Below are 57,326 nucleotides of genomic sequence, written 5' to 3' on the forward strand. Positions count from 1 at the left end.
CTTCCGCCGAAGGCGGCGAGGCGCTCGAGCACGAAAACGAGATGTTTGCCAAGCAGGTCGTGCAATACCTGTTCGACGCCCGCACGAGCAACAAGATGGACGAGCTGATCCTGATCGCCGCGCCGAAGTTTCTGGGTCTTCTGCGCGACAAGCTCGACAAGCCGACGCAGAAGCTGGTGACGCATACGCTCTCCAAGGATTACACCAAGGCTTCGAGCGATGAGATCGAAGAGGCGATCAAGAAGCTCTGATCCTGCCGGGCGTCGCCCCAGTTAAAAATCAACTCATGTTAAGGCCGCTCCTGCCGATAACCAATGCGCTGCTTTTATTGGAAAAAGTAGTGTCATCTGTTCATCGATCAAGAGAGCGGCCATGCTATCCTCCCTACGAACCCGTATTCTGCTCGCCGCGTTGGCAGCGATCATCGCGGCATTGACCCTCAATGGCTTTGCCAGCTACTGGACCGTCAAGGGCCACAACGACGAGCAGATCCATCGCCATCTCGATGCCGCCCTGAAGGGCAACGCCCAAGCACTGAGAGAGTGGGTGGCCGCCCGTAATCGTCTGGTTGCCTCACTGCCCACCGTCGTTGAAAGCGCCGACCCGCTGGCGGCACTCCAGCAGCTTCAGACCGCTGGCGACTTCATGACCACCTACGTTGCCTACGCGTCGTCGAAACCGCCGGTCTTTTCCGACGGCTGGCAGCCGCCGGCGGATTACGACCCGCGCCAGCGCCCCTGGTACCAGCAGGCCGTCGAGGCTGGCACCACTATCGTGACGTCCCCCTATCTGGACATGATCTCCGGCGAGCTGGTGGTTTCCTTCATTCACCCCTACTACGCCGACGGCGATAGCGGCCGACTGCTGGGCGTCATCGGCGGCGATATCGGTATCGAAGACGTGGTGGGTATCGTTACCGGCATTCAGCCGACGCCGTCGAGCTTCGCCTTTTTGGTCACCGACGACGGCACCATCGCGGCGCATCCGGACAGCGCGCTGGCGCTCGAGCCTTCGACCGTACTGAGCGAGCAGCTCGACCCCGCCTTTCTAAAGAACCTGGAGAGCAACAACACGCCGACGCCGCTAGTGCTCGACCAGCGCGAAAAACTGCTGATGGGGCGCGACGTCGGGCTTGGCAGCGGTTGGGAGCTGGTGGTCGCCATGGATGAGCAGGAAGCGACCGCGGGCCTTCGCGCCATCGCCTTCTCGTCACTGGCCACGCTCATCATCGTGGCGGTGCTGACCGCGCTCGGCCTTGGCGTGCTGCTTTCGCTGTTGCTGCGCCCGCTCAAGGGCGTCGGCCACGCGATGGACAACATCGCCTCCGGCGACGGCGATCTGACCCAGCGCCTGCCGGCCACGGGCAAGGACGAGATCGCCCGCATCGCCGGCGCCTTCAACCGTTTTGCGGACAAGATGGAAACGGTGCTGATCGACGTGCGCACCAGCAGTGAAACCGTGCACCACGCCGCCAGCGAGATCGCGCTGGGCGGACAGGATCTTTCACGGCGCACCGACCAGACCGCCGCGAGCCTGCAGCAGACCTCGGCCTCCATCGAGCAGATCAACAGCACCGTCGGCCAAACCGCCGCCTCGTCAAAGGAGGCCAACGCGCTCTCCCAGGCCGCCTCCGAAGTCGCCCATCGGGGCCATGAGGATGTCTCCCGGGTCGTCTCGACCATGGAGGAGATCACCCGCGCGTCTGACCGCATCGGTGAAATCGTGACACTGATGGACGGCATCGCCTTCCAGACCAACCTGCTCGCACTCAACGCCTCGGTCGAGGCGGCGCGGGCCGGCGAGCACGGCCGCGGTTTCGCGGTGGTCGCCGAAGAGGTTCGCCAGCTGGCCCGACGTAGCAGCGACGCGGCCAACGATATCAAACGCGTCATCGAGGACTCCCAGGCCAGGGTGCATAGCGGTACAACGCTGGTTCGCAACGCCGGCGACACCATGCAGGAGATCGTGACCAACAGCGCGCGCATCACCGACGTCCTTGCTGAAATCACCGCCGCCACCAGCGAGCAAAGCGATGGTATTCAGCAGGTCAATATCGCGGTGAACGATCTCGACCGCATGACCCAGGAGAACGCCGCCATGGTCGAGGAGTCGACCACCGCCGCCGAGCAGCTAAAAGAGCAGGCCGATCACCTGGCCCGCACGATCGCAAGCTTCACCCTCTCGGCCACCACGCCGGCCCTCGGCTCGACGCGCCAGACCGCCGCCCTCCCCGCCGCTCCGTCACAGCCCGCGTTCTAAAAAACGCCGCTCCCGGCTTGCCCGCGGCGCTCTCGACCCTGACGGTCGGTGAGCGCCGCATTTGATCCAAAGACGACGCCCCAAGCGCCGGCCGCGACAGCCGTGCGCTTTTTTGCCGCGAAGCCACGTCGGTATGTCAAGAAGATGCTTTTCATGCCGATATTCCTGTTAACGCCCGACTGTTTCGTTGACGTCGCTTTTTAATGGCGCCGCGCGCGTAGTGGCTTTTCCATCAGGCATAAGGACTCGAACATGCACTTCAAATCGCTTCGCACGCTGATCGCGACCCTGGCCGGTAGCGCTATTTTGCTGGTCGTGGCGGCGCTGGTGGTGTATTCGCTGATCGCCAACGCACGCACCCAGGCGCTGGTGGAGGAGCAAACCGAAACGCTGCTCGAACAAAACGCCGCAGCGCGGCTCGAGGCGCTCGCCTCGGCGCATACCGAAGAGATCAAGCGCGAGCTCGATCATGCGCTGACGCTGGCAACGAATCTTGCCAATCTCAACGCCATGCTGGGGGAAGTGGATGAGGCTGGCCGGCCGCTTTTGTATCTCAGCCGCCGGGAGTTTTCGGTGCTGATTCGCCAAACGGTGGTCGACAACCCCGAACTGCTCGATGCCTTCGTTGGCTGGGAGCCGGACGCCTTTGGTCTCGATGCGCGCTTTATCGGTCGCGAGGATCAGGGGTTCGGACCGGACGGCCGCTTCACGCCCTGGTGGTATCGCACCGAAAGCGGCGCCATCGAGGTGCTCGCGCTGGGCCAGGATATGGAAAACGAAGCGCTTGGCGACGACGGGATTCGCCGAGGCGAGTATTACCTCTGCACGCGGGAAACGCAGCGCACCTGCGTGGTCGACCCGCACTGGTACGATTACAACGGCGACAACCTGCTGGTGACCTCCTTCAACGCGCCCATCATGGTCGATGGCGAGTTCCGTGGCAGCGCCGGCGTCGATCTGTCGGTCGCGTTCATTCAAGGCCTGCTGGAAGAGGCCAATCAATCGCTTTACGATGGTGCAGGTGAAATGCTGCTGGTGGCAGGCCAAGGGGCTTTGGCCGCCCATACCGGCGCGGCAGAGCTTTTGGGCCGCGGCGTCGACACACTGCCCGCCTCGCTTCAAGGCGCTATCGCCCAAGCCCAGCAGGGCGAGCGCATCAACCAGACCAACACCGACGAGGGCATGTTCGAGCTCTATACGCCCTTCAGCGTCGATGGCAGCGGCCGCCCCTGGGTGATGGTGATTCGTCTACCGCAGAGCGCGGTCATGGCGGGACTTGAGAACTTACAGTCACAGCTTGCCGACCGAGGCCAGGCCTCCATGTGGGGCATGCTCCTCGTCGGCCTTTTGATTGCCCTGGCGGGTCTGCTGGCCAGCTGGCTGTTGGGCAGCCGCATCGCCCGGCCGCTGCGCTACCTGGCCGACCGGATGCGCGACATCGCTTCCGGTAACGGGGATTTGACCCAGCGCCTGCCGGTGCGCGGACGCAACGAAAGCGCTGAGCTCGCGATCCAGTTCAATGCCTTCGCCGACAAGATCCACGACGTGCTGGTGGATGTGCGTGCCAGCAGCGAATCGGTCCACCACGCCGCCAACGAGATCACTCAGGGCGGGCAGGATCTTTCCCGACGCACCGATCAGGCGGCGTCCAGCCTGCAGCAGACCTCGACCGCCATGGAAGAGATCAGCAGCACCGTGGGCCATACCACCAGCGCCTCGAAAGAGGCCAGCGGACTGTCGCACACCGCCGCCGAACTCGCCACGCGCACCAACGGCGCCTTCAGCCAGGTAGTGACGACGATGGACGAGATTCGCACGACCTCCGATGAGATCCAGAGCATCGTCAAGGTGATCGACGGCATCGCCTTCCAGACCAACCTGCTGGCGCTGAACGCCTCGGTCGAGGCGGCGCGGGCCGGCGAGCATGGCCGCGGCTTTGCCGTCGTGGCCGAAGAGGTGCGCATGCTCGCCCGGCGCAGCAGCGAGGCGGCGGCGGACATTCGCCAGCGTATCGGCGCCTCGGTGAACAAGGTCGAAAGCGGCACGCAGCTCGTGCGTGAAGCCGAAAGCGCCATGCACGAACTGGCCGAGAGCGTCTCTCGCGTCAACCAGATGCTGGGCGACATCAGCACCGCCGCCGGCGAGCAGAACGACGGCATCGGTCAGGTCAGTATCGCGGTCAACGACCTGGATCAGATGACCCAGCAAAACGCCGCGCTGGTCGAGGAGTCCACCACCGCCGCCGAGCAGCTGAAGGAGCAGGCGGAGCGACTGGCCGAGCTGGTGGGCGGGTTCACGCTGGAAGGCGATTCAAGCCGCTCCCAGCTATCGCTATCCGATCCCGCCAAGACCCGCAGTTAGAAGGCAGGCGGCGCTTTAACACTCGGGCGCCGCCACTGGCTTTACCCCTCCCCCACAGAGTATGGGCCTTCTCGAAAGAGCGACGGCCCGTGTCCTTGCGCATGCGTTAAAAAAGGGTTTCCCCTCTCAAGTCACGAGCGCGCAGGTCGATAGGAGAGAGCTCTCTACGTATAACGCACTCTTATCCTGCCTTTCCCTAACTGGCGAGAACCCAATGCCTTACTCCTTCGAATCGCACGTAGCCCCGCCTTCGCCACATCCACTACCCGCTACCAGTCAGGACGCCTGATATGAAATTCAAATCCGTGCGTACTCTCATCGCACTGCTGGTCGGTGGCTGTATTCTGCTCGTCATCACCGCGCTGGTCTTCTACTCGCTGGTCTCCGACAAGCGCTCCAACCGTCTGGTTGAACGTGAGACCAGGGCGCTTCTCGAGCGCAATATCGAAGCGCGCCTGGACGCCATCGCGGGCGAGCAAGCCGAGCGTATCAAGGGCCAACTGGAACACGCCCTGTCACTGAGCGAAGGCTTGGCGCGAACCAATGCCCTGATGGGCCAGACCGATGAGTCCGGGCGCCCGTCTCTGAATCTGAGTCGCCGCGAGCTCTCGCAGGCAATACGCCAGACCGCCATCGATAATCCTGAACTACTGGGTACTTACATTGGCTGGGCGCCTGATGCGTTCGGTCGCGATGAGGTATTCGAGGGGCGCGAGGGCATGGGTTACGGCGCAGACGGTCGTTTTCGGCCGCTCTGGTATCGCGATGAAAGCGGCAATGTCGTGGTCATCCCGCTCGATGAGTCAATGGAGAGCGCAGCGCTCCAGCCAAGCGGCGTACGTGAAGGGGAGTTCTACCTGTGCCCTCGCGATACGCTGGCCATCTGTATCGTGGATCCCATATCCTACGACTATGATGGTCAGGTAGAGCTGGTGACCTCATTCAGCACACCGGTGCTGGTCGACGGCGAATTTCGCGGCGCCGCCGGTGTCGACGTGTCGGTCAACTTCATTCAGTCCATGCTCAACGACGCCAATCAATCGCTTTACGATGGCGCGGGCGAAATGGCGCTGGTGGCCTCGGGCGGCACATTGACAGCGCACACTGCCCGGGAAGACGCACTGGGCCAGCCAGGTAGTGACGTACTCGATACCTCGGTACAAACGTATATCCAAAGCGCCCAACGTGGTGAAGCGGTTCGCCATCACGATACCGAGCAGGACGTGATCGAACTCTACTGGCCTTTCACCATTGGCGACACCGGCACGCCTTGGGTGCTGGTATTGCGCCTGCCGGACAGCGCCGTCATGGCTGGGCTTTACACGCTGCAGCAAGAACTGAGTGACGAAGACCAGGCTTCCATGTGGGGGATGATTCTCATGGGCCTGGTCGTCGCCTTGGTAGGGCTGCTGGTCAGTTGGTTGCTGGGTAACAGTATCTCCCGCCCGCTGCGCCATCTCGCTGACCGGATGCGCGACATCGCTTCGGGAGAAGGCGATTTGACTCAGCGGCTGCCGGTCAATGGGCGAAACGAAACGGCGGAGCTTGCAATTCAGTTCAACGCCTTCGCCGACAAGATTCACGACGTGCTGGTGGATGTGCGCGCCAGCAGCGAATCGGTCCACCACGCCGCCAACGAGATCACTCAGGGCGGGCAGGATCTTTCCCGACGCACCGATCAGGCGGCGTCCAGCCTGCAGCAGACCTCGACCGCCATGGAAGAGATCAGCAGCACTGTGGGCCATACCACCAGCGCCTCGAAAGAGGCCAGCGGACTGTCGCACACCGCCGCCGAACTCGCCACGCGCACCAACGGCGCCTTCAGCCAGGTAGTGACGACGATGGACGAGATTCGCACGACCTCCGATGAGATCCAGAGCATCGTCAAGGTGATCGACGGCATCGCCTTTCAGACCAACCTGCTGGCGCTGAACGCCTCGGTCGAGGCGGCGCGAGCCGGCGAGCATGGCCGCGGCTTTGCCGTCGTGGCCGAAGAGGTGCGCATGCTCGCCCGGCGCAGCAGCGAGGCGGCGGCGGACATTCGCCAGCGTATCGGCGCCTCGGTGGACAAGGTCGAAAGCGGCACGCAGCTCGTGCGCGAGGCCGAAAGCGCCATGCACGAACTGGCCGAGAGCGTCTCTCGCGTCAACCAGATGCTGGGCGATATCAGCACCGCCGCCGGCGAGCAGAACGACGGCATCGGTCAGGTCAGTATCGCGGTCAACGACCTGGATCAGATGACCCAGCAAAACGCCGCGCTGGTCGAGGAGTCCACCACCGCTGCCGAGCAGCTGAAGGAGCAGGCGGAGCGGCTGGCCGAGCTGGTGGGCGGGTTCACACTCGACACTTCCGCTGCGCCCTCCAATCGCCTGCCCTCCCCGCCGCGAGGCTAATCACTCGCATCACGCCCTGACATGCGCCGGCCAGCATCCTTGAGGCTCGCCGGCGCACGTGTTCAAACCGCCCGGTCTCGGCGCTTACTCCTCCCCTCCAGAACCTCCATTGCCACTAAAGTCTTACTCTCCAGGGCCGATAGTGGAGCAGCCATGAATGACTTGGCTCACGACACAGACTGCCTCCCCTTAAAGTGAGAATTGGATGCTTACGTCCCTGCGCATGCGCATTTTGCTCGTCACGCTGACGATTATTACCCTGGCGCTGCTGATCAACGCAGCAGTCAGCTACGTTACTCTGAAAACGCACGGTGATCGCCAAATAAGCGAGCAACTGACAGCGACTTCCAGCGACAACGCATCGGTCATCGAAGAGTGGGTGAGCGCCCGCATTGCCATGATGGAAGCGGCGCGCTCGCAGGTTGTTGCGCCAGACCCTACCACCTCGCTCATTCAGCTCGCCGACTCCGGTGGCTTTTTAAGCGCCTATATGGGCCTTCCCGACGGTGGCCTGATCTCATCGGATGGCTGGATTCCCGGGAATGACTTCGACGCGCGCCAGCGCGGCTGGTATCAAAGCGCCGTCGCCCAGGACACCACTATCGTCTCGCTTCCCTACCAGGACTCCAACAGCGGCCAACTCGTGGTTGCTTTCGCAACGCCGGTCAAACAAAACGGTCGGCTGTTCGGCGTGATCGGCGGCGACGTTCCAATCGATCAGCTCGTCAGCCGTGTTAACGCGATCCAGCCCACACCGTCGAGCTTCGCCTTTCTCAGTAGCGCCGGCGAGACCCTCATTGCCCACCCAGACCAGGCGCTGGCGCTAGCGCCGCTCGAGCGCGTAAGCCCGGCGCTCACCCCGGCACTGATCGGCCGCCTGAGCGAGACTCAAAACCGTTGGGAAGGCGTCGAGGTGCAGGGCGATACCAAGCGCATCGTTGTTACCCCCATCGCCGGCACCGACTGGGAGCTTGGCGTGGCGCTCGACGAGCACGAGGCCACCGCCGGACTGCGCGCAACGCTTCACTCTGCGCTTCTGACGCTGCTGATCGTGCTGGGCGTGACGGCGCTTTTGGTCGGACTATGGCTCAAGCGCACGCTGGCAGGGCTCGAGCGCGCCCGCGATGCCTTGAACGATATCGCCAGCGGCGAAGGCGATTTGACTCGGCGCCTGACCGTCGCCGGCAAGGATGAAGTCGCTCAGATCAGCGACGCCTTCAACCGCTTCGTCGACAAGATGGAGCACGTGCTGATCGACGTGCGCGCCAGCAGCGATGCGGTGCATCATGCCGCTAACGAAATCGCCTCCGGCGGCCAGGACCTTTCACGGCGCACTGACAATACCGCGGCGAGCCTGCAGCAAACCTCCGCCTCCATCGAGGAGATCACCAGTACCGTCCAGCACACGGCGTCTTCGGCCCAGGAGGCCAGCCAGCTTTCCCGGAACGCCTCGGAAGTGGCGGGTCACGGTGGCGAAGTAATGGGCAGCGTGGTCACCACCATGGAGGAGATCACTCAGGCCTCGGAGAAGATCGGCGAGATTGTCAACTTGATGAACAGCATCTCGTTTCAGACCAATTTGCTGGCACTCAACGCCTCGGTGGAAGCGGCACGGGCCGGCGAGCACGGCCGCGGCTTTGCGGTGGTGGCCGAAGAGGTGCGCAACCTGGCCCGGCGCAGCAGCGACGCGGCCAACGACATTCAGACGCTGATCGAGGATTCCCAGGGCAAGGTCAATAGCGGCACCTCCCTGGTGCAAAGCGCCGGCCACACCATGGCGGAGATCGTTTCGCACATCACCCGCGTCACTGACGTACTCGAGGAGATCGAGGCGGCCACCAGCGAGCAAAGCGAAGGCATCAAGCAGGTCAACGTCGCGGTGGCGGATCTGGATCGCATGACCCAGGAGAACGCCGCGCTGGTCGAGGAGTCCACCACCGCCGCCGAGCAGTTGAAGGAGCAGTCCGGCCAGCTGGCCACGGTGATTGGACGCTTCAAGGTCTCAAACCCCAGCTCCAGCGCCCCGGCCCGAGCGCCCGCTTTGACCAAAGCGCCGCAGCCGGTGGCATCGACACCGCGCCTGGCGACGACCTCCTCCACCTAGGGTGACTGGGACGAGTTTTAAGGCGGCCTTACGGCACCGGCGGCAGTTCGATATCGTCACTTCGGCTGGCACCGGCGGTCATCTCACGACACAGGCGCAGAAACTCGCGCACGCCGGTGGTCAGGTACTTGTGCCGGTGCCAGATGAAGGTGAACTGGCGCTTGAGATCCAATTCCGGGGTGGGCAGCGCGACCAGGCTGCCACGCCGGAAGGCGTCGCGCAGGGCAAGGCGTGAGACACAGCCAATGCCAAGGCCCGACTCCACCGCGCGCTTGATGCCTTCGGTATGTTCGAGCTCGAGAAGCGTATTGAAGCGGCTTCGGCGATGACGGGCCGCGTGTTCGAGCGTCATGCGCGTGCCGGAGCCCTCCTCGCGCATGATCCAGTCCTCGCGTAAAAGCTGCTCGAGTTCCAGATGCTTGCGCCCGGCAAGCGGGTGGCGCGGCGAGCAGAACACGCAAAGCTCATCCTCGACCCAGGGTTGGCTGACGATCATCTCGTCGTCGCACTGGCCTTCGATCAGGCCCAAATCCAGTGAGTGCTGGCGCACGCCTTCAATGATATGGCGCGTATTGCGCACCGCTAGCCGTACTCGACTGCCCGGATAGCGCTGCATGAAATCGCTGATCAAAAGCGTGGCCAGATAGTTGCCGATGGTCAGCGTCGCCCCCACCTCGAGCGCGCCTACGCCCTTCTGGCCGCGCAGTAGCTCCTCGACCTCCTCGGCGCGGTCGAGCAGCGCGACCGCCTTGGGCAACAGCTGAAACCCTAACGCGTTGAGCTTGAGCCGCTTGCCGAGTCGGTCGAGCAGCTGGCAGTCGAACTGGCGCTCGAGCTCGGTCAGCGCCGTGCTGGTGGCGGATTGCGACATGGCGAGCGCGCGCGCCGCCTGGGAGACGCTTTCGTGCTGGGCGACGGCCACAAACACCTCGAGCTGGCGCAACGTGTAGTGCATGACCCACCTATATCGATTTTGCAGATAATGTTTATCAGTATAATTGACTTAACAGATATGCCGCCACCGACTAGACTTTGCGGCATCATCATTCATCGCTTTTATTCTTTTATCGAATATTCAATGCGAATGCCTATCCATTGCCCGGCATTTGCGTCCAAGGAGTCATCATGAGCAAGTTTGCCCTGGAAGACGTGCTGAGCGTTCATCACTGGAACGATACGCTTTTTAGCTTTCGCACCACGCGCGAGCGCAGCCTGCGCTTCAAGACCGGCCAGTTCGTGATGATTGGCTTGGAGGTCAACGGCAAGCCCTTGATGCGCGCCTACTCCATCGCCAGCCCCAACTACGAGGATCACCTCGAGTTTTTCAGCATCAAGGTGCCGGATGGCCCGCTCACCTCGCGCCTGCAGCACCTCAAGGTGGGCGATCAGATCATGGTCAGCCGTAAGCCGACCGGGACACTCGTGTGCGACGACCTGCTGCCCGGGCGCAACCTCTATATGCTCTCTACCGGCACCGGCCTTGCGCCCTTCATGAGCCTGATTCAGGACCCGGAAGTGTACGAGCGTTACGAGAAGATCGTGTTGGTACACGGCGTGCGCGAAGTCTCCGAATTGGCCTACGCCGACTTCATCACCAAAGAGCTTCCCGCCCACGAATACCTGGGCGAGGAGGTTGCCGAAAAGCTCGTCTACTACCCGACGGTGACGCGCGAAGAGTTTCACACCATGGGCCGCCTGACCGATCATATTCGCAGCGGCAAGATTTTCGAGGATACGGGACTTGCGCCGATCGACCCGCGCCAGGACCGCGCGATGATCTGCGGAAGCCCGGCCATGCTCGACGATACCAGCGCTCTGCTCGACGAGCTCGGCATGAACATCTCACCGCGCATGGGCGAGCCCGGCGACTACGTGATCGAGCGCGCCTTCGTCGAGAAGTAATACCCCGATAAGGCCATTAAAAAGCCCCGCTAACTTTCCGGTTGGCGGGGCTTTTTGCAAGCGCCTGGCGAGCTTAAACTGCGTCTTTACCGGTTTCGCCGGTACGGATACGAATCACCTGCTCGAGCGGCATGACGAAGATCTTGCCGTCACCGATCTTGCCGGTGTTCGCCACCTGGGTGATCGCCTCGATCACCTGCTCGACCAGCTCGTCGTCCACGGCCACTTCGAGCTTCACCTTGGGCAGAAAGTCCACCACATACTCGGCGCCGCGGTACAGCTCGGTGTGCCCCTTCTGGCGGCCAAAGCCCTTCACTTCCGTCACGGTAATCCCCTGCACGCCGATGTCCGAGAGGGATTCGCGTACGTCATCAAGCTTGAACGGCTTGATAATGGCTGAGATAAGTTTCATTGCGACATCCTTTAACTGGGTGGCCCGTTATTATCCGGGTAAGCGAAGGTCATCATGGGCCCCACGCGCCCGCTCCCCTTAAGCATACACCGCTCTTGCCAGAGAATAAAAAAGCCTCCCACGAAGGGGAGGCTTGGGTCGCTGATCCGGGTCAAGCGTGCTTACTTCTTGACGCTGAACTCCGGGTAAGCTTCGAGGCCGCACTCGGCGATATCCACGCCTTCGTACTCTTCCTCTTCGCTGACGCGAATCCCCATGATGGCTTTCAGCACCAGCCACACGACCAGGCTTGCCACGAACACCCAACCGAAGATGCCCACGATTCCGATCAGCTGCGCGCCGAAGGAGGCCTCCGCGTTGGTGAAGGGCACCGCCAGTACGCCCCAGATCCCAACGGCGCCGTGTACCGAGATCGCACCGACCGGGTCGTCCAGCTTCACTTTATCCAGCGTAACGATGGCGGCGACGACGATCAAACCACCCACCGCGCCGATGATGGCCGCACCCAGCGCCGTGGGCGACAGCGGATCGGCGGTGATGGCGACGAGCCCGGCAAGCGCCCCGTTGAGCGCCATGGTGAGATCCGCCTTACGAAACCACAGCTTGGCCAGGATCAGCGCAGCGATCACGCCACCGGCGGCAGCGGCATTGGTGTTGACGAATACCTGAGCGACGTTATTGGCCGAGGCCACGTCGGACATCTTGAGCTCCGAGCCGCCGTTGAAACCGAACCAGCCCATCCACAGGATGAAGGTACCCAGGGTGGCCAGCGGCATGTTGGCGCCGGGAATGGCGTGAATGGCACCGTCCTTACCGTACTTGCCCTTACGCGGACCAAGAATCAGCACGCCTGCAAGCGCCGCCGCCGCACCTGCCATATGCACGATGCCGGAACCGGCGTAGTCGGAGTAGCCCACCTCGGCGAGCCAACCGCCGCCCCAGGTCCAGTAGCCGGACACCGGATAGATGAAGCCTGTCATCACCACGGCGAAGGCCAGAAACGCCCAGAGCTTCATGCGCTCGGCCACCGCACCGGAGACGATCGACATGGCCGTTGCCACAAAGACCACCTGGAAGAAGAAGTCGGAGCGCATGGAGTAGTAAGGCGCGTCTTCACCGCCGCCAAGCACCGCGTCCACGCTATTTTCAGCGCCCAGCAGCATGCCAAGGCTTGGCAAGAAGCCGCCTTCACCACTGGAGTACATGATGTAGTAGCCCACCAGTAGATACATGGTGCAAGCGATGGCGAACAGCGCAATGTTCTTGGTCAGGATTTCTGCAGTGTTCTTGGCACGTACCATGCCAGCCTCGAGCATCGAGAAGCCGGCGGCCATCCACATGACCAGCACGCCGCAGATCAAAAAGTAAAAGGTATCGAGCGCGTAGCTCAGATCGGTGACTTCGTTCATGAATCGTTCCCCGTGTTCCTGGCGTTATAGTGATTCGATCAAGACGTATCCAAATCCTGCAGGCTATACCGCGTCGGCGCCGCGCTCGCCGGTACGAATACGGATGACGTCCTCGAGCGGCGTGACGAAGACCTTACCGTCGCCGATCTTGCCGCTGTTCGCCGCGCTGCAGATGGCATCGAGCACACCGTCCAGGCGCGAGTCGTCGACCGCGACTTCCACCTTCACCTTGGGCAGAAAATCGACGACGTACTCGGCGCCCCGGTAGAGTTCGGTATGGCCCTTCTGACGCCCGAAGCCCTTGACCTCGGTCACCGTGATCCCCTGCACGCCGTTGTCGGCCAGTGCTTCACGAACGTCGTCGAGCTTGAACGGCTTGATGATAGCGGTGATGAGTTTCATCCCGGATCTCCCTGCTGGGTAAGTAGCGCTAAAATGAGCGGCGCTGGAATAAGTAGCGGCACTGCCGCCGACATTAATGCGATGCCTCGTTAATGCTCATACCGTGCCATTCACTAAAATTAACTAAAAAATCATAACTTTAAGCGACGCCTTAACGTAACGAGGCCGTTGCCCAGCGCGCCAAGGCGGTGCAGAGATAATTCACCGCACCATATAAGTGCGAATAGAAAAGCGCCTTGCCTTCTTTTGATGCATTGAAAAAGTCACTGCTTTCTCGTCTGCGAAACATGCGTATTTCGCTACGGTTGCGTATCCTTACTGCAAAGACGTACAGCGACACGTCGTTTACCTTCATGCGTTCCTCATCAGGAGAGAGTCATGGCGACCCAAGACCGTATTAGCCGCCTCGCCCAGCAAATCGGCGATCGTTTACAAAACGCTTCCCATGCGCCGGAAGACATTCAAAAAGGCGTGCAACAGGTCATGCGCGGTGCGTTTGATCGTATGGAGCTGGTCTCCCGCGAGGATTTCGACATTCTGATGGACGTGCTGCAGCGCACCCGCTCGCGGGTAGAAGCGCTGGAGCGTCAGGTGGCGAACCTGGAAGCCTCGATCGACGCAAGCCAGGCCGATAAGGCAACCCCCATGGAAGCCGAGGCCCAGTCCACTCCGGCGCCAAACGAGCCGGCCCAAAAAGCCGCCAAACCGCGCGCCTCGACCGCCAAGCCGGCCAAAGACTCGAAAGGCGCTACCGGCGCAGTCGACGACCTGGGCGAATAGGCCTTTAGCGTTCCCACCCAAAAAAACCGCGGGCTCAGCAGATTGATATAAAAAATGAGAACACCTATCATTGCGCTTTACAGCGCCCCTGATTGGCGTTCTCTCAATAACAATCTGCTTTTCGGATAGCTCATGACTCGCCTTGCTCCCCTAAGCGTCGCCTTCTTGAGCGGCGCTTTTCCCTTGATGACGTTTGCCCAGGCCCAACCGACCACCGGGGACGAAGCTGCCGCTCAGGACACCATGGTCGTCGTGGGGTCGCGTACCCCCACCCAGATCAGCCAGATTCCCGGCGCGGTGCACGTGGTCGAAGGCGCCGAGCTTACCCAACAGATCAACGCCGGCGGCGATTTGAAAACCGCGTTGGGCCGGCTGGTGCCTGGGCTCGATTTTGGCCCCCAGGGGCGCACCAATGCGGGGCAAAACATGCGCGGGCGTAGCGTTCAGGTGCTCATCGACGGCGTTTCACTGAACAATTCCCGCGGCCTGTCGCGCCAGTTCGACGCCATCGACCCGTTCAACATCGAGCGCGTCGAAGTGCTGTCGGGCACCACCAGCCTTTACGGCGGCGGCGCCACGGGGGGCTTGATCAATATCATCACCAGGCAGGGCGAATCCGGGCGTCCGCACTTCGAGACTCAGGCGAGCCTTACCACCGGCTTCAACACCGACCATGATCTGGACCGGCGGCTTTCCCAGTCCGCCAGCGGCGGCAGCGATACCGTATACGGGCGTATCGGTGTGTCGCTCAATGAGAATGGCCGCCAGTATGATGCCGGTGGCAACGAGATCTTTCCCGATATCGCCCAGAGCGACTTACAAGGCAACCGTAGCCTGGACATACTCGGCAACCTGAGCGTCGAGCTCGACGCGAACCAGACGCTTCAACTGACCGGGCAGCTGTATGACTCCGGCAAGGCAAACGAGCGCGGCGTTTTCTATCCCAACCTGGCCGCGCCTGCGCCGAACCTGAACAACGCCGATATCCGCGACGGCTTTACCGCCGACCGCGAGCCGCGCACCGACCGCAAGATGATCAGCGCCAGCTACCACCACGCCGACTTGCTGAACCAGGATTTCTACCTGCAGGCGTTTCACCGGGAGGAGGAATCGAGCTTTCACCCCTTCCCCTATCGCGCCCAGGGCGGCGGCTACTACTTTGCCGCCTCCCAGCAGAACACCACGCTAAGCGGATTGAAGGGGCTGTTCTCGGCGGATCTGACCGACAGCTTCAACCTGAGCTACGGCGCGGATATCGACCGGGAGTCGTTCGATGCCTCGCAAATGCGCTTTGATCGCGCCGCCAGCGACGCCACGGGCGGGCTCGTGCAGCGCCGTGACAGCGTTACCCCGCGCTACCCGAGCTTCGAGGTCGACACGCTGGCGCTGTTTACCCAGGGCGAGTGGTGGGCCACGGACCAACTCCAGCTCAGCGGCGGCGTTCGCCACCAGCGCATGGACGTGGACATCGACGACTTCAACGGCGTGTCCGGCGGCTCGAGCGACTACGACGTGACGCTGTTCAATTCAAGCGCCTTGTACGATTTCGACAATGGCCATCAAAGCTGGCTGGGCTATTCCGAGGGCTTCGAGCTGCCCGACCCGTCCAAGTATTACGGCCGCGCCGGCCAGACCGTGGCGGACAACCCGCTCGACGGCATCAAGACCCGCCAGGTCGAACTCGGCTGGCGCTACCAGGGCGGCGACTGGTTGGCCCAGGCAGCGGTTTACTACGCCTGGTCGGATACCGCGATCGAGCTGGACGAGGATCTCAACATCGCTCAGGTCGACGACGACCGCCGCGACTACGGACTGGAGGCGTCACTCACGCGCTACATCGGCAACCACTGGGAAGTGGGCACGACGCTCCACGCGCTGGTCTCCGAGCAGAAGGTGGACGGTGACTGGCAGGATCGCGGCATTACCGTGTCGCCCTACCCCTCCCAGGACAGCCTGACCGCCCACGTGGGCTGGCAGGATCAAACGCGTACGGTTCGCCTTCAGGGCAGCCACGCCCGCGAGTACGAGGACGCCGCCGGCGAACGCATCGATGGCTTCACCACCTTCGATCTGATCGGAAGCCAAAAGACCGATTTCGGCACGCTGAGCCTGGGCGTCAGTAACCTGACCGACAAGCAGTACTCCACTCCCTGGGGGCAGCGCGCCGTGGGCTTCTATTCGCCTACCTATGGCCCAGAGTATCTTTACGACTACCAGGCCCGCGGGCGCACCTTTACGCTCGGCTGGTCGCTCGAGTACTAGCGCGCATCAAAAAGCGCCACGGTTTTCGGAGGTGATCGCATGCCACGCGCCGCCTTGAACGCCATTACGCCGCACACCCTGGCGCAGTGGGGCCAGCGGTTCGGCATTCGTTATCGCATCGATGACGCCCCGGGGGCCGCTGCCCCGGGAGCCGCCGCCCCGGTGGCCAGAGGCGAGGTGCACGACGTGCGCCTGTTCGATTCGCTGCACCTGACGCTGTCCGATCTCGAGGTCGAGCGTGGCTACACCTCCTCCTCGATGCAGGGCGTGCCCTGGTTCGTCAGCGTGGTGCTGGAAGGCGAGGTATCGCCGACGCTGGGCCAGCAAACGCTGACCCTGGGCGCTGGCGACGGGTTTTGCGCCCACTTCGACGCCGCCCAGCCGCTCATCGTCCATCAACCCCGCCAGCGCCGTTTGAAAACGGTGAATCTCGCGGTGCTGGCGACCGCGCCGTTCGCGCTGCCGGCGCCGATGTCCAAAAGCGCGCTCCACCGCTGGTCGCTGCCGCCATCGCTTTACCGCACGCTGGTACAGGCGGCCTGCGAGCCCGCAAGCGCCTGGCGCCAGCGGCTCGTTTGGCAGGGGCTGGCGCTGCAGCTTTTGGGCAACGCTCTTCCCGAATCCGATGAAACCGCCACGCCTCGGCTATCCAGGCGCGACCGCGACTGCCTGAGTGCGCTTCATGAGCGCATCCGCCGCGACCCGGGCGCCGAGTATTGCCTATCGGCGCTGGCCCGCGACGCCGCCATGAGTACCAGCAGCCTGCGTCAAAAATTCCGTCAGCTTTACGGCGACACCCTCTTTACGCACGTTCGCCGCTGCCGGCTCGATCAGGCACGGCGCTATCTCGAGCAGGGCGTTAGCGTTCAGCAAACGGCCCACGCCTGCGGCTTCAAGCACGCGACCAACTTCGCGACCGCCTTCAAGCGCGCCTTCGGCGTTACGCCCCACGACGTCCGTTCGCCTCGATAGCCGCTCAAAGCGCCGCGCCTGAGCGTTCACGATCTTCCGCATATTTGTCATCGGGCATAGCCCTTCTAGCGAGCGGCATACCTTTTCTGCCCCATAAAAGGTAATAATTCTCATTACCTAAAATTTTCGCGTTCGATTCCAGGACCTATCATGCTGCCGACCCGCACGTTCACCCTCGCTCCTGTCGCTGCCGCTTTGATGCTGGCCTCATTTCAGGCCAGCGCCCAGACCACGGCCACCCGGCTCGACACCGTGACGGTCACCGCCCAGCAGGCCGCCACCAAGGTCGCCACCCCCTTTCTGGAAACCCCGCAGAGCGTTTCGACCATCACCGACGAACAGATGGAGCGCCGCGGCGTAACGACCGTTCAGCGCGCCGCCGACTACACCCCCGGCGTGTACACCAACCAGGTCGGCGCCTCCAACCGTTTCGACTACCTGGTGCTGCGCGGCTTCTCCGACGGCAGTCTGAGCAATACGTTTCTCGACGGCCTGAAGCTGATGGGCGACGCCAACTCGCATAGCTCCATGCGCGTCGATCCCTGGTTTTTGGAAAGCATCGAGGTGGTGCGCGGCCCGGCATCCGTGCTTTACGGGCGCGCCTCCCCCGGCGGGGTGGTCGCGCTCAACAGCAAACGCCCCGAGTTCGACCAAAGCGGCGAGCTGCGCTTTCGCTTGGGCAATAATCAGCAGCGCAGCGCCGCGTTCGACCTGACCGGGCCGCTGGGCGACGAGCAGCGCGTGGCGTTTCGCCTGACCGGTATCGCCAGCGCCTCCGACACCCAGTTCGACCCCGCCAAGGAGGCGCGCTACGCTATCGCCCCACGTTTGACCTGGGACATGACCGACGCCACCAGCCTGACGCTCGAAGCCTACCTGCAGGACGAGCCCGAAGGCGGCTACCACTCCGGCGTGCCGTTCGAGGGCTCGGTGGTGCCCCACAACGGGCGCAGGATCAGCAACACCTTCTTCGACGGCGAAGAGGCCTTCGATACCTATGAGCGCACCCAGCGGATGGTCGGCTACACCCTGGAGCACCGTTTCAACGAGGACGTCACCGGGCGCCAGCTGTTGCGCTACCTGAATTCCGACGTGGTGCTCAACCAGGTCTACGGCTTCGGCTGGAGCGCGCCGGATTCCAATGAGCTGACCCGCTACTACTCGGGCAGCGACGAGTCGCTCACCGCCTGGACGGTGGACAACCAGCTGGAAGCGGCGCTCGATACCGGCGCCGTGGCCCACCAGTTTCTGTTCGGCGTGGACTACCAGCACCGTGAAAACGAAGTCTCCTGGCCCTCCGGCGCCTTTCCGCCGCTCGATGCGTTTGATCCGGTCTACGGCGTCAACCTGGATGAGGCGGTGTTCTACGACCCGACGCGCGAGCATCACGAGATCGAACAGACCGGTGCCTACCTGCAGGATCAGGTCAGCGTCGAGAACTGGCGCTTTACCCTCGGCGGGCGCTACGATTGGGTGAACATCGACAACGTCAACCGCGACTCACAGGATGCAAGCTCACTCAGCGACACCCAGTTCAGCGGTCGCGCCGGAGCGGTGTATCTGTTCGACAACGGCGTAGCGCCCTACGTGAGCTATTCCACTGCCTTCACGCCGACCAGTTTCGTCGACGAGCGCGGCGACCTGCTCGCCCCCATGGAGGGCGAGCAGTGGGAGGCCGGCGTCAAGGTCACGCCCGAGGGTAGCCAAAGCCAGTTCAGCGCCGCTGTTTTCCACATCAGCCAGGAGAACGTGGCCACCAAGGAGCAGCCGACCGACCCCTACCGGGCCGTCGGCGAGATCGAATCTCAGGGTCTGGAGCTCGAAGCGCAGACTCGGCTCACCGACACGCTGTCGCTACAGGCGGGCTACAGCTTCACCGATATTACCTACGCCAAAAGCGATGACGGCAACGAAGGCAACAACGCCATCTATGCGCCGCGCCACCAGCTTCAGGCCTGGGGACACTACGCGCCGGTGGATGGCGGGCTCAGCGGTGTCGACATGGGCCTGGGCATTCGCCACTACGCCGACATTGCCGCTGACCGTGCCAACACAGAGAAGGTGCCCGACTACACCCTGGTCGACGCCACGGTAGGCTACGACTGGAGCCAGCAGGGTTTTGAAGGCGTCGAAACCCGCCTCAACGTCAACAACGTGCTGGACAAGGAGTACGTCGCGACCTGCAACTCGCTGGACTACTGCTACTTCGGCGCCGAGCGCAGCGTGACCGCCAGCGTCCACTACCGCTTCTGATCAAGCGCCACGCGCAGCGCCCGGGCCATCGCGCTCGGGCGTTCATCGTTTCGGATTTGCAAACAATAAATATTATCGTTTAAATACCGGCTGACTTCTCGAGTGATGCCCTGCATGCGCCTTTCTCCTCTTATTGCCCGCGGCCTGCTGCTGGCCGCCAGCCTTCTGCCGGCCGGTGCCCAAGCGCAGTGGGCGACGCTTGATTGGACCATCGCCGAGACGCTGCTGGCCATCGACGCGCCGATCGAAGGCGTGGCGCAAATTCCCGCCTACCATGACTGGGTCGGCGAGCCGCGCCTTCCGGATTCGGTGGTTGATCTGGGCCTGCGCCAGCAGCCCAACTTCGAGCTGATGGCCCAAAACCCGCCGGAAGGCTTTCTGATTTCGCCGATGTTCGAAGGGCTCACGCCGAAGCTATCGCGCCTTGCGCCGGTAAGCTCGTTTGCGCTCTACACGCCAGGCGAAGAGACCTGGCCGGAGCTGCTGAGCTTCACCCGCCAGCTCGGCGAAAAGACCCACCGCGAGGCCCAGGCCGAAGCGCTGATCATCGAGACCGACTCACTGATGGAGCGCCTGAGCGAACAGACGCGCGCCACATCGCCGCTTTTGATGATTCAGTTCATGGATGCGCGCCACGTGCGCGTGTTTGGCGACAATAGCCTCTACAACGCTGTGCTCTCGCGGCTGGGCATCGATAACGCCTGGCAGGAAGCCACCAACGCCTGGGGCTTTGCGCTGACCGGCGTCGAGACGCTGGCACACTATCCCGACGCTACCCTGGTCATCGTCGACCCCGTGCCCACCGGCGTCGAGGAAGAGCTCGCGCGCAGCGGGCTGTGGCAGCGCCTGCCCGCCATCGAAGAGCACCGCGTGATTCGTCTGGCGCCGGTCTGGAGCTTCGGCGCACTGCCCTCCGCTCAGCGCTTTGCCCGCGAGCTGACCCGGGCACTGAACGATGCACCGCCACCTGTTGATTCCTGAACCCCGTTGACCGGGCGCATTGCCCAACGTCGAGCAAATGTGCCAGGTTTAATTGGCAAAAGAAAAATTAGACCGCCAACAGGGGAACGGTGATGACACTTGCCATCGTGAACACGCGTGCCGGCGTAGGGCTCGACGCTCCGGCAGTGCAGGTCGAGGTGCATCTGGCCAACGGCCTGCCGGGATTGACGCTGGTCGGCCTGCCGGAAGCCGCCGTGAAGGAGAGCCGCGAGCGGGTGCGCAGTGCGCTGGTCAACGCAGGCTTTGACTTTCCCAACACCCGGCGCATCACCCTGAACCTGGCCCCGGCGGATCTGCCCAAGGAGGGTGGGCGTTTCGATCTGCCCATTGCGCTGGGCATTCTCGCCGCCTCCGGCCAGCTGCCGGTGGAGGCGCTTGAAGGCATCGAGTGCGCGGGCGAGCTGGCCCTCGACGGCAAGCTGCGTCCGGTGCCCGGCATGCTGCCGTTTGCGCTGGCCACCAAAAGCGCCGGGCGCAGGCTGATGGTGCCCAGGGCTTGCGCGGACGAAGCCGCGCTTGCGGGTAACGGTCTGGAAGTCCTGCCGGCCGAATCACTCTGGGACGTCGTGGCCCACCTTCTGGATCAGACCCGCATCGCGCCCCACGTGCTGCCCGCCCCACCGAAAGCGCAGACCCCCGCGCCAGACCTTGCCGATGTACGCGGCCAGCACCAGGCGCGCCGGGCGCTGGAAGTGGCCGCCGCCGGTGGGCATAACCTCTTGCTGGCCGGCCCGCCGGGCACCGGTAAGACCATGCTGGCCAGCCGACTGCCCGGCATTCTGCCGCCGCTTAACGAGGACGACGCGCTGCAGGTCGCCGCGGTGCGCTCGGTGTGCGGGCTGGCGCTCGAGGCGGACTGGGGCCAGCGCCCGTTTCGACAACCGCACCACAGCGCCAGCGCCGCCGCGCTCGTTGGCGGCGGCTCGAAACCCAAGCCTGGCGAAATTTCCTTGGCGCACATGGGCGTACTGTTTCTCGACGAGCTGCCGGAGTTTTCCAGAAGCGTTTTGGAAGTCTTACGCCAGCCTTTGGAAACCGGCGAAATCCACCTGTCGCGCGCCAGCCACGAGCGCCGCTACCCTGCCCGTTTTCAGCTCGTCGCCGCCATGAACCCCTGCCCCTGCGGTCACCTGGGCGACCCGCGAAGCCGCTGCCAGTGTACGGCCAGCCAGATCCAGCGCTATCAGGCGCGGCTCTCCGGCCCGCTTTTGGATCGTATCGACCTTCAGGTGGAAGTCCCGGCGCTGCCGCCGGAGCAGCTCACCGCCCAGACCCAGGGCGAATCGTCCGACGCGGTACGCGAGCGCGTGATGGCCGCCCGAGCGCGCCAGATGGAGCGCGGCGCGCTCAACAGCCAGCTAAGCGGCAAGGCGCTGGAAGCCGCCTGCGACTTGAACGACGAGGAGCGCACCTGGCTTGCCGAGGTGCTGGAAAAGCTCAAGCTCTCGGCGCGGGCGTATCACCGCGTGTTGCGGGTGGCGCTGACGCTTTCTGATCTACAGGGCGAACCCAAGCCGGGGCAGCCGCACCTGATCGAGGCCATTGGTTACCGGCAGCTGGATCGCCTGCTGGGAAAAGGCTGAGCCACGCCTCCTGATGCCGACCACGAGAGCAGGCTCGAGGCACCTTCGTCAGCCAGCGGTATTGTCGCGGCGCCAACAACGCCCATGATCACATTCCTGGGCACGATCGCGACCCCGATCCTGGCCACAGTGAAGCCAGTCATCGCCGCGCTATCAGGAACACCGAGCGCGCCGGCCAGCAAGACCCCGGCGCGCTCGGCCAGTTCTTCGATCTGGCGGCATAAAGAACCACCTTTATTCATCCATGTTTTACTTAAGTAATTTAAGCCAAAGTTGTAATCCTGGATTCATAGCATAACCGCAACACTGTGGGCCACACGGTAGAGACAGGAGGGTCAGCGCCGGTGCCCTCCCTGCTTTACCGACCAAAGTGAAACAGCCCTGGATACCGCAGGTGCTGCGCTTATTGCTTGAATTCAGGAGTTCAGGATTTAAACACTTGTTATCAACATTTCAGAATACGTAAATGGCTTTTGCCATAATGGTTGTACCATCGAAGTTATCTGTTTGCCCGTTACTATCCAGGTAAGGCGTATTATCGCTTCTGCCGCGGCGGAAAGAGGAGTTTGGCCCGCCCTTGAGACTGAGCTCAAGCCCAGGAACCGCAGTAGGGGTATAGAAAATCGCTCCACCAACTTCATATTCGTATAAATCCTGCCCCGCATATTCGAAATTGAAACCATAACGAGAGATAAATCCCAGTCTTACTTCTGGACTGTACCGGTGTAGGTAACTCAGTGCTATAACGTTTTCTTGATCATTATAAAAGTCTTTAGACAAGCCATTAGCGATGTTGCTATCTTCGCCATATGAATTATTTGAAAGATTGTTTTCAAATCGACCCAAGCTACCCTCTCTTTCTGCTGACACATAAGCATAACCTAGAGACAAAATGCCCGAGGACAAGAAGAAGTCGGCCTTTATTTCTGCAATATAAGCATCGTCATCAAAGAACCGATTTTGATCAGGCAGCGATCTATAGTTGGATAATGCATCTACATAAATAAGTTTGGCGGAGAACTTTCTATTTTCTTGAACATTACTATAACTAAAGGACTGGCTTCGTAAGTAGTCCTGACCTTCGCCGATATAGTAATGAAAAGAGTGACCATCTGTGTTATAATCAGCTGCCAAGGTATAAATAAAATCAACATCTTCATTATCTTTTGTCAGCAGACTTTCTCTACCAGAGACATTGGGGGCAGAGTAATCTGTTAAATAGCCCGCTTTAAAATTCCAATTTTCTGATTCCACTTCTGTTGTAATACCATAATAAGCGCTGGAAGTAACACTACCGTCGCGTGACACGGCACCAAAATCTTCTAGTACACGTAGCCCTTCATAGAAATAGACATTAGTACCGTTATCCGTTGAAAACGTCTGTTTTAGAAATGCCTCTGAGACCTTATCAAAGCCTTGAGCACTTCGCTGGCCATCATCGCCCACTTCAGACTGTAAAATACTTTTTGCAAAAAACGTCTCACCATAATCAATCGGCTCAACGGCAAGTAACCCAAAGTTAAAGCCATAGTGATCGTCTACGTAGACCGAATCAAAATCATACGAAGCTGACTGCACCCAGTTCAATATATCTGAGTTTCCAGCCCTATCGTAGCGACCGCTTTGGACATTGTCATAAAAGTTAATAAGACCAAGCGTATGATCACTTTCTTTTACGAAGTCGATGAAATTGGCGCTCGCGTAATTGATAGGCGATAAAATGCATAGTGTGATGACGATTTTTTTCATACGTTTCTCTTTTATATTTATTTATTAGAAAAAACAGTCACATTAAAGTCGCTATACAGCACTCAACCGATAGCTTCTGTTTGTGATTTCATGAATATTCTTGTAGGAACTTTTTACTTAGCTTTATAACTTATTAATCAGCATGAGTAGCACTCAAGAATTGAGCCGGTTTGTCGACGTTTTGTGGACGGTACTAAAAGTTGATATACCATGTTGGCTCCAAATTATTTTTTAGTGGTGCAATTGATTCAATAGCTGTTCATAAACTTGACGGTTAAGCAAGCCAGCGCATTTGATAAAAATCATGTTAGAGAAAAAAATATATTCTTTAAATGAATAATATTTCTATCAAGTATTTACGATATCGATTTGACCGTTGTGATAAATACAAGGCAGATTAGAAAAGCAAGAAAGGTTTGATTCGCCGAGGGCTGAAGCAGCCGGCGCTCGCCGGCCTGATCCGCTGGCTTTATCATAGCGCCAGCGCCGCGGCACTCGTGGGCGGCGGCTCGAAACCCAAGCCCGGCGAGATTTCGCTGGCCCACATGGGCGTGCTGTTTCTCGACGAGCTGCCGGAGTTTTCCAGAAGCGTGCTGGAGGTCCTTCGCCAGCCGCTGGAAACCGGCGAAATCCATCTGTCGCGGGCGACCCACGAGCGCCGCTACCCGGCGCGTTTTCAGCTCGTCGCCGCCATGAACCCTTGCCCCTGCGGCCACCTGGGCGACCCGCGAAGCCGCTGCCAGTGCACGGCCAGCCAGATCCAGCGCTATCAGGCGCGGCTCTCTGGCCCGCTACTGGACCGTATCGACCTTCAGGTGGAAGTCCCCGCCCTGCCGCCGGAGCAGCTCACCGCCCAGACGCAGGGCGAATCGTCCGACGCGGTACGCGAGCGCGTGATGGCTGCCCGAGCGCGCCAGATGGAGCGCGGTGCGCTCAACAGCCAGCTAAGTGGCAAGGCGCTGGAAGCCGCCTGTGACTTGAACGACGAGGAGCGCACCTGGCTTGCCGAGGTGCTGGAAAACTCAAGCTCTCGGCGCAGGCGTATCACCGCGTGTTGCGGGTGGCGCTGACGCTTTCTGATCTACAGGGCGAACCCAAGCCGGGGCAGACGCACCTGATCGAGGCCATTGGCTATCGGCAGCTGAATCGTCTGCTGGGAAAAGGCTGAGCAGTGCCTTACCCCTGATAACGTCCACTCATCACCCACGCCGTCCAGGAGCCGTCGAACAGCGAAAGGTGCTCAAAGCCGGCAAGCTCGGCGGCCACCCACAGGATGCAGGCGGTAATGCCCGAGCCGCAGCTAAACGCCACGTGATCCGCCGGCGATAACCCCCTGTCACGCAATAGTCGCGCAATCTCCTCAGCGCTTTTGAAGTAGCCGTTTTCCAGCACGTCACCAAACGGCAGATTGCAGGCGCCGGGCACATGCCCGCCTGGAAACTCCGGGCGCGGCTCCGGCGCCTGTCCGGAAAAGCGCCCGGCGCTTCTGGCATCCACCAGCGTGAAGCGCGGTGCGGCGATGTTGGCCTGAACGTCATCCACGCTGACCACGCTCGGGTTGGCCTTGAGTACCGGGGGCGTCGCAAGCGGTGTTGGCTCGCTATAGCCCTGCTGCACCGGAAGCGACTGCGCAAGCCACCCCGGCAGGCCACCGTCGAGCAGCCGGACGTTGGTAAAGCCCGCCTGGGTCAGCAGCCAGTAGGCGCGCGGGGCGGAGAAAACGCCGCGGTTGTCGAAGACGACGATCTCGTCATCGATCGAGAGACCCAACTGCCCGCACGCCTGTTGCAAGGCGTCCAGCGCCGGCAGCGTGTGGGGAAAGGGCGCACTCTGATCAGAAAAGACCCGCTCGATATCGAATTCGAGCGCACCCGGCAGCGTGCGACCATCCTCCGGTACAAAGGATGCGATGGGGCTGTTGGGCAGCGAGGCGTCCAGCACCCTGGGCGGATTGACGCGCTTTAAACGCTCGTTAAGATCAAGTGCGGAAATGAGGATATCAGACATGGGATGAAACTCCTGGTAGTCCGGGAATGGTGGCATTCTCATGACGTCACCCCGGGCTTTTAAGCGCGATGCACACTCAGCCTGCCAGCAGACGCAGCCCCATCCAAAGCCCCATACCGATCATCACCAGATTCTCGGTCAGCGACACGAAACCCAGCGGCACGTTCTTGCCGCCGCCCACGCAGGCGCACTTGAGCTCGCGTTTATCGATATAAACTGCCTTGAACACCGAGACCGCGCCCACGCCGCCGGCGAGCAGCGCCAGCGGTGCAGCGAGCCAGATCAAGGCGCCTGCCAACATCAAAAGCCCGGCCAGGGTTTCGATGAAGGGGTAGGCATAGGCGTAGGGCACGTAGCGCTGGGCGAGCAAGTCGTAGTTGATGAACATGGTGCTAAAGCTTTGTACGTCCTGAAGCTTTTGCAGGCCCAGCAGCACCATGGCGGTGGCGATGGCGTACTCCGGCATACGAGGCGCCGTAAGCGAACCTGTGGCGGCCCAGCTCACCGCCAGGCCGATCAACAGCGCCACGGCAAAAATCGCCAGTACCGGGCGGTAGGTCGTGGCGTTGGGGTCGCGCACGCGAAGACCAAGGTGCTTGCGCACCTCCTCATAGCCGCCGATGCGCTCATCCCCAATATAGGTCTGGGGCGTGGTCTTGACGTTTTCTCGCGCCTTGAAGGCATCGATCTCCTCGCGGGAGGTCAGCCAGTGGTCCTCCACCTCGAATCCCTTGCGCTTCAAAAGATCCACCGTTTTCACGCCGAAGGGGCAGCGGTGTTTGGTCATGTTCATGCGATAGACCCGGGCGGTACCGCGTGTGGTCGTTGCCATCATTCACCTCGCTGAAACTATTGAGCGTGCTATTTACTAGTGTAGACGTTAGGGCGCCCCATGGCTTTTCAAGCCGCTAACAGCGGGCGCGTTTTCGCGTCAAACCGTAGCCCAGCAGCCCCACCACCGGCCCCGGTACCAACAGCCAGGCCGCGTCCAGCTGGACACGTTCGAACAGCGCGGTGACGAGGCCGATGGAGACCACGGTGATGGCAAAACCGATGGCGTTCAAAATGGCAAGTGATGCTCCGACGATCGCCGGCGGGCAGGCCTTTGCCGCCAGCGCCGAGAACTGCGGCGAGTCCGCCACCACCGCCGCGCCCCAGACGAGCAGCAACAGGCCAAGCCCCACCGGCGACAGCGTGCGCCAGAAAAGCGCAAACAGCACGGCGCAGAGGCACGAGAGCGTCAGCATGGATAACGCCACGGCGGCGCTGCCAAATCGGCGCGACAGCGCCCCGCCGACAAGGCACCCCAGCGCCCCGACGCCGATCACGCCAAAGGCCATGCCCGATACGCCAATACCGAACGCGTCACTGGCCAGCACCGAGTTCGCCACCAGCAGCGGCACCACCGTCCAGAAAGCGTAAAGCTCCCACATGTGGCCGAAATACCCCCAGGCCGCCGCGCGAAAACCGGGCGCCTTGAACGCCTCGCTGACTTGCAGCGGCGAGCTCGAACCCGTTTGGCGCGCCGGCAGATGCGCGCCGTCACCCAGCATGAAAATCAGCCCCGCGCCCGCCAGCGCCAGCACGGATGACGCGCTGATCACGACCTGCCAGGGAAGATCGGCGCCCAGCTCTTTGAGCCCGTGGGGCAAGGCGGTGCCGAGGGTCAGCATCGCCACCAGTTGGGCCAGCGCCTGGCCGGTGCGTTCCGGGGCCCAGCTGACCACCAGCTTCATGCCCACCGGATAGATACCGGCCAGGCTGAGCCCAACCAGAAAGCGCCAGAGAAGCGCCTCGGTCAAGCCTTGAGCGCTCCAGGCGAATAGCGCGTTGCAAAGCGCCCCCAGCAGAGCGCTTGTCACGAACAGGTGGCTTGCGCGAAAGCGGTCGGCAAGCCCGGTCAATGCCAGCGTGAGCGTGCCGAGAATGAAGCCGCTCTGCACCGCACCGGTCAGCCAGCCGATTTCGGCGGCGCTGACGCTCCAGACGCGGGTCAGTTCTTCAAACGCGCTGTTGGCGCTGAACCAGAGCGAGGTGCCCAGCAGCTGCGCCAGCGCGATGACGGCGACCGGCCGGCGGGCCAGCACGCTCGGCGTATGCGAAAAGGGTCTTTGTGCCACTCGTCACCTCTCGACGCGTTGGTGGATGAAGGGTCGGCCGTGAAAAGCCAGGCGCGGCGCTGCTGCTTACAGCCCGGTCGAGTGCGTCAGCGCGCGGGACGCCGCGGCGGTATCGTCGACGCCGCCGTCAGGCCCGGCCTCCACGTCATCGAGAAACGCTTCGAGCCGCTCGAACAGTGCCTGGCGAATGGCTATGGACTCGTTCACCAGATGGTGTTTCGCCTCGGGGTGGCGAAACACCGACGCCTGCGGCAGCTTCTCGGCCAGGATGGCGAGGTTTCGCTCCCAGTCCACCGTGGTGTCCTGCTCGCCCTGCAGAATCAGCGTCGGCAACGCGAGGGGCTCGAAAGCCAGCACCCTGGGAATCCAGCGGCGCATGGCGGACACCCAGACCACGCTCAGGCGCTCGGGCTGCAGCGGGTCGTGCTCGCGCAAAAAGGTGGTGAAGGCTTCGTCAGTGGAGTTTGGCCGGTACTTGCGCGGCAGCTCCTTGACGAAGGGGCTGGCAATGAGGTGCACCCAGCTGGCCTGGCCCCAGCGCCAGGGGCGCACCAGCGGCGCCAGCAGTACGATGGCCGCCCAGTGTGCCGCCTCACGGTGTTCCAGCGCGTCGGTCGCCAGAATCGCCGCGCCGGTGCTCTGGCCGATGCCGATCCACGGCGCCGGGGCCAAATCCGCCGCCTCCAGGGTGTGTTTGACGTGGCTGAAACAGTGCTGGTAGTCCTCGAACTCGTCGATCTCTGCTCGCGGGCCGCTGGAAAGCCCGTGGCCGGGCAGATCCCATAGCACCACCAGCCAGCCGTTCTCCAGCAGGCTTTCGAGCAGATGACGATAAAGCCCGAGATGATCGAAATAGCCGTGCACCACGAAGACCGTGCCCCGGGGCGCCATGGGGCTCCACACCTGACACCAGAGATTGAAGCGGCCGGTATCGATGAACCCGGCGTAGACCGACGGCGTACTTTCGAAAAGCTCGCTGAGCCGGTAGTGATGAAAATAGTCCTGGACCGCGCGGGTCAGCGGTGAGCCGGGGGCCAAATAGTGAAGCGCCGGGGCGCTGGGTGCCTGGCGAAACACCGCTGACAGATGATCGAACTCATGCATGGCGTCTCTCCCTGAGCGATCATGATGCCGCCATGACCGTTGCGCGCTTTATTATCATTTAGTCGAGCATGACTGCGCTTTCGCGTCTACGCTGTTTACAGGCCAAAGCGTTTATGGAACTATTTTCCATAAATAACTGTCTTGAGATCATTACCCTGACATTATCGTTCTGGAACTATTGCGTTCTTGAATTATTGTCCTGACATCATATCGATACTGGCCGTGGCCATCTTTCATCCCCACGGGCACTTTCAGAGGAGAGACCCATGAGCGAGCGTATTACGCGTCACCGCCTACAGGTGGCGGCTGAACTGGACCGCTTCATCACCGAACAGGCGCTACCGGGGACCGGTGTCGATGAAGACGCTTTCTGGTCCGGCGTCGATGCCCTGTTTCATGATCTTACCCCGAAAAACCAGCGCCTGCTGGAAGAGCGTGAAACGCTACAAAAAGCGCTCGACGGCTGGCACAAGGAGCACCCGGGTGCGGTGACCGACATGGCTGCCTACCAGCGCTTCCTAAAAGAGCAGGGCTACCTGGTCGACGCGCCGTCGACGGTCAACGTTACAACGGCCAACGTCGACCGTGAAGTCGCCGTTCAGGCGGGGCCCCAACTGGTGGTGCCGGTCAGCAACGCCCGCTACGCGCTCAACGCCGCCAACGCCCGCTGGGGCAGCCTTTATGACGCGCTCTACGGCACCGACGTCATCTCCGAAGAAGGCGGCGCCGAGAAAGGCACGAGCTTCAACCCCAAACGCGGCGAGAAAGTCGTGGCCTACGCCCGCGGCGTGCTGGACCGCGCAGCGCCCCTGGCCACCGGCTCCCATGCCGATGCGCAGAGCTATACGCTGCGCGACGGCCACCTGGTGGTGCGCCTGGCCGGCGGCCGTGAAACCGGCCTGCAAGATCCGGGCAAACTGATCGGCTTTGACGGCGACGAAAGCGCGCCGAGCTCGATTCTGCTCTCGAACAACGACTTGCACCTCGAAATCCAGATCGACGCCAACGATGCCATCGGCAAGACGGACCCGGCGGGCGTGAAGGACGTGGTCGTCGAGGCGGCGCTGACCACCATCATGGACTGCGAAGACTCCGTGGCCGCGGTGGACGCCGAGGACAAGGTCGGCGTCTACGGCAACTGGCTGGGCCTGATGCGCGGCGATCTGGAGGAGAAGATCGAGAAAGGCGGCAAGACCACTACGCGCAAACTCAACGTCGACCGTACCTGGAAAACCACCGAGGGCGGCAACGTGACCGTGCCCGGCCGTTCGCTGATGTTCGTGCGTAACGTGGGCCATTTGATGACCACGCCGGCGATTCTCGACGAGAACGGCAATGAATTGCCGGAAGGCATTCTCGACGCCGTGATGACCTCGCTGATCGCGCTGTATGACTTGAAAAAGGACGCCGACCAGCCGCGCAACTCGCGCGCCGGCTCCGTTTACATCGTCAAGCCGAAGATGCACGGCCCGAAAGAGGTGGCGTTTGCCAACGAACTCTTCTCGCGCGTGGAAGACATCCTCGGCATGAGCCGCGACACCCTGAAAATGGGCATCATGGACGAAGAGCGACGCACGACGGTCAACCTGAAAGCGTGCATCAATGAGGCGACCTCGCGCGTGGTGTTCATCAATACCGGCTTCCTCGACCGCACCGGCGACGAAATGCACACCGCCATGGAAGCGGGTCCGATGGTACGCAAGGGCGACATGAAAGCCGCCAAGTGGATCACCGCGTACGAGAAGAACAACGTACAGGTGGGCCTGGCGTGCGGCCTGCGCGGCCGCGCCCAGATCGGCAAGGGTATGTGGGCCATGCCGGATCTGATGCACGCCATGCTCGAGCAAAAAATCGGCCATCCGAAAGCCGGTGCCAACACCGCCTGGGTGCCCTCGCCCACTGCGGCCACGCTGCACGCGCTGCACTACCACCAGGTGAAGGTCGCCGACGTTCAGCGCGAGATGCAAAGCGCCGGCGAAGCCGATCTGCTGGATGATCTGCTCACCGTGCCGGTCGCCGAGAACGCCCACTGGTCCGATGAGGAGATCCAGCAGGAGCTCGACAACAACTGCCAGGGCATCCTCGGTTACGTGGTGCGCTGGGTCGAACACGGCGTAGGCTGCTCCAAGGTGCCGGACATTCACGACGTCGGCCTGATGGAAGACCGCGCGACGCTGCGCATCTCCAGCCAGCATATCGCCAACTGGCTGCACCACGGCATCGTCGACGAAGCCCGGGTGAAAGAGACGCTGGAGCGCATGGCGAAGGTGGTCGACGAGCAAAACGCCGGTGACGCGAACTACACCGCCATGAGCGCCAATTTCGAGGATTCCAGCGCCTTCAAGGCAGCCTCTGATCTGATCTTCAAGGGTCGCGAGCAGCCGTCGGGCTACACCGAGCCGCTTTTGCACGAGTGGCGCCAGGTGCATAAAGCGAAGTAAATCGCGCCTTCAATGGAACGAGCGATGAGAGCCCCGGGCAAGTGCCCGGGGCTTTTTTGTGGCATCGTTGCACCCATCCTTCACCGAACACGGAGACAACAACAATGACCGCCATGACCGTCGACGAGATCGAGCAGTTTCTGGACGAGGTATTTCCCCAGCGCATGGGCCGGGTGGAGAGCGTCGGCGAGATGCGCGCGACGATGCGCCTGACGATTGGCCACGAGCATCTGCGCCCCGGCCCGCGGGTGAGCGGGCCGACGATAATGGGCTTTGCCGACGTGGCGCTGTACGTGGCGATCCTGGGCCAGATCGGCCCGGAGCCGATGGCGGTGACCAGCGACCTGAACTGCCACTTTCTGCGCGCTGCCTCCGGCGAGCACGACATCATTGCCCACGCCCGGCTGATCAAGCTCGGCCGGCGCATGGGCGTAGGGGAAGTGCAGGTATTTTCAGCCAGCGACGACGCGCGCCCGGTGGCGCACGTCGTCGCAAGCTATGCCCTGCCGATCAAGGATTAGATCGCGGGCAGCCGGTCGAGCATGCGATCCAGCGTCAGCGGGTAGTCGCGCAGGCGGATGCCGGTGGCGTTGTACATGGCGTTCGCCACCGCCGCCGCGCCGCCGCAGATGCCGAGCTCGCCTACCCCCTTGGCCTTGAGCGGCGTCGCGGCGCCGTCCAGCGTATCGAGGAAGATCACCTCCTGCTCCGGGATATCCGCGTGCACCGCAATCTCGTAGCCCGCCAGATCGTGGTTGGTGAAAAAGCCTCGCGTCGTGTCGATATTGAGGCTTTCCGACAGCGCGGCCCCAATCGACATGGTCATGCCGCCGAGCACCTGACTGCGCGCGGTGGTCGGGTTGAGAATGCGCCCGGCGTCACAGACCGAGAGCATGCGGCGAAGGCGCGTTTCGCCGGTGTAGACATGCACCGCCACCTCGACGAAGTGCGCGCCGAAGGTGCCCAGCTCCATCTCATCCTGGAAGTCGCCGAAGTGCAGCGTGTCCTCGCCGATGAGCTCTTCGCCTTCGATCTCGAAAAGCCCAACGTCCTGGTCGCCTGCCAGCACGCGCCCGTTCTCGAAGCGCGGTGACTCGACGTTCAAGCGCTTGCCGATCTCTTTTTGCAGCGCCAAACACGCCGCGTAGACGCCCGCCGTCGAGCTTGCCGCGCCGAACTGGCCGCCGGAGCCGGACGACACCGGGTAAGCGCTGTTACCCAGGCGGACGTCTACTTCGTCCATCGTGACGCCCATGGTTTCCGCCACGGTTTGGGCGAGAATGGTGTAGGAGCCGGTGCCGATATCGGTCATGTCGGTCTCGACGACCAGCTTGCCCTCGCTCACGCGCACCCGGGCGCCGGAGTCCATGGTGATCGCGCCGCGGTAGGCGCCGGCCACGCCCTGGCCGATCAGCCACTGCCCTTCGCGCTTGCTTCCCGGCGTCTTGCTGCGCTCGCCCCAGCCGAACACTTCGGCGCCTTTTTGCAGGCACTCGACGAAGTGGCGGTCGCTATAGCGCTTGTGCGGCTCTTCCGGGTTGACCTGGGTGTCGTTGAGGATGCGAAACTCGACCGGGTCCATGCCGAGCTTCTCGGCCATCTCGTCCATGGCAATTTCCAGTACTGCCAGCCCCGAGGCCTCACCGGGCGCGCGCATGTCGGCGGATTCCGGCAGGTTCATGTCGATGGCGTGGTGCGCGGTGCGGCGGCTTTCGCCAGCGTAGAAGCAGCGCGTCTGGTTCACCGCGTCCTCGCCGGCGCCGCCCGGCAGGGTGTGGGAGATCGCCGAGTGATCGAAGGCGGTAATGTGGCCGTCCTTGTTCGCGGCGATGCGCAGGCGCTGGACGGTGCCGGAGCGGTGGGTGGCGTTGTTGAAAATGAACGGGCGCGGCAACGCGACCTTCACCGGGCGTTTGGTCTCACGGGAGGCGAGCGCGGCCAGCACCGCGTCGGCGCGCACCCAAAGCTTGCCGCCGAAGCCGCCGCCGACAAACGGGCTCTCCAGGCGGATGGTGTCGGCGTCGATGCCGAAAATCTTCGAAAGCCCCTGGCGGGACCACTCGATCATCTGGTTCGAGGTCCAGAGCGTCAGGTGCTTGCCCTCAGACCAGTCGGCGATGGTCGCGTGAGGCTCCATCATCGCGTGGCTTTGAGAAGCGGTGTGGTAGGTCTCATCCATCGTGACCTCGGCGCGCTCGAACGCGGCGTCCACGTCACCCACTTCTGAAATCACGTCGCGATCCTGAAGCCGCTTCCAGGCATCGTCCAGATCGAAGGTGCCCGGGGTCTGTTCGTACTCCACCTCGATGAGCGACGTCGCCGCGCGGGCCTGCTCAAGGGTATCGGCGACCACCACGGCGATCGCCTGGTGGTAGTGCTCGACGATATCGCCGCCAAAAAGCTTGGCGTCGTTGCTGGCCGGGCGGGGCAGCTCGTCGATGTCGAGCGCGGTGATTACCGCCGCCACGCCGTCGGCGTTGCGCGCCGCCGTGGCGTCCATGCGGGTAATGCGCCCCTTGGCGATGCTCGCGCCCAGCGGATAGCCCACCAGGTGATTCTCTACCACGTCGTTGCGCTCGTAGGCGTAGGGCGCGGTGCCGGTGACCTTCAGCGCGCCGTCGATGCGGGCGTGGGGCTTGCCGATGATGCGCGCACGGTCGAACAGGTTCTCGTCGACTGACTGGTTAAAATCCATACATCACTCCTTGGCCAGCAGAGCCGCCAGCGTGCGTTCGGCAAGCGTCAATTTGTAGGCGTTGTCTTCGGTTGGGCGGGCACCTTCCAGCAGCTTCTCCATGACGGCTTTGGCGCCGTTGGCAAGCTCGGCATCGGCGTTCTCGCGCCGCCAGGGTTTGGGCGCCACCCCACCCAGCGCCACGCGCCCTTCGCCGTTTTCCTGCTCGATCAGCGCCACCGACACCAGCGCAAAGGCATAAGACGCGCGGTCGCGCACCTTGAAGTAGCGCTGCTTGCCGCCGACTGGGGCGGGCAGCACCACGCCGGTGATGATCTCGCCGGGCGTGAGCGCGTTTTCCACCTCCGGCGTGTCGCCGGGAAGCTGATAGAACTCGTCGAGACTCAGCCGCCGAGTCTGGCCCTCGGGGTCGATGGTTTCCACCTCGGCATCGAGCACACGAAGCGCCACCGCCATATCCGAGGGGTGCGTAGCGATGCAGGATTCCGAGGTGCCGATGATGCCGAGCTGGCGGGTGTCGGCGCCCTCGTCGAGGGCGGCGCAGCCGGCGCCCGGCTCGCGCTTGTTGCAGGGCATTTTTGGGTCGAAAAAGTACGGGCAGCGAGTACGCTGCAGAAGGTTGCCGCCGGTCGAGGCCTTGTTACGCAGCTGGCTGGAGGCGCCGGCGAAGAGCGCGCGGCTGAGCACCGGATAGTCGCGCTTGATGCGCTCGTCTGCCCCGAGCGCGGTGTTGCTGACCATCGCGCCGATCTTGAGCCCGCCGTCGTCGGTGGCGGTGATGGCATCGAGTCCCGCGTGGGTGATATCGATCAGGTGCGGCGGCACTTCGATTTCGTGCTTCATCAGATCCAGCAGGTTGGTGCCGCCGGCGATGAATTTGCTGCCCGGCACCTCGAAGGCGCGCGCCGCCGCCTGGGCGGCATCGTCGATGCGCTCAAAGGAAAAGGCTTTCATGCGCGCTCCTTGGCAACCTGTTGAATGGCCTTGAGAATGTTGGCGTAGGCGCCGCAGCGGCAAAGATTGCCGGACATGCGCTCGCGAATCTCCTCGTCGGTGATCTCGACGGGTCCCGTCAGGTCATCGGTGACGTGGCTCGGGATACCCGCGCGAATTTCCTCGAGCGTCGCTTTCGCCGAGCAGATCTGGCCCGGCGTGCAGTAGCCACACTGGAAGGCGTCGTTATCGATGAACGCCTGCTGCATCGGGTCCAGATGCTCGACGTCGCCGACGCCTTCGATGGTGGTGATCTCGTCACCTTCGTGCATGACGGCCAGTGTCAGGCAGGCGTTCACCCGCTCGCCGTTGATGTTCACCGTACACGCGCCGCACTGGCCGTGATCGCAGCCTTTTTTGGAGCCGGTGAGATTCAAATGCTCGCGCAGGGCGTCCAGCAGCGTGGTGCGATTATCAAGCGTTAGCTCGTGGCGCTGGCCGTTGATGGTCAAAGCAACGTTTGAGCGCGTTTGAGCGCTCGCGCGTGGCTTCTCGAACGTCGTCGTAGAGGTCATTTTTCATTGCCTTTAATTATGTTCCGATGCCGGGTCACGGTCATGACCGGTTAAGCATAGTCACAATCGGCGCGCTCGGCCCAACGCATCCGATAACCCACATCAAGGATCGTTGACTGGTCTACGCTACACTAACGACTCCCACCCGCGCGGCCCGGCGCCGCTTCACGAGGAACGCATCCTTTCATGCAACATCTGGATCTGAAGGTCATCGAGCAAGCGCTTGCGTGGTGCGATGAAGGCGAGACGATATGGCTCTGCACGGTGCTCGACACCTTCGGCTCCTCCCCCCGGGCGCCGGGGTCCTGGCTTTGTGCGAACGGGCGCGGCGAGCACGCAGGCTCGCTCTCCGGCGGCTGCGTGGAGGAGGATTTTCTCGAACGCCTGGGCCGCGGCGCTTTTGATGCCCCGATCACCCTGACCCGCTACGGCGACGGCGAAAACGCCGTGCCCAACGTGGCGCTGCCCTGCGGCGGGGCGCTGGACGTGCTCATCGAGCGCTTGGCGCCGACGCCGGACACCCGCGCACACCTGGTCAGGCTCCGGGAGGCGCTCCAGGGCCACGAGCCGCTAATTCGCCGGGTCGATACTCAACGCGGTGAGCACGCGTTTCACCCGGCCCCGCCGGTCGGGCCGCGGGTCGAGATCAAGGGCGACGTCATCGAGCTTCGCGTCTCACCGGCGCACCGGCTAGTGATCGCGGGTATCTCGCCGATCACGGCGCCCTGCGCGTCCTTTGCCGTCACGCTGGGTTTCGAGGTGATCGTCTGCGACCCGAATGAGGCCGCCTGCCAAGCGTTCAACGTGCCCGGCGCCGAGGTCAGAACCACCCTGCCCTCGACCTATATCTCGAGCCAGACCTGCCACGGCGCTACCGCGGTGGTGGCACTCACCCACGACCCGCGCATCGACGACCTGGCGATGATGGAAGCGGTGCGCACCCAGGCGTTTTATATCGGCGTGATGGGCTCACAGCGCACCTCCAACGCCCGCGCCGAGCGTTTGGCGCGCTCCGGCGGTTTGAGCGACGCGCAGATCGCCCGTATCCACATGCCCATTGGGCTAGCACTTGGCAGCAAGACGCCTGCCGAGATCGCGCTGGCGGTGATGGCGGATATCGTGCGCGTGCAGCATGGGAAAACGATGGATGCGCTTTGAGCCAGCGGGGTCATACAGCGGCGGTGAGAAAACCCGGCACAGGAGAGTGCCGGGATATGTAACATGCGTAGCGTCAGAGGCCGCTCATTCGCGTGCGCTTTTGCAGCCAGGCAACTATCGTCAGTTCAAGGTTCAAAACGGTTAGTCGCTTTTTTTCTCGGCGCTGAAGTTAGCGGCGATTCTCTGCTGCAGGTAATCGTGAGCGGTGATGGGCGGGTACTTTCCATTGGGCCCCTGAATCGTCACGCTCTTATTCGCTTGACAGAAAAATGCCATGCTGTAGCGCGGTTGCCCCGCTTCCTCGGGCGTTGGCATGCGTACACGATGCAGCGTGGATTTCAGTTGATCATCGCTCCACCGCATCAGCATATCGCCGATATTACAGGTAATGATGTCATCACGTGGCTCGACGCTGGTCCAGGCAGGTCCGTTTCCATCCTTATTGGCATCCTGGCCTGGGCATACTTGCAAGCCCCCTTGCCCTTCGCGCTGAAAAACCATTGTCAGGCAGTCAAAATCGGTGTGGGCTCCAGCACGCCACAATGACGCATCCTGAAGTGCCTCCTTCGAAAGCGGAAGATAGTGCAAAAGCCGAAGCGTGCTTTGATACTCCTCGGAGGCACGGTCGTGCGCGAGTGCGAAAAAATCCCTTGGAAAATCCAGCTTTTCAGCAAAGCAGGAGAGTACCTGCATACCAAGCCGCCAAGCCTTATACTCGAAATCGAGAATAATGCGCTGGAACTCTGCCAGCGTCACCTGATCGGGCCACAAGCCCTCCATGCGCGGCAATGTCACTTGAAAGGATTCCTTTTGGTCCGCGGTTTGCGTGGAGGGTCGTACCTGCGACTTGAACTCCCAGCCCGCGTTTTGTCCCTTCTTTAACGCGTAGCGATTCTTTTCTTGTTCCGGCAACTGAAAAAAACGTTCGGAGAGGCGAAAAGCCTGTCGGATCTCTTCGGTTTCGAGGCCGTGATTGACCAGCTGAAAAAAACCCACTTCGCTGGCGGCCTGCCAAAGCTCTCGACTTATCTCATCACGCCGAGTTTCGAAGTCGCCAAGATCGATGAGTGGGATTTTCCGGTCGGTTTCACTGCCCAGTCCGCCAATCGTGCGCTCGAAATCGAGTTCCTCAAGCGTATTTTGAGTCTGCTCGGTCGCAGAATTACGTAAAGATAGAGTCATGGTGCTTCTCCAACGTCATGGCATATCGAGCTTGCCGGTCATTGGAGCAATGCCGGGCGACGTAACATCGCCTGCCGCTTCTACTCCGAAAACTGAAGCCGCCCCCTTTAGCGTTCGCTATCGGCGGGCAGGCTCCAGGCGAAAAAGGTTTGTTGTACCCACTGAACCGCCTTGAAAAGCAGCAGGCTGACGACCGAGAGGAAGAACAACGCCGCAAAAGCCTGGGGAATACGAAAATAAGAGGTCGAGAACTGGACGAAGTAACCCAGCCCCTGTTCCGCCGCCACGAATTCGGCGATGACAGCGCCAATAATCGCAAGCGTAATCGCCACCTTGAGGCCGCTAAAAATATGCGGCACGGCGTACGGAAGCCGTACCTGCCAGATCTGGCGCACGGGCGAGGCGTTAAGGGAGTTCGAAAGCTCCAGCATCTCCCTGGGTGTCGAAAGCAGCCCCGACGTGGTTGCCACCACAATGGGGAAAAACGAAATCAGGCAGGCAATCACGGTACGAGGCGCTTCGCCTGCACCGAGTATGACAATGATCAGAGGGGCTACAGCCACGATAGGCGTGGACTGAACCACGATCAAAAAAGGCAGCAACGTACGCTTTAAAAAAACCGAGCGCACCATCAGGATCGCCATGGGGATGCTAATAAGTACCGAAAGCGCAAAACCCGACAGCGCGACTCTCAATGTGGCCCAAAGATGGCCTAGCCAGCGCTGGCCATCCACGCCCAGAAAGGCATCGAAAATCTGGCTGGGAGCAGGGAAGACATATTCAGGCACGCTGAATAGCCTACAGCCAAGCTCCCAAAGTACGATCACTCCTAAAAAAGCCAGTAGAGGAAGCAGTTTTTGATGTACCAGATCGTGAATATAATTCGCGTCTTTCATGGAGTGCTTCCTCACGAGGTTTGATGCTCAAGCGGTCGAGTCGCGGACGGTCGTGCGCTTTCAGGCTCAGGATCGTTAAAGGCAGTTTTGGCTGCGCTCTCCTGACCGAAAATATGCCGCCGGATTCGCTGGGTATAGGTATTGAATGCCGGCAACTCTATCGTCGAAGGGGTCCGTGGGCGCGGCAGATCGATAGTGATTTCATCCACGATCGAGGCCGGACGCGGGCTCATTACCAGCACTCGGTCTGCCAGCAACACCGCTTCGCTGATTGAGTGGGTGATAAACAGTACCGTTTTGGGTCGAGCACTCCATATTTGTAAAAGCTCAAATCCCATTTGCTCACGACTTAGCGCATCCAGTGCCGAAAAAGGCTCGTCCATGATCAGTATGTCCGGGTCCAAAAGAAGCGCTCGCGCAATCCCCACCCGCTGCTGCATGCCGCCGGAAAGATCATCGGGGCGGCGGTTCAAAAAATCTCCCAATCCAACGGTTTGCAGAAGCTCGCAAGCGTTCTGTCGGTCGCGTCGCCCTACGGTTTTGCCTTGATGACGCAAGGGGAAAACAACGTTCTCGACGATATCGAGCCATGGTAAAAGCGTTGGCTTTTGAAAGACGATACCCACGTCGCCATCCGGTTGCGTCACTTTTTGGCCGAATCGATAGACCTCTCCCTGCGTTGGCTGGGTTAGTCCACTGAGCAGACGCAAGAGCGTTGATTTACCACACCCCGATGGCCCAACGACTGCCACGAACTCGTGGTGCGCAAGTTGAAGCGATATATCGCTAAGCGCTTCAACCGACGGCTTGCGCCGGGCCCGATAGGCGTGGCTTACATTCAAAAACTCAACCGCGGCTTTCATCGCGAACTCCCGGGAAGAAAACGACGGTCGACGATGCTTTCAGGGTCGAGGACTTCGGGGTCCATTTCCTGAGCGTTAGCGGTCCACTGCCAGGTAGATGCCAAGCGACCGGGCTCAAAAGTGCCCAACCCATTGGCTGCGCTGAAATCGTTGAAGACCAACGAGCGAATCGCCTCGATCGTCCGAGCGGCCATATCGATCTCGACCTCAGGTACGACGTCGTTGACCGCTACCGCCGCTTGTTCGGGGTTGGCCCAGGTGTACTCGATCGCCTGCTCATAGGCCTCGACGAAGCGTTTGGCAACGTCTGGACGCTCATCCAAAAACCGTTCGCTGGCAATCAAGGTCGTCGCGTAAGCCTCAAGTCCGGCTTCGTGCCAGGGTATAACGCGCAGCGATTGCCCTATCGAACGGGCGTTATCGGCGTAGCGTTCCTGGTCAGTGATCCAACTAATGACAACGTCCGTTCGTCCGTTCAGCAGCATGGGGCTAAGCGTGCCGGGATCACTCTGAATCAGGTTGACGCTTTGCTCCTCGACACCGTTCATTTCGAGCAAGAGCGGTAAAAAGAGATTGGAAGAAGTAAAGGGCGAGGTAGCGATACGCTTATCGGCCACGTCACTTACCTGCTCTATATCTGAATCTTTCAGTACATAAAAAGCGTGGGGCGGCTGACTGAATACCGAATAAACCCCCTTGACCGGTACATCGCCTTCGGCGTGAGCAATCATCAAGGCGGTTATATCGGAAAGCCCTATGTCTGCCTGACCCGTTGCCAGCTTTGTGATGGCATCGGTCGAACCTCGCCCCTGAGAAATGTGGACGTCGAGATCCCTTTCTTCAAAAAAGCCTTGGGCCAATCCTACGTATACCGGCGCCTTGTCACCGCCAGGAAGCCAATCGAGTTGAAAAGTCACACGATCGGCGGCATGAATAGTGCCGCTCATCAAAAGCGCGGCAAGCGTGATGGCAGTGGCTTTTGTCTTGTGAATGGAGGAATGCATTACAGGTAGCGTCATCACTTTTTCTCCCACGTCATCGGATCGGTCACAGCAAGGAGCCAGATAGTGGGGAAAACATGGTTTTTTAAGCCATGCACGCCCCGGCTCGTTTTGAAACGAGGACCGCTTGGCGTGCCTAGCAATGACCTGGGCCACAAGACCCTGACAGCTTCTACCAGGACACGATGGCAAAAAATCGCCATGTGCACATGCCAAAGCACAAGGTGTGCCTTTAACAAAATTAACTATTGAATATCATGCGCTTAATATAATAAATGAATTATCGCGCCAACTGTTTGGAGATAAATCGCGCTTGGCTGGTGCAAGGTAATGGACACTCGGCCAACCGTTGGTGCACCACGCTATAGATAGCTACCCCATGGCGGCTGCCCCAGGTTTTTTATATATCGACCTGTTTTACCAAGGGTTTGAATTTACAGGGGGGTGAAAGGCCCTGAACAACGGTTGGAGCGATAATTGCAAGCTTCAAATCGTTTGCACCATGGCAGTCAACCACGTTCCAAGCGACCCTCAACAGGAGTAGAAGCGGTCAGGGTTATCCCGGGTCATTGCTCCAGAATATCGATACATGGAGTTACCATGAGCTACCTCATTCGCCGGGCCGCGGCGATTTTCTCTTCCTCTTTTCCAGCCGCCACCGATATTCGAATTCGCGACAATCGAATCGTCGAACTCGGTACTGACCTACCGGTCCAGCAAGATGAACACATTATCAACGCCAACGGCTGCGTAGTATGGCCTGGTCTGGTTAATACCCATCACCATTTGGCGCAGTCCATTCTCAAAGGAGTACCGGCCGGGCTCAATCAAGGTCTGGGAGAATGGCTTGGCTCGGTGCCGTACCGCTTTTGGCCTAAAATAACGCCGACTCAGATGTATCATGCCGCAAGGCTCGGGCTCTACGAGATGCTGCGTTCGGGCGTGACGACCTGCGCAGACCATCACTACCTCTATCATCACGACACCACGCCAGAGCTCGAGGATGCGGTATGGCAAGCGGCTGACGAGCTGGGTATACGTCTGGTGTTGTGTCGCGGTTTCGCTACGGAGGCAGGCACACATAAGGGCATGGCCCGTCACAATATCCTACCGGAGACGTTGCAGCAGGTAGTGGATCGCTTGGATCATAGCCGTAAGCGCTACCATCAGCCTCAACAGGATGCCATGCGACGGCTGGTGGTCGCGCCAACCAGTCTGATACATTCGAGCCGCCCTGATACGCTGGAAATACTGGCTCAGTATGCAAAATGCAATGGCTTGCGGCGTCACTCCCACCTTCTGGAAGTCGCCTTCGATGAGCACCAGTCACTCGAAAAATATGGCATGCCCGCCATCGATTACGCCGCCGAGAGGGGATGGCTTGGTAGCGACGTTTGGTTTGCCCATCTGGTGCATAGCAACGCTCATGTCATCGAGCGACTCGCCGATACGGGAAGCGGCATCGCACACTGCCCAACCTCCAATTGTCGTCTGGGCAGCGGTATTGCGCCAGTGCCTCAAATGGCGAAAGCGGGCGTTCCTATAAGCCTTGGTGTCGATGGCTCGGCATCTTCTGAATCCGGCTCCATGTTGCAAGAACTCAACTTAGCTTGGCTTTTGCACCGAGCGGTATGCGGGCCCGAAGCCACGACGCTTGAGCAGATGCTGGAGTGGGGTAGCAAAGGCGGCGCAAAGGTTCTGGGGTTGAAAGACATCGGCGAAATCAAAGTAGGCCAGGCAGCGGATATCGTGATTTACGATATCGCACGACCACGCTTTGCTGGTATTCACTCACCGTTGATGGCTCCCCTGCTATGTGCCGAACCGGCAGCGGTTTGGTATAGCTTCATCAATGGGCGTCCCGTGATTGAAAAAGGCCAGTTGAAGGGGCTGGATGAGGCGGAACTCACCCGGCAGGTGCAACTCAGCGTCGCCGAATTGCTCTCATCGGTATAAAAACCGCCGTCGATGATTGTTTGGCGTTAGGCAAGACTGTTATGCATTGCGTTGTTTGGTATCGATACACGTAGAAACGACGTGGCCAGGGTTATCGCAATAGCTCGCTTCGCTTGTAATGCCGCCTCTCATCAAGGTCAAATAGAGGCGTTCGAACCGACTCATCACCGTGGAGCGCTGAAACGTGCAGCGAGACAAGATCATGGCGCTGATGATGGCGGCGGGTTACTCGCGCCGCTTTGGCGCGGCGGACAAACGCGACGCGGTGCTCGGTGACGGCCGCTCGCTGCTGATCGCAAGCCTGGCCAACGCTCGGGGCACGTTTTCAAGCCTTAGAGTCGTGGTGCGCGAAGAAGATACACCCATCGGCATCGAGGAGTGCGCGCTGATTCGCGTGAAAAGCGCCCGTCACGGCCTGGGGGCGAGTATCGGCGAGGCGTTCGGGGCGCTGCTCGAGGATCCTTCCGTGTCGGACATCCAGGCCGCTGCCGTGCTGCTCGGCGATATGCCCTATATCCAGCGCGGCACCTTTACCGCGCTGATGGACATGAGTGCGCCGAATATCATCGTCTCCCCCAGCCTCAACGAGAGATCGGGCCACCCGGTACTGTTCGGTCGCGACTTCTGGCCGGCGCTGGCCCGGCTTGCCGGCGGCGAGGGCGCGAGAGCCGTGCTACAGGCCAACGCGGCGCATCATCGGGTATTGCCGGTCGATGATGCCGGCATTGCAATGGACATCGACTGCCCGGCGGATTTGTCTCGCTCATGACGCGTACGCCCCATCCGCGAAGGCGAACGGGGCGACGACCAACCATTATCGCGAATCAATAGGCGGCGTCGGGTTCAAGATACTCCTCGACGTTGTCGGCGGTGATCAAGTCCGCGGCGAGAATCATGCGCGACGGCACGCCATGGTACATATCGCCCAAACGCTCACCCTTCACGCCGTGCACGGCCAGCGCGATCGCCGAGGCAATCATGCTCGGCGGGTAGGTCACGGTGCCCTTGACCATTGGATGGTCGTCGCGAATCATCTCGATCACTCGCTGCGAGCCGCCGCCGCCTACCACGAGCTGGATATCGTCGCGGCTGTTCTCTTCGATGGCTTGAAGCGCGGCGACCAGTACATCGTCGTCACCGGCCCAGATGGCATCGACCTCCGGGTTGCTGCCCAAGAGATCCTCGGTCACGCTGAGCGCCTGCTGAGCGTTCCAGTCGGTATTTTGTGAGGCCAGAATATTGATGCCCGGGTAGTTCTCCATGACCTGGTTGAAGGCATCGACGCGCTGGCTATTGATGGGAATCGGCGGGCCTTCGAGCACCAAAAGATTGCCCTCGCCGCCAAGCTCTTCGGCAATATAGCGCGCGGCCTGCTCACCAAGGCCCGGGTTGTCACCGGCGATAAAGACGTTCTGCGCCGGCGTTTCAAGCTCACGGTCGACTACCACCGTGTAGATCCCCTCCTCGTACGCCTCACTAATCACCGCCTGCAGCGTGGCCGGGTTGTAGGGCAGGATCACCAGCGCATCCAGGTTGCGGATCATCAAATCCTCGACGTTGGCGACCTGGGCCGTACCGGAGTTGGCGGACAGCACGGTGAAGCTCACGTCCGGATGCTTTTCGGCAAGCTCTTCGGTGGCCTGTTGGGCCCACCACGAAAGCCCGGCGGTCCAGCCATGCTCGGCGGCGGGCACGGTCACCCCGATGTGGTACTCCTGAGCGCTGGCGCTGAGTGCGGTTCCCATCAAAGCCGTTGCCAGCGCTGTCTTTTGTAGTACGCGTGTCAGTTTCATTGTTATAACCCCGTCTGCATGCGAAGTGAGCAAGACACCGCCTTGCCCGTTATAAACCGGCCCAAGCCGGGTCTGATCTAGGGCGCGCGCTTGTACTGTAGAAGCACCGCCAGCAGGATCACCGCGCCTTTCACCAACCCCTGAAGGTAGGGCGAAACGCCGGTGAGATTCAGCATGTTGTTGATGATGCCGAGAATCAAAGCACCGATCACTGTGCCCCACACGGTGCCCCGCCCGCCGGAAAGCGCAGTGCCGCCGATCACCACCGCGGCGATCGCATCGAGCTCGTAAAAATAGCCCGCGTCGCTCGGGCTCACCGAATTGAGCCGCGAGGTCAGCATGATGGCAGAGAGCCCGACGCACACCCCAGCGATCAAAAACGTCGAGAGCACCATCCGCTCGACGCGAATGCCCGAGTAGCGCGCAACCTGCGCGTTGGCGCCTACAGCGCACACGTGGCGACCAAACGCGGTATGAAACAGCAGCACGTGCGAGACCATTGCCAGCAGGAAAAACGTCCATACCGGAATCGGTATCCCGAGTACGAAGCCGCCGCCCACCTCCGAGAACAGCGGGTTGCGCGTGGTGACCTCAGCGGCGTCGGTGAAGTAAAGCGCCAGCGAGCGAAAGATCGACATGGTGGCCAGCGTCACCACGAAGGCGGCGATGCGCCCGCGCGTCACCAGAAGCCCGTTGAACAGCCCCAATAGCGCGCCACCCACCACTGCGGCGAGCATGGCGAGAATCACCGCCTGTAGCGGGTCGGTGATGGTATTGAGCACATAAAGTACCGCCACCCCGACCAGCGCCACCATCGAGCCCACGGAAAGGTCGATACCGCCGGCAATGATGACGAAGGTCATGCCGATGGCGATGATCCCGGTATAAGAGACCTGGCGCAGCACGTTGGAGAGGTTGCGCGTATTGAGAAAGTACTCGCTGGCAAAGGACGAGACCACGAACAGAACGATCAGCGCCACCAAAGGCGCCAGAATCGCGGCGTTCCAGGGGAGGCGCCGAAACCGCTGGGCCAGCGGCGTGGTGCGTTGGGGTAGCGGATTCATGGGCGCACTCCTTGTGATAATGCGTTATCTGCCCGGCGCTCGGTGTCCGCCTCCCAGGCGCCGGCGGCGTAGAGCATGATGCGCTCCTCGTTGATGTCGTCGCCTTCCAGCGTGGCCGCCACACGTCCCTGGCGAATCACCAGCGCCCGGTCGGCCAGTCCAATGATCTCCTCGAGCTCGGAGGAGATCACGACCACCGCCTTGCCCTGGGCGGTGAGCTCGCGAATCAGGCGATAGATCTGCTGTTTGGCACTGATATCGATACCGCGAGTGGGCTCGTCGAGCAGTAAAATATCCGGCTCGATATCGAGCAGCTTGGCAAAATACACCTTCTGCTGGTTGCCGCCGCTCAAAAGCCCTACCGGGGCGGCCAAGTGAGCCGCCTTGATCGACAGCCGTGCCTGATACTCCTCGGCGCGCTTGCGCTCCTGGCCGTGGCGAATCAACCCGCGTACGTAGCGCGCCAGGCTCAGGTCGGTCACGTTTTGCATCACGTTAAAGGAGAGCTGCAGGCCCTTGCCCTGGCGATCCTCGGAAAGATAGGCAAGCCCGCGGGCGTGGGCGTCGCGGGGGGATTTGAGCGTGACCGGCTCGCCATCGATGAGAAGCTCGCCTGCGCTTTTACGACGAAGCCCCATGATCGTCTCGGCGATTTCGGTGCGCCCGGCGCCGACCAGTCCGGCGAGGCCCAGTATTTCGCCCCGGTGCACCTCGAAATCGATATCGTGCAGTACACCCTCCACACAGAGCCCGCGCACGGCCAGCGCCGGCGCCTGGTGGGGCACGTCGCCGGCCGGCTTGTCGGGAAAGATTTGCGCCAGCTCGCGGCCCACCATCTTGCGCGCCATATCCTCTTCGTTCATGGACGCCACGGCGCAGTGCTCGACCTGGCGGCCATCGCGCAGAATCAAGAGGCGGTCGCAAAGGGCCTTTACTTCGCGCAGCTTGTGGGAGATGAACAGCACCGTCACACCCTTGTCGACCAGCGCCTTCACCACGCGAAACAGCACCGCGGTTTCGTGGCTCGTGAGCACTGTGGTGGGCTCGTCAAGGATCACCACCCGCGCGTCGTTGACGAGCACCCGGGCCACCTCGACCATCTGCTTTTGCGCTACGCTCAGGCGCTCGATGGTCTGGTTCGGGTCCAGGTGTACTTCGAGCGAGTCGAGCAGCGCGCGCGTTTGCGCGCGCATACGGGTGTGGTCCAGAAAACCGCCGCGGCGAAGCTCCTGACCCAGAAACACGTTCTCGTACACCTTGAGCGTGGCCACCAGATTGAACTCCTGGGGAATCATCGCCACGCCCAGGCGTCGGGCACTGATGGGATCCAGCGCGTCGAACGCGTTTCCGCCCATGTGAATACGCCCCACGCTTGGCGTGTAAATGCCGCTGATGATCTTCAGTAGCGTCGACTTGCCGGCCCCGTTCTCGCCCAGAATACCCAGCACTTCGCCCTGGGCAATGTCGAGGTTGATATCGTCGAGCACCGTCACGGGCCCGAAAGACTTACCGATTCCCTCAAGGCGCAAAAGCGGCTCAGCCATCGCTCTCACCCCCGCCAAGCGCAGTCCACACGCCATCCTTTTGACTGGAGGCGATCGTCGCCTCGATGAAGCGCATACCGTCGACGCCGTCCTCGATACCCGGAAGCCACTCCGGCGGGGCGCCTGCCTGTATGCCGTCGGCGAAGCGCTGGTAGAGATTGGCGAAGCTTTCGATATAGCCCTCCGGATGGCCGCCAGGAAGGCGAACGCTGCGCGCCACCTGCTCGCTTACCGCATCATCGCGGCGGGTCAGGCGTTGGCCTGGGGCATTGAGTGGCTTGAGCCAGAGTTCGTTGGGACTCTCCTGGGCCCAGGCAAGGCTCGCCTTCTCGCCCACGACCCGAATGCTCAGCTCGTTCTCGAAACCCGGGGCGCACTGGCTGGCCCAGAGCATGCCGCTGATGCCGGACTCAAAGCGCAGCAGCGCCTGCACGCTGTCGTCGAGCGCGCGCCCGGCCACGGCGGTGGTGAGCGAGGCGCTTACATCCGCTACCTTCTGGCTGCTGACGAACTGCGCCAGCTGAAAGGCGTGAACGCCGATATCGCCCAGACACCCGGCCGCGCCGGCCTTTGCCGGGTCCGTTCGCCAGCTCGCCTGGCGGTTCTCCTCCCCCTGGGCCTCGCTCAGCCACTCCTGCACGTACTCCACCTGCACGTGACGCAGCGCGCCCAGTTCGCCGCGCGCCACCAGCTCGCGGGCGTGCTGTATCATCGGATAGCCCGCATAGGTGTGGGTCAGCAGAAAGTGCCCCGCGCTTTGCGAGGCCGCCTTTTTCAACGCCACAGCCTCGGTGGCGGTCATGGTCATGGGCTTTTCACATATCACGTGAAGCCCCGCCTCGAGGCCCGCCATCGCAGCGTCGAAGTGCAGATGATTGGGCGTCACGATGATGAGCGCCTCGATCCCATCCTCTCTGGCCGCCTCACCCGCAATCAGCGCGGCCACGTCGGCGTAACAGCGCGCCGGCTCGATATAAAGTTCTCGGGCGCTTTGCCGGTTGCGCTCATGGTTCGACGAAAACACGCCGGCGAGCAGTTCGAAACGATTGTCCAGACGCAGCGCCGAGCGGTGCACCGCGCCGATGAACGCACCCGGGCCACCGCCCATCATGGCCACGCGCAGGCGTCCTGGCATTGAATCACTCATGGCGGGCGCAAGCGTTATCGGCCTGGACGGCGCCGAGGCCGAGCAGCGCGCGGTTGGCGCCTTGATCGGTTTTGGCATCGGCGAAGTCGTCGAATGCCCGATCGGTGACGAGAATGATGTGTTCGGCCACAAACCGCGCCCCTTCCAGCGCCCCCTGCTCCGGATGCTTGAGCGCGCACTCCCACTCGATCACCGCCCAGCCCTCGAAATCGTACTGGGCGAGCCTCGTGAAAATGCCCTTGAAGTCGACCTGGCCGTCACCCAGCGAGCGAAAACGCCCGGCGCGCTCGACCCAGGAGGTGTAGCCGCCGTACACACCCTGGCTTGCCGTCGCATTAAACTCGGCATCCTTGACGTGAAACATGCGAATGCGCGCGTGGTAGCGATCCAGAAAGGCGAGGTAGTCGAGCTGCTGAAGCAAAAGGTGGGAAGGATCAAAAAGAATATGGCAGCGCGGATGATGATCGACGGCCTCGAGAAAGCGCTCGAAGGTGGCGCCGTCGTGCAGATCTTCGCCCGGATGAATCTCGAAGCAAAGATCCACCCCTTCGGTATCGAAAACATCGAGAATCGGACGCCAGCGCCGGGCGAGTTCATCAAACCCCTCTTCGACCAGTCCCGGCGGGCGCTGCGGCCAAGGGTAAAGAAACGGCCACAGGAGCGCGCCGGAAAACGTGCCGACGGCGTCGAGCCCAAGATTGGCGCTGGCGCGAGCGGCCAGCTTGAGCTGCTCTATCGCCCAGGCCTGGCGAGCGTCCGGGTCACCGTGCAGCGCTTTAGGCGCGAAGCCGTCAAACAGCGTGTCGTACACCGGATGTACCGCCACCAGCTGGCCCTGCAGATGACAGGAGAGCTCGCTGATGTGCAGACCGTGACGCGCTAGCGTCGCCTTGATCTCGTTACAGTAGCCGAGATCGCCGGCGGCTTTTGCAAGATCGATCAGCCGCGTGTCCCAACTCGGAACCTGCACCGCCTTGAATCCCATGGAGGCCGCCCAGCCCGCGATACCGTCCAGCGTATTGAAGGGCGGCTCGTCGCTGACGTACTGCGCCAAAAAGAGGGCGGGGCCCTTGATCGTTTTCATGCGGCTTCCTGACTTATTGTCGTTATAAGCGTCCGATGTGACGACTCTATGTAATGGATTACATTTCAGCAAAGGCCCTTTTACTGGTCAAGTCAGACCATTGTTCGCTGAATGACGAAATTAATCTATAACTTTATGATTAGTAACAAATAACCGAATAAAAAACGAAACGCCATAGCGACCAAAGTATGAGCTTTAAAAAGGAAAAAGCCGTTTTCAGCTCGTCTTCATCCTGAAAACGGCTGTCTCACTTGGCGCTTTTGTGCAATCGTTTACAGTGACACACGCTCGCGCTTTCGCGCTGAACGGCAAAGGCGCGGCCAGGTGACAGCAGACGTTACCGCCAGGCGCCCAGCTGCGTTAAGCTACCGCCCCTTTATCCAGATACCTGCCATGAGTACGATCAAGGAAGTCGCAAGTGTGGCCGGCTGCTCCACCGCTACGGTGTCGCGAGCGCTGGCCACCCCGGAAAAGGTCAGCGAGGCGACGCGCGCCCGTGTTGCCCGCGCGATCGCTCAGGTGGGCTATACGCCCAACGGCGCCGCGCGCAGCCTGCGCCGCCGGGAGTCCAAAACCATCGTCACGCTGCTGCCGGATATCTCGAACCCCTTTTTCTCCGAGATCATCAACGGCATCGAAGAGGTCGCCCATCAGGCCGGGTATCAGATTCTGATCGGCGACTGCGAGCGCGACCCTGGCCGCGCCGAGGCCTACTTCGATCTGCTCCCCGCCAACCAGGCCGACGGCGTGCTGTTGCTCACCGCTGACGTGCCTCGAACACTGGTGGAAAGTGCCTGCCGCCAGGCGCGCTTTCCGCTGGTCATGGCCTGCGAATTTTTCAGCGATATCGATCTGCCCACCGTCACGGTGGATAACTACCGGGCCGCCTGTCAGGCGATCGACTACCTGATTTCGCTGGGCCATCGCTACATCGCGACGATCAGCGGGCCCGCTAACAATCCGATCTGCCTCGAGCGCGAACGTGGCTACCGCGATACGCTAACCGCCCACGACCTATTGAACACGGCGCGCACCCAGGCCGGAGATTTTGGCGTCCACTCGGGCTATGCCCAGGGCCTTGAACTGCTGACCCCGTCCAGGCACCGGCCCACGGCGATTTTCTGCCACAGCGATGAAATGGCCATCGGCGTGCTCAAGGCGGCGCGCCAACTCGGTCTTGCGATACCGAAAGATCTGTCGATTGTCGGCTTCGACAACATTCGTCTGAGCGAGTACTGCGACCCGGAGCTCACTACCATCAGCCAGCCGCGCCCCGACATCGGGCAAAAGGCGATGCAGCTGCTGCTTGGGCTCATTCGTGATGAGCCGGTCGAGCGCCAACAGGTGCTGGAGACCCGCCTGATCGTGCGCCAAAGTACCGCCCGGCCTGGGGGTATTTGAAAAGCGCGCTAATCCCGCGCGATCGCCACCACCAGCAAAAGTGCCAGCCACCCGCCGATCAGCGCCACTCCACCAATGGGCGTGACGACCCCCACATTCAGGCCGAAAAGCGCCATGGCGTAGAGTGAGCCGCAAAAACCGAGCGTGCCCAGCAGCCAGAGCGTGAGCACCAGCCGCTGGCCCGCACGCGGGCGCTGGGCGCGCCACACCAGCACCGCCAGCATCGCCAGCGTATGCCAGGCTTGGTAGCGCACGCCGGTTTCCACGGCGCTGACCATGTCGCTGCTGGCCCGCGCGGCCAGCCCGTGGGCGGCGTAAGCGCCGAGCGCCACCATCAGCGCACCGGAGACTGCGACCCAACACCACCATGCTTTATCGGCTTGCTGCACGTAACGCTCCTTACCGTTGTCGGTTCGACCCCTTTCATATCACAGGTGACATACCTTGCACGGCGCTAAACCGCTACAATAGGGGATATTTGGCTTATCAAGGGATACTCATCGTTCATGTCTACCCCTAATGCACCCATAGAGCTTAGGCTCAACGGCGAACCTTACGCCATTAATCAAGGGCAGACGGCGGCGGATCTGATCGCTCAGCTGGGCTTGACCGGGCGGCGCATCGCCGTCGAGATCAACGAGCAGATCGTACCCAAAAGCCAGCTCGACGCCACCGCGCTCAACGAAGGCGATCAGATCGAAGTCGTCCACGCCATCGGCGGCGGCTAGCTCTTTTTCGCGCTCAAGGATTACCCATGACTACACACCACGATACGCCGTTTACCGTCGCCGGGCGCACGTTTGGCTCGCGCCTTCTGGTCGGTACCGGCAAGTACAAGGACATGGCGGAAACCGGCCAAGCCGTCGCCGAAAGCGGCGCCGAGATCGTCACCTTCGCCGTACGCCGTACCAACCTGGGTCAAAACGCCGATGCGCCGAACCTGTTGGACGTGATTCCGCCCAGCCGCTATACGCTTTTGCCCAACACTGCCGGCTGTTACACGGCGAAAGACGCGGTACGCACCTGCCGCCTCGCTCGCGAGCTGCTCGACGGCCACAACCTGGTCAAGCTTGAAGTGCTTGGTGACGACACCACGCTCTACCCCAACGTGGTGGAAACGCTCGCCGCTGCCAGAACGCTGATCGACGACGGCTTCGACGTCATGGTTTACACCAGCGATGACCCGATCGTTGCCCGCGAGCTCGAGGCGATCGGCTGCTGCGCGATCATGCCGCTGGGGTCCTTGATCGGCTCCGGCCACGGCATCCAGAACCCTTACAACGTTCGCCTGATCGTCGAGCAGTCGAGCGTGCCGGTGCTGGTGGACGCCGGCATCGGTACCGCCTCGGAAGCGGCGATCGCCATGGAGCTTGGCTGCGACGGCGTGCTGCTCAACTCCGCCATCGCCCACGCCCGCGAGCCGCTGCGCATGGCCCGCGCCATGAAGCTTGCCGTCGAGGCCGGCCGCGACGCCTTTTTGGCCGGTCGCATGGCACGCCGAGGCGCCGCCGAGGCGTCCACGCCCTTTGCCGGGCGTATCAACGGCTGATTCGACGCTTTATCTTCAACGAGCTGTATTGACGCCCTATTTCAAAGATCTGTTTCAAAGACCTGTTTCAAAGAACCATTTTGACGCTTTATTCGAGAACCCTTGCCGAGACCCCATGACCGAGAACAACGCCACCCCGTCCGATAACGCTGGCACCACCGGGCCCGAAAGTCAGGACGCGCCGCTTCACCGCCGCGGCATTAAAAGCTACGTGATTCGCGCCGGGCGCATGACGCCGGCCCAGACCCGCGGCCTCGAAGACGTCTGGCCGCGCCTTGGCCTCGCGCTGGAAGACGGCCCGCAGGATCTATATGCGCTGTTCGGCAGGAAAGCCCCCTGCGTGGTCGAGATCGGTTTTGGCATGGGTAACTCTCTGATCGAACAGGCCAAAACCCACCCGGACACCGATTTTATCGGTATCGAGGTGCACGCGCCGGGGGTGGGCAAGCTGCTCGATGAAGCCGACAAGCTGGGGCTCACCAACCTGCGCGTCTACCGCGAAGATGCTTTGCGCGTGCTGGAAGAGTGCCTGCCGGCGGGGTCGATCAATACCGTGCAGCTCTTCTTCCCCGACCCCTGGCCGAAGAAGAAGCATCACAAGCGGCGCATCGTTCAACCCGCGTTTGTGGAGCTAATCCGCACCCGGCTGGAGCCGAACGGCTTTTTCCACATGGCAACGGACTGGGAAGCCTACGCCGAGTGGATGGCCGAGGTGATGGAAGCCGCGCCCGGCTATGCCAATACCGCCGACACCGATACCGCGCCTTTCGTGCCACGCCCCAATTTCCGCCCGCTGACCAAGTTCGAAGCGCGCGGCGAGAAGCTCGGCCACGGCGTGTGGGATCTGATTTACCAAAAAACGCCTTGAACCAAAAGTGAGTGGCTAGGGCCTGCGGCCTGAACGTTAGCCCCGCGCCCAGGCCGCGGTCAGCGTAAGACCTGCAAATGCTACAACGGCGGGGGTGGCGCCCAGTTGATCCATCATCATCCCAAACACCGGCGCGCCCGCCGTTTGCCCGACTGCAATGGTCAGAAAACCGACCATCAGCCCAGTGGCCGGGCGCTCGGGCAGCGCGTTAATGCCCCATACCAGATAGACGCCGGTCAGCATGATATAAGCCATGCCGAAGAGCAGCCCGCCGATGAGCGCCATCGCCGGCGTCGTGTTGACCATTCCCACCATGAGCACTCCCAGCGCAAGCGCCGCCAGGAAGATCCGGTGTACCGGGTTGATCCCGAATCGGGTGATCAGCGCCCCCGCAAAGGCGCCTGCCATTCCCGCACCGCCGATCGCGATCCACAAGAGTCCGCTGCCGGTATGGCCCCAATCAAGACGTAGCGCCAGGAGCTGACCGCCGAACGACCACACCGCGGTACTGGCGGCTCCCATCAAAAACGATGCCATGATTAAGCGGATTAGCAGCGCATTGAGCGACACCTTCCCCGCCTTTGCACCGGCCTTGTGCTTGCCACCTGGTACGCTGAACGCGACCGCCACCGAGAGCAGAAGCGCCGTCGCGGCAAATCCCGCGAAGGCCAGACGCCAATCCTCCATCAAAAGTGCCATCGAGCCTGACAGGACCACACCCGCCCCGGTGCCGGCGTTGATCACGGTATTGGTCAGGCTTTGGCGTTTGGGCGCCACGATTTTGTCCACCGCCGCGGCCATGGGCGGCGAGGCAAGCCCGGTACTCGAGCCCGCCAGCAGCACCGCCAGGGCTAACCACCAGGCCGACGTCGCCATGACAATTCCTAGCATGCCAATCCCTGCCACCAGCGCTGCACCGATAGCCACAAGCCGAGGCCCCAGCCGCTCGGTCAAGTAGGCAGACGCGACGATGGCGACACAGTAGCCAAGAAAGGAGCCGCCGGAAATGAATCCGCTGAGGCTCGTGGAAAGGGAAAGCTCGGCATCGATTTGCGGAAGAAAAAGCCCGAAAGCAAAGCGCGCAAAGCCGTAGCACACCGCAATCAGGCCAAAGCCGCATGTGCCGAGCGTCAGTGCGGGGCTCACAAGCGGTGACGCTCGAGCAGCGTAGCGGCCGCCATCCGCGCGGCGACTACCGATTGCTCACCGCGATAGATCGCAGCGGCCGTCGCCCCCTCAAAAAGCACGATGATCTGCTCGACTAGATCAGCGTTGTCGCTCTGGCGCGTTTCCACGATGACCAGCTCGGCGATCTTGTCCGCCACGCGGGCTTTATGAGCCAGCACGGCCTCGACGATTTCCGGGGAGTCGCCGCCGGTCTCTCCATAAGCGCGCAGGAAAAGGCAGCCGCGCACCCCTTCCACCCGCGCCCAATCTTCCAGCGCCTTGAACAGCGCATCGATGCTATCGACTTCCAGCCGACGGGCAAAACGCTTGTCACGTTCGCCAAGCACACTGCCAATCAACGCATTCTTGCTGCCCGCGTGTTTATAGAGCGTGCGGCTCGAGATACCCGCGCTTTTGGTCAACTTATCCATGCCGGTGGCGGTAAAACCGTGGCGGTCGAACAGCGCTTCCGAGGCGGCAACGAGTTTGCTCATTATGTCCATTGTGCGTCTCCTTTGAATGGAACCACACACTCAATGTAAAACGATCATTTTACACCGTCAAACGATATCGCCGTAGCCGCCTGCTGCCCAAGGCGCCCTAAAAACGCCACGAGCACGCAAGTGCTTGATGGATAGATAACTCTTGAGTGAGCGCGCCACTTTAAAAAAATAAGGGTATCGAGGTGAGAAGGGTTTAAACGCCCTGACGCCGACAGCGCTCGGAGCAGTAGACGACGTTGTCCCAGTCCCGCGCCCACTTCTTGCGCCAGGCGAAGGGCTTTTGGCACACGGGGCAGGTTTTGGTGGGAAGGTGGGGCTTTTTATGGGCCATGAGAAAGCGGGCTCGCGTACGGGGTGTCGCCTCAGTCTAGACACGTTGCACCCGCCGACGGGGCAGTCAGCGCTTAAAATTTTCGGGAGGCACCAAAAAAGAAAGCCACTCCCGAGGAGTGGCAAAAGACCGTGACTAGCAATGAGAGGGAGAAACCATGACAGAAAAAGTCCCGCTGTCCTGGTTGTGACGTCTCATCAAACGCCAGCAAGGACAATATAATAATTCTCATTTACCCCGTCAACACAAATGCGAATACTTTTTATTTATTTTTACACGCCAGCCAGTTTGAGCCACAGCGGCAGCGTCAGCATGGCTAAAAGCGTTTGTCCGGTGATGATCGCGGCCATCAGCTCCGCGTCGCCGCCCAGCTGGCGGGCCAGAATATAGGCCGAGGTGGCCGTGGGCAGCGCGGCAAACAAAAGCGCCACGTCGCGACTCAAGGGGTCGAGGCCCAGAACCCAGGCGAGCAGCAACACGACCAGCGGCATGAGCAACAGCTTGGCCACGTTGGTGGTCAACGTGCCGCGGTCCAGGCGCCACAGCGCCGCCGGGCGAAGCGCCACGCCTACCGCCACCAGCCCCAGCGGCAGTGCGGCGCGGCCCAATAGCTCGGCGGCGCTGCCACTCCAGCCGGGCAGGCCAATACCGCTTACGTTCAGGAAGATTCCCGCCAGGCAGGCCAGAATCAGCGGATTCTTCAAAAGCGTCAGCGCGCTCTGGCCAAGGCTCGCCTGCCCTAGCGTGCCGGCGCGGATAAAGCTCGCCACGCAGAGAATATTGACCACTGGTACCATGACCGCCACCGCAACCGCCGCGGTGGTCACCCCGGCGCTTCCGTGCAGGGCTCCGGCGCCGGCCACCCCCACGTAGGTGTTGAAGCGAATCGCGCCCTGAAACACGGACGTAAACGCCGGTGAGTCCAGTCGAATCCACGAGCGCAGCCCCCAAAGCAGCCCTGTCATGAGCCCAATCGCCCCAAGCAGCACCGCCGCAAGCCTTGCCACGGGTACCTGGCTTACGTCCGCCGTGGCAAGCGTTGCCACCAGCATGGCGGGGAACAGCACGAAATAGATGAGTTTTTCCATCTGCGCCCAGAACTCAAGACTCGGCCAGCGCCGGTAGCCGATGACCCCGCCCAGAAGAATCAAGAGAAAGAGCGGCCCCAGCGCTCCGGTAATGCTGTTCATCGATGCTCCTTCAATTTACGCACGACATGCGACATCCTGACCGCTCGCCGGCAACGCTTAGCTGATACCATGCAGTATCTTCTCTGCCCTGTGGTCGTATCGTGACGCTTTTGCCATGAACAAGCCAACGCTGCCATGAACAAGCCAACCCCGTCGGAACCTTCTCGCGCTTTTCCGCTGCTCAACGTCCTCATGCTGGTCACCGCCCTGGCGCTGATGGCGTGCCTGGCGTACGGCTTGAACAGCTGGCTGCGCGACGACAGCGAGATTACCTGGTTCGCGCCCGACCCTGGGTGCGAGCTGCACACCAGCGCCTGCTCGGCGCAGTTGAATGACAGTGTGCTGAGCTTCGCGGTGGACGTGGACGGCCCCATCGAGGCGCTCAACGTTTTGCCGCTCGAGGTGATCGTCCAGGGCGTGCCGGCGCGCCAGGCAAGCGTTGAATTCATCGGCCGCGACATGGCGATGGGGCGCCACCATTTCGATCTGATCACCACCGCGCCGGGCCACTTCCACGGCCAGGGGCAGGTCGGGCTCTGCACTCAGGCCGTCATGGCCTGGCGGGCGCGGGTGGTGGTGACCACGCCTGGCGGCAAAATCGGCAGCTGGTTCGATTTCGAGGTTACCCGGAGTTAGCATGCACGCACTTCTCAAACGCCGCGGTGTGATCGCGGCGCTGCTTTTGGCGCTTGTCGGGCTTGGCGCGCTGGCGCTACTACTGACAGGCGCCGGGCAAAACAGTGAGGCGCCGCGCGGCGGACCGATCACCATGGCCTCCACCGATGGCGCCTTCTCGCTTTCGCACCTGACCGAGGATCAGATCGCCGTGGTGTCGTTTGGCTACACGTCCTGTCCCGATGTCTGCCCCATTACGCTGGCGATGAAGCGTCAGGCGCTGGCGCAGTTCGACG

At 61.6% G+C, this 57,326-nt stretch carries 51 protein-coding genes and 1 pseudogene (2 of these 52 running past the window's edge); 24 read left to right on the forward strand and 28 right to left on the reverse strand.

Annotated elements, in window-relative coordinates; genetic code table 11:
* From OCT39_RS16215 to OCT39_RS16235, 5 genes are all read left to right on the forward strand, one after another.
* On the forward strand, positions 1–251 hold the 3' portion of the coding sequence (locus OCT39_RS16215; protein WP_263585470.1) for a host attachment protein. 178 nt of this gene lie to the left of the window's left edge; 251 of the gene's 429 nt are visible here — the last part of the coding sequence; its start codon lies off the left edge, out of view; its stop codon occupies positions 249–251.
* 121 nt (positions 252–372) lie between these two features.
* Complete coding sequence (locus OCT39_RS16220) at positions 373–2,259, forward strand: methyl-accepting chemotaxis protein (RefSeq protein ID WP_263585471.1); 1,887 nt, start codon at positions 373–375, stop codon at positions 2,257–2,259.
* Between the two features lie 252 nt (positions 2,260–2,511).
* A complete protein-coding gene (locus OCT39_RS16225; protein ID WP_263585472.1) occupies positions 2,512–4,620 on the forward strand; it encodes a methyl-accepting chemotaxis protein in 2,109 nt (702 codons plus the stop codon).
* 290 nt (positions 4,621–4,910) lie between these two features.
* Entirely contained in the window at positions 4,911–7,013 is a 2,103-nt protein-coding gene (locus OCT39_RS16230) for a methyl-accepting chemotaxis protein (RefSeq protein WP_263585473.1), read from the forward strand.
* Between the two features lie 205 nt (positions 7,014–7,218).
* The gene (locus OCT39_RS16235) at positions 7,219–9,117 is read left to right on the forward strand and encodes a methyl-accepting chemotaxis protein (protein WP_263585474.1); all 1,899 of its coding nucleotides are present in this window, start codon (positions 7,219–7,221) and stop codon (positions 9,115–9,117) included.
* 28 nt (positions 9,118–9,145) lie between these two features.
* On the opposite strand, the gene OCT39_RS16240 is transcribed toward OCT39_RS16235, so the two are convergent.
* Positions 9,146–10,072: a LysR family transcriptional regulator gene (locus OCT39_RS16240; RefSeq protein WP_263585475.1), complete on the reverse strand. Its 927-nt coding sequence runs from the start codon at positions 10,070–10,072 to the stop codon at positions 9,146–9,148.
* Positions 10,073–10,242: 170 nt separating this feature from the next.
* On the opposite strand from OCT39_RS16240, the gene OCT39_RS16245 reads away from it, so the two are divergent.
* Positions 10,243–11,019, forward strand: coding sequence for a ferredoxin--NADP reductase (locus OCT39_RS16245; protein WP_263585476.1), 777 nt, complete (start codon positions 10,243–10,245; stop codon positions 11,017–11,019).
* Positions 11,020–11,092: 73 nt separating this feature from the next.
* Here OCT39_RS16245 and glnK read toward each other — a convergent pair whose 3' ends face one another.
* The 4 genes from glnK to OCT39_RS16265 form a co-directional block, all read right to left on the reverse strand.
* A complete protein-coding gene (glnK, locus tag OCT39_RS16250; protein ID WP_252108177.1) occupies positions 11,093–11,431 on the reverse strand; it encodes a P-II family nitrogen regulator in 339 nt (112 codons plus the stop codon).
* 161 nt (positions 11,432–11,592) lie between these two features.
* Positions 11,593–12,840, reverse strand: coding sequence for an ammonium transporter (locus OCT39_RS16255; protein ID WP_263585477.1), 1,248 nt, complete (start codon positions 12,838–12,840; stop codon positions 11,593–11,595).
* A 63-nt stretch (positions 12,841–12,903) separates the two neighbouring features.
* Positions 12,904–13,242 (reverse strand): P-II family nitrogen regulator, encoded by a 339-nt coding sequence (locus OCT39_RS16260; protein ID WP_227389981.1) that lies wholly within the window; start codon positions 13,240–13,242, stop codon positions 12,904–12,906.
* 151 nt (positions 13,243–13,393) lie between these two features.
* Positions 13,394–13,597 (reverse strand): hypothetical protein, encoded by a 204-nt coding sequence (locus OCT39_RS16265; RefSeq protein ID WP_263585478.1) that lies wholly within the window; start codon positions 13,595–13,597, stop codon positions 13,394–13,396.
* Positions 13,598–13,620: 23 nt separating this feature from the next.
* Here OCT39_RS16265 and OCT39_RS16270 point away from each other — a divergent pair, with 23 nt between their 5' ends.
* The 4 genes from OCT39_RS16270 to OCT39_RS16285 all read left to right on the forward strand — a co-directional run bounded on the left by OCT39_RS16270 (position 13,621) and on the right by OCT39_RS16285 (position 19,509).
* A complete protein-coding gene (locus OCT39_RS16270) occupies positions 13,621–14,022 on the forward strand; it encodes an accessory factor UbiK family protein (protein ID WP_263585479.1) in 402 nt (133 codons plus the stop codon).
* A 132-nt stretch (positions 14,023–14,154) separates the two neighbouring features.
* The gene (locus tag OCT39_RS16275; RefSeq protein WP_263585480.1) at positions 14,155–16,284 is read left to right on the forward strand and encodes a TonB-dependent receptor; all 2,130 of its coding nucleotides are present in this window, start codon (positions 14,155–14,157) and stop codon (positions 16,282–16,284) included.
* Positions 16,285–16,323: 39 nt separating this feature from the next.
* A complete protein-coding gene (locus OCT39_RS16280; protein ID WP_263585481.1) occupies positions 16,324–17,256 on the forward strand; it encodes an AraC family transcriptional regulator in 933 nt (310 codons plus the stop codon).
* Positions 17,257–17,406: 150 nt separating this feature from the next.
* Positions 17,407–19,509, forward strand: coding sequence for a TonB-dependent siderophore receptor (locus OCT39_RS16285; protein ID WP_263585482.1), 2,103 nt, complete (start codon positions 17,407–17,409; stop codon positions 19,507–19,509).
* On the opposite strand, the gene OCT39_RS16290 is transcribed toward OCT39_RS16285, so the two are convergent.
* Positions 19,497–19,625, reverse strand: coding sequence for a hypothetical protein (locus OCT39_RS16290; protein WP_263585483.1), 129 nt, complete (start codon positions 19,623–19,625; stop codon positions 19,497–19,499). The genes OCT39_RS16285 and OCT39_RS16290 overlap by 13 nt on opposite strands.
* Here OCT39_RS16290 and OCT39_RS16295 point away from each other — a divergent pair.
* Positions 19,624–20,490: an ABC transporter substrate-binding protein gene (locus tag OCT39_RS16295; protein WP_263585484.1), complete on the forward strand. Its 867-nt coding sequence runs from the start codon at positions 19,624–19,626 to the stop codon at positions 20,488–20,490. The two genes, OCT39_RS16290 and OCT39_RS16295, sit on opposite strands and share 2 nt — an antisense overlap.
* A gap of 92 nt (positions 20,491–20,582) precedes the next feature.
* Positions 20,583–22,094, forward strand: coding sequence for a YifB family Mg chelatase-like AAA ATPase (locus OCT39_RS16300; RefSeq protein WP_263585485.1), 1,512 nt, complete (start codon positions 20,583–20,585; stop codon positions 22,092–22,094).
* Positions 22,095–22,547: 453 nt separating this feature from the next.
* Here OCT39_RS16300 and OCT39_RS16305 read toward each other — a convergent pair whose 3' ends face one another.
* Positions 22,548–23,843, reverse strand: a complete 1,296-nt coding sequence (locus OCT39_RS16305) for a hypothetical protein (RefSeq protein WP_263585486.1) — start codon at positions 23,841–23,843, stop codon at positions 22,548–22,550.
* A 497-nt stretch (positions 23,844–24,340) separates the two neighbouring features.
* On the opposite strand from OCT39_RS16305, the pseudogene OCT39_RS16310 reads away from it, so the two are divergent.
* Positions 24,341–25,011 (forward strand): annotated as a pseudogene (locus tag OCT39_RS16310) (ATP-binding protein).
* Positions 25,012–25,019: 8 nt separating this feature from the next.
* Here OCT39_RS16310 and OCT39_RS16315 read toward each other — a convergent pair.
* The 4 genes from OCT39_RS16315 to OCT39_RS16330 all read right to left on the reverse strand — a co-directional run bounded on the left by OCT39_RS16315 (position 25,020) and on the right by OCT39_RS16330 (position 29,074).
* Entirely contained in the window at positions 25,020–25,850 is an 831-nt protein-coding gene (locus tag OCT39_RS16315; protein ID WP_263585487.1) for a sulfurtransferase, read from the reverse strand.
* A 76-nt stretch (positions 25,851–25,926) separates the two neighbouring features.
* Positions 25,927–26,682: a glutaredoxin family protein gene (locus OCT39_RS16320; protein ID WP_263585488.1), complete on the reverse strand. Its 756-nt coding sequence runs from the start codon at positions 26,680–26,682 to the stop codon at positions 25,927–25,929.
* A 76-nt stretch (positions 26,683–26,758) separates the two neighbouring features.
* Complete coding sequence (locus tag OCT39_RS16325; protein WP_263585489.1) at positions 26,759–27,970, reverse strand: MFS transporter; 1,212 nt, start codon at positions 27,968–27,970, stop codon at positions 26,759–26,761.
* A gap of 66 nt (positions 27,971–28,036) precedes the next feature.
* Complete coding sequence (locus OCT39_RS16330) at positions 28,037–29,074, reverse strand: alpha/beta hydrolase (RefSeq protein ID WP_263585490.1); 1,038 nt, start codon at positions 29,072–29,074, stop codon at positions 28,037–28,039.
* A gap of 266 nt (positions 29,075–29,340) precedes the next feature.
* Between OCT39_RS16330 and OCT39_RS16335 the strand changes: the two genes are divergently transcribed.
* Positions 29,341–31,515: a malate synthase G gene (locus tag OCT39_RS16335; protein ID WP_263585491.1), complete on the forward strand. Its 2,175-nt coding sequence runs from the start codon at positions 29,341–29,343 to the stop codon at positions 31,513–31,515.
* A 104-nt stretch (positions 31,516–31,619) separates the two neighbouring features.
* Positions 31,620–32,036 carry a PaaI family thioesterase gene (locus OCT39_RS16340; RefSeq protein WP_263585492.1) on the forward strand — a complete coding sequence of 139 codons (417 nt, stop codon included), beginning with the start codon at positions 31,620–31,622 and terminating at the stop codon, positions 32,034–32,036.
* Here the strand turns inward: OCT39_RS16340 and paoC are convergent.
* Genes paoC through OCT39_RS16355 form a run of 3 tightly spaced genes read right to left on the reverse strand, consistent with a single transcriptional unit; the run spans position 32,033 to position 35,718 of the window.
* A complete protein-coding gene (gene paoC, locus OCT39_RS16345; RefSeq protein ID WP_263585493.1) occupies positions 32,033–34,210 on the reverse strand; it encodes an aldehyde oxidoreductase molybdenum-binding subunit PaoC in 2,178 nt (725 codons plus the stop codon). The two genes, OCT39_RS16340 and paoC, sit on opposite strands and share 4 nt — an antisense overlap.
* A gap of 3 nt (positions 34,211–34,213) precedes the next feature.
* Complete coding sequence (locus OCT39_RS16350; RefSeq protein ID WP_263585494.1) at positions 34,214–35,164, reverse strand: FAD binding domain-containing protein; 951 nt, start codon at positions 35,162–35,164, stop codon at positions 34,214–34,216.
* Positions 35,161–35,718, reverse strand: coding sequence for a 2Fe-2S iron-sulfur cluster-binding protein (locus OCT39_RS16355; RefSeq protein ID WP_263585495.1), 558 nt, complete (start codon positions 35,716–35,718; stop codon positions 35,161–35,163). Before OCT39_RS16355 ends, OCT39_RS16350 begins: the two co-directional genes overlap by 4 nt.
* Positions 35,719–35,904: 186 nt before the next feature.
* Here OCT39_RS16355 and OCT39_RS16360 point away from each other — a divergent pair, with 186 nt between their 5' ends.
* Positions 35,905–36,876 (forward strand): XdhC family protein, encoded by a 972-nt coding sequence (locus OCT39_RS16360; RefSeq protein WP_263585496.1) that lies wholly within the window; start codon positions 35,905–35,907, stop codon positions 36,874–36,876.
* Positions 36,877–37,017: 141 nt separating this feature from the next.
* Here the strand turns inward: OCT39_RS16360 and OCT39_RS16365 are convergent, their stop codons facing one another.
* The 4 genes from OCT39_RS16365 to OCT39_RS16380 form a co-directional block, all read right to left on the reverse strand.
* A complete protein-coding gene (locus OCT39_RS16365) occupies positions 37,018–38,058 on the reverse strand; it encodes an isopenicillin N synthase family dioxygenase (RefSeq protein WP_263585497.1) in 1,041 nt (346 codons plus the stop codon).
* Between the two features lie 107 nt (positions 38,059–38,165).
* Complete coding sequence (locus OCT39_RS16370) at positions 38,166–38,954, reverse strand: ABC transporter permease (protein ID WP_263585498.1); 789 nt, start codon at positions 38,952–38,954, stop codon at positions 38,166–38,168.
* Between the two features lie 11 nt (positions 38,955–38,965).
* Positions 38,966–39,817: an ABC transporter ATP-binding protein gene (locus OCT39_RS16375; protein ID WP_263585499.1), complete on the reverse strand. Its 852-nt coding sequence runs from the start codon at positions 39,815–39,817 to the stop codon at positions 38,966–38,968.
* Positions 39,814–40,836: an ABC transporter substrate-binding protein gene (locus OCT39_RS16380; RefSeq protein ID WP_263585500.1), complete on the reverse strand. Its 1,023-nt coding sequence runs from the start codon at positions 40,834–40,836 to the stop codon at positions 39,814–39,816. Before OCT39_RS16380 ends, OCT39_RS16375 begins: the two co-directional genes overlap by 4 nt.
* A gap of 582 nt (positions 40,837–41,418) precedes the next feature.
* On the opposite strand from OCT39_RS16380, the gene OCT39_RS16385 reads away from it, so the two are divergent.
* Both OCT39_RS16385 and OCT39_RS16390 read left to right on the forward strand, forming a co-directional pair.
* On the forward strand, positions 41,419–42,774 hold the full coding sequence (locus OCT39_RS16385; RefSeq protein ID WP_263585501.1) for an amidohydrolase family protein: 1,356 nt from the start codon (positions 41,419–41,421) through the stop codon (positions 42,772–42,774).
* Between the two features lie 184 nt (positions 42,775–42,958).
* Complete coding sequence (locus OCT39_RS16390) at positions 42,959–43,543, forward strand: NTP transferase domain-containing protein (protein WP_263585502.1); 585 nt, start codon at positions 42,959–42,961, stop codon at positions 43,541–43,543.
* Between the two features lie 55 nt (positions 43,544–43,598).
* Here the strand turns inward: OCT39_RS16390 and OCT39_RS16395 are convergent, their stop codons facing one another.
* The 5 genes from OCT39_RS16395 to OCT39_RS16415 form a co-directional block, all read right to left on the reverse strand.
* A complete protein-coding gene (locus OCT39_RS16395) occupies positions 43,599–44,567 on the reverse strand; it encodes a substrate-binding domain-containing protein (RefSeq protein ID WP_263585503.1) in 969 nt (322 codons plus the stop codon).
* A gap of 77 nt (positions 44,568–44,644) precedes the next feature.
* Positions 44,645–45,631 carry an ABC transporter permease gene (locus OCT39_RS16400; protein WP_263585504.1) on the reverse strand — a complete coding sequence of 329 codons (987 nt, stop codon included), beginning with the start codon at positions 45,629–45,631 and terminating at the stop codon, positions 44,645–44,647.
* Positions 45,628–47,175, reverse strand: coding sequence for a sugar ABC transporter ATP-binding protein (locus OCT39_RS16405; RefSeq protein ID WP_263585505.1), 1,548 nt, complete (start codon positions 47,173–47,175; stop codon positions 45,628–45,630). Before OCT39_RS16405 ends, OCT39_RS16400 begins: the two co-directional genes overlap by 4 nt.
* Positions 47,168–48,310 (reverse strand): Gfo/Idh/MocA family protein, encoded by a 1,143-nt coding sequence (locus OCT39_RS16410; protein WP_263585506.1) that lies wholly within the window; start codon positions 48,308–48,310, stop codon positions 47,168–47,170. The genes OCT39_RS16405 and OCT39_RS16410 overlap by 8 nt, the downstream gene beginning before the upstream one ends.
* A gap of 4 nt (positions 48,311–48,314) precedes the next feature.
* Positions 48,315–49,406 (reverse strand): sugar phosphate isomerase/epimerase family protein, encoded by a 1,092-nt coding sequence (locus tag OCT39_RS16415; protein WP_263585507.1) that lies wholly within the window; start codon positions 49,404–49,406, stop codon positions 48,315–48,317.
* A 393-nt stretch (positions 49,407–49,799) separates the two neighbouring features.
* Between OCT39_RS16415 and OCT39_RS16420 the strand changes: the two genes are divergently transcribed.
* The gene (locus tag OCT39_RS16420) at positions 49,800–50,807 is read left to right on the forward strand and encodes a LacI family DNA-binding transcriptional regulator (protein WP_263585508.1); all 1,008 of its coding nucleotides are present in this window, start codon (positions 49,800–49,802) and stop codon (positions 50,805–50,807) included.
* Between the two features lie 8 nt (positions 50,808–50,815).
* On the opposite strand, the gene OCT39_RS16425 is transcribed toward OCT39_RS16420, so the two are convergent.
* Positions 50,816–51,196: a DUF423 domain-containing protein gene (locus OCT39_RS16425; protein ID WP_263585509.1), complete on the reverse strand. Its 381-nt coding sequence runs from the start codon at positions 51,194–51,196 to the stop codon at positions 50,816–50,818.
* A gap of 117 nt (positions 51,197–51,313) precedes the next feature.
* Between OCT39_RS16425 and thiS the strand changes: the two genes are divergently transcribed.
* From thiS to trmB, 3 genes are all read left to right on the forward strand, one after another.
* Positions 51,314–51,535, forward strand: a complete 222-nt coding sequence (gene thiS, locus OCT39_RS16430; RefSeq protein ID WP_252108149.1) for a sulfur carrier protein ThiS — start codon at positions 51,314–51,316, stop codon at positions 51,533–51,535.
* Between the two features lie 26 nt (positions 51,536–51,561).
* Complete coding sequence (locus OCT39_RS16435) at positions 51,562–52,356, forward strand: thiazole synthase (protein ID WP_263585510.1); 795 nt, start codon at positions 51,562–51,564, stop codon at positions 52,354–52,356.
* Between the two features lie 115 nt (positions 52,357–52,471).
* The gene (gene trmB, locus OCT39_RS16440; RefSeq protein WP_263585511.1) at positions 52,472–53,224 is read left to right on the forward strand and encodes a tRNA (guanosine(46)-N7)-methyltransferase TrmB; all 753 of its coding nucleotides are present in this window, start codon (positions 52,472–52,474) and stop codon (positions 53,222–53,224) included.
* A 36-nt stretch (positions 53,225–53,260) separates the two neighbouring features.
* On the opposite strand, the gene OCT39_RS16445 is transcribed toward trmB, so the two are convergent.
* From OCT39_RS16445 to OCT39_RS16460, 4 genes are all read right to left on the reverse strand, one after another.
* Positions 53,261–54,370: an MFS transporter gene (locus OCT39_RS16445; protein ID WP_263585512.1), complete on the reverse strand. Its 1,110-nt coding sequence runs from the start codon at positions 54,368–54,370 to the stop codon at positions 53,261–53,263.
* On the reverse strand, positions 54,367–54,894 hold the full coding sequence (locus OCT39_RS16450; protein ID WP_263585513.1) for a TetR/AcrR family transcriptional regulator: 528 nt from the start codon (positions 54,892–54,894) through the stop codon (positions 54,367–54,369). Before OCT39_RS16450 ends, OCT39_RS16445 begins: the two co-directional genes overlap by 4 nt.
* 193 nt (positions 54,895–55,087) lie before the next feature.
* Positions 55,088–55,225: a DUF2256 domain-containing protein gene (locus tag OCT39_RS16455; protein WP_252108144.1), complete on the reverse strand. Its 138-nt coding sequence runs from the start codon at positions 55,223–55,225 to the stop codon at positions 55,088–55,090.
* A gap of 272 nt (positions 55,226–55,497) precedes the next feature.
* On the reverse strand, positions 55,498–56,415 hold the full coding sequence (locus tag OCT39_RS16460; RefSeq protein ID WP_263585514.1) for an AEC family transporter: 918 nt from the start codon (positions 56,413–56,415) through the stop codon (positions 55,498–55,500).
* A 135-nt stretch (positions 56,416–56,550) separates the two neighbouring features.
* On the opposite strand from OCT39_RS16460, the gene OCT39_RS16465 reads away from it, so the two are divergent.
* A complete protein-coding gene (locus OCT39_RS16465) occupies positions 56,551–57,051 on the forward strand; it encodes a hypothetical protein (protein WP_263585515.1) in 501 nt (166 codons plus the stop codon).
* Position 57,052: 1 nt separating this feature from the next.
* Positions 57,053–57,326: the start of an SCO family protein gene (locus OCT39_RS16470; protein ID WP_263585516.1), read on the forward strand. The gene runs 335 nt beyond the window's last position; 274 of the gene's 609 nt are visible here — the first part of the coding sequence; its start codon is at positions 57,053–57,055; the stop codon falls past the right edge of the window.

The sequence above is a fragment of the Halomonas sp. GD1P12 genome, assembly GCF_025725645.1.
Lineage (GTDB): Bacteria > Pseudomonadota > Gammaproteobacteria > Pseudomonadales > Halomonadaceae > Vreelandella.

Bases quoted from the DNA above. Each gene is read 5' to 3' on its own strand.
- OCT39_RS16385 (WP_263585501.1), top strand. From the start codon at position 41,419: ATGAGCTACCTCATTCGCCGGGCCGCGGCGATTTTCTCTTCCTCTTTT.
- OCT39_RS16360 (WP_263585496.1), top strand. From the start codon at position 35,905: ATGCAACATCTGGATCTGAAGGTCATCGAGCAAGCGCTTGCGTGGTGC.
- OCT39_RS16285 (WP_263585482.1), top strand. From the start codon at position 17,407: ATGCTGCCGACCCGCACGTTCACCCTCGCTCCTGTCGCTGCCGCTTTG.
- OCT39_RS16340 (WP_263585492.1), top strand. From the start codon at position 31,620: ATGACCGCCATGACCGTCGACGAGATCGAGCAGTTTCTGGACGAGGTA.
- OCT39_RS16355 (WP_263585495.1), bottom strand. From the start codon at position 35,718: ATGACCTCTACGACGACGTTCGAGAAGCCACGCGCGAGCGCTCAAACG.
- OCT39_RS16225 (WP_263585472.1), top strand. From the start codon at position 2,512: ATGCACTTCAAATCGCTTCGCACGCTGATCGCGACCCTGGCCGGTAGC.
- OCT39_RS16260 (WP_227389981.1), bottom strand. From the start codon at position 13,242: ATGAAACTCATCACCGCTATCATCAAGCCGTTCAAGCTCGACGACGTT.
- OCT39_RS16455 (WP_252108144.1), bottom strand. From the start codon at position 55,225: ATGGCCCATAAAAAGCCCCACCTTCCCACCAAAACCTGCCCCGTGTGC.
- OCT39_RS16280 (WP_263585481.1), top strand. From the start codon at position 16,324: ATGCCACGCGCCGCCTTGAACGCCATTACGCCGCACACCCTGGCGCAG.
- OCT39_RS16330 (WP_263585490.1), bottom strand. From the start codon at position 29,074: ATGCATGAGTTCGATCATCTGTCAGCGGTGTTTCGCCAGGCACCCAGC.
- OCT39_RS16295 (WP_263585484.1), top strand. From the start codon at position 19,624: ATGCGCCTTTCTCCTCTTATTGCCCGCGGCCTGCTGCTGGCCGCCAGC.
- OCT39_RS16275 (WP_263585480.1), top strand. From the start codon at position 14,155: ATGACTCGCCTTGCTCCCCTAAGCGTCGCCTTCTTGAGCGGCGCTTTT.
- OCT39_RS16290 (WP_263585483.1), bottom strand. From the start codon at position 19,625: ATGCAGGGCATCACTCGAGAAGTCAGCCGGTATTTAAACGATAATATT.
- OCT39_RS16270 (WP_263585479.1), top strand. From the start codon at position 13,621: ATGGCGACCCAAGACCGTATTAGCCGCCTCGCCCAGCAAATCGGCGAT.
- OCT39_RS16265 (WP_263585478.1), bottom strand. From the start codon at position 13,597: ATGAAGGTAAACGACGTGTCGCTGTACGTCTTTGCAGTAAGGATACGC.
- OCT39_RS16320 (WP_263585488.1), bottom strand. From the start codon at position 26,682: ATGGCAACGACCACACGCGGTACCGCCCGGGTCTATCGCATGAACATG.
- OCT39_RS16305 (WP_263585486.1), bottom strand. From the start codon at position 23,843: ATGAAAAAAATCGTCATCACACTATGCATTTTATCGCCTATCAATTAC.
- OCT39_RS16370 (WP_263585498.1), bottom strand. From the start codon at position 38,954: ATGAAAGACGCGAATTATATTCACGATCTGGTACATCAAAAACTGCTT.
- OCT39_RS16230 (WP_263585473.1), top strand. From the start codon at position 4,911: ATGAAATTCAAATCCGTGCGTACTCTCATCGCACTGCTGGTCGGTGGC.
- OCT39_RS16450 (WP_263585513.1), bottom strand. From the start codon at position 54,894: ATGGACATAATGAGCAAACTCGTTGCCGCCTCGGAAGCGCTGTTCGAC.
- OCT39_RS16395 (WP_263585503.1), bottom strand. From the start codon at position 44,567: ATGAAACTGACACGCGTACTACAAAAGACAGCGCTGGCAACGGCTTTG.
- OCT39_RS16400 (WP_263585504.1), bottom strand. From the start codon at position 45,631: ATGAATCCGCTACCCCAACGCACCACGCCGCTGGCCCAGCGGTTTCGG.
- OCT39_RS16405 (WP_263585505.1), bottom strand. From the start codon at position 47,175: ATGGCTGAGCCGCTTTTGCGCCTTGAGGGAATCGGTAAGTCTTTCGGG.
- OCT39_RS16365 (WP_263585497.1), bottom strand. From the start codon at position 38,058: ATGACTCTATCTTTACGTAATTCTGCGACCGAGCAGACTCAAAATACG.
- OCT39_RS16245 (WP_263585476.1), top strand. From the start codon at position 10,243: ATGAGCAAGTTTGCCCTGGAAGACGTGCTGAGCGTTCATCACTGGAAC.
- OCT39_RS16235 (WP_263585474.1), top strand. From the start codon at position 7,219: ATGCTTACGTCCCTGCGCATGCGCATTTTGCTCGTCACGCTGACGATT.
- OCT39_RS16335 (WP_263585491.1), top strand. From the start codon at position 29,341: ATGAGCGAGCGTATTACGCGTCACCGCCTACAGGTGGCGGCTGAACTG.
- glnK (WP_252108177.1), bottom strand. From the start codon at position 11,431: ATGAAACTTATCTCAGCCATTATCAAGCCGTTCAAGCTTGATGACGTA.
- OCT39_RS16350 (WP_263585494.1), bottom strand. From the start codon at position 35,164: ATGAAAGCCTTTTCCTTTGAGCGCATCGACGATGCCGCCCAGGCGGCG.
- OCT39_RS16375 (WP_263585499.1), bottom strand. From the start codon at position 39,817: ATGAAAGCCGCGGTTGAGTTTTTGAATGTAAGCCACGCCTATCGGGCC.
- OCT39_RS16240 (WP_263585475.1), bottom strand. From the start codon at position 10,072: ATGCACTACACGTTGCGCCAGCTCGAGGTGTTTGTGGCCGTCGCCCAG.
- OCT39_RS16460 (WP_263585514.1), bottom strand. From the start codon at position 56,415: ATGAACAGCATTACCGGAGCGCTGGGGCCGCTCTTTCTCTTGATTCTT.
- OCT39_RS16380 (WP_263585500.1), bottom strand. From the start codon at position 40,836: ATGACGCTACCTGTAATGCATTCCTCCATTCACAAGACAAAAGCCACT.
- OCT39_RS16465 (WP_263585515.1), top strand. From the start codon at position 56,551: ATGAACAAGCCAACCCCGTCGGAACCTTCTCGCGCTTTTCCGCTGCTC.
- OCT39_RS16420 (WP_263585508.1), top strand. From the start codon at position 49,800: ATGAGTACGATCAAGGAAGTCGCAAGTGTGGCCGGCTGCTCCACCGCT.
- paoC (WP_263585493.1), bottom strand. From the start codon at position 34,210: ATGGATTTTAACCAGTCAGTCGACGAGAACCTGTTCGACCGTGCGCGC.
- OCT39_RS16315 (WP_263585487.1), bottom strand. From the start codon at position 25,850: ATGTCTGATATCCTCATTTCCGCACTTGATCTTAACGAGCGTTTAAAG.
- OCT39_RS16415 (WP_263585507.1), bottom strand. From the start codon at position 49,406: ATGAAAACGATCAAGGGCCCCGCCCTCTTTTTGGCGCAGTACGTCAGC.
- OCT39_RS16220 (WP_263585471.1), top strand. From the start codon at position 373: ATGCTATCCTCCCTACGAACCCGTATTCTGCTCGCCGCGTTGGCAGCG.
- OCT39_RS16410 (WP_263585506.1), bottom strand. From the start codon at position 48,310: ATGCCAGGACGCCTGCGCGTGGCCATGATGGGCGGTGGCCCGGGTGCG.
- OCT39_RS16435 (WP_263585510.1), top strand. From the start codon at position 51,562: ATGACTACACACCACGATACGCCGTTTACCGTCGCCGGGCGCACGTTT.
- OCT39_RS16300 (WP_263585485.1), top strand. From the start codon at position 20,583: ATGACACTTGCCATCGTGAACACGCGTGCCGGCGTAGGGCTCGACGCT.
- thiS (WP_252108149.1), top strand. From the start codon at position 51,314: ATGTCTACCCCTAATGCACCCATAGAGCTTAGGCTCAACGGCGAACCT.
- trmB (WP_263585511.1), top strand. From the start codon at position 52,472: ATGACCGAGAACAACGCCACCCCGTCCGATAACGCTGGCACCACCGGG.
- OCT39_RS16255 (WP_263585477.1), bottom strand. From the start codon at position 12,840: ATGAACGAAGTCACCGATCTGAGCTACGCGCTCGATACCTTTTACTTT.